At 62.9% G+C, this 57,115-nt stretch carries 55 protein-coding genes (1 of these 55 cut by a window edge); 27 read left to right on the top strand and 28 right to left on the bottom strand.

The window, feature by feature from the left end:
* From BM438_RS15960 to BM438_RS15940, 5 genes are all read left to right on the top strand, one after another.
* A protein-coding gene (locus BM438_RS15960) for an acyl-CoA dehydrogenase family protein (protein ID WP_093635198.1) crosses the window boundary here: on the top strand, positions 1–197 show its 3' portion. The gene continues 952 nt to the left of window position 1, outside the view; 197 of the gene's 1,149 nt are visible here — the last part of the coding sequence; its start codon lies beyond the left edge, outside the window; its stop codon occupies positions 195–197.
* A 5-nt stretch (positions 198–202) separates the two neighbouring features.
* Positions 203–1,294: an acyl-CoA dehydrogenase family protein gene (locus BM438_RS15955; RefSeq protein WP_093635197.1), complete on the top strand. Its 1,092-nt coding sequence runs from the start codon at positions 203–205 to the stop codon at positions 1,292–1,294.
* Positions 1,291–2,094: a crotonase/enoyl-CoA hydratase family protein gene (locus BM438_RS15950; protein WP_093635196.1), complete on the top strand. Its 804-nt coding sequence runs from the start codon at positions 1,291–1,293 to the stop codon at positions 2,092–2,094. The genes BM438_RS15955 and BM438_RS15950 overlap by 4 nt, the downstream gene beginning before the upstream one ends.
* Before the next feature lie 75 nt (positions 2,095–2,169).
* Positions 2,170–3,294, top strand: a complete 1,125-nt coding sequence (locus tag BM438_RS15945) for an acyl-CoA dehydrogenase family protein (RefSeq protein WP_093635195.1) — start codon at positions 2,170–2,172, stop codon at positions 3,292–3,294.
* A 76-nt stretch (positions 3,295–3,370) separates the two neighbouring features.
* Entirely contained in the window at positions 3,371–3,694 is a 324-nt protein-coding gene (locus BM438_RS15940; RefSeq protein WP_093635194.1) for a 2Fe-2S iron-sulfur cluster-binding protein, read from the top strand.
* Positions 3,695–3,764: 70 nt separating this feature from the next.
* On the opposite strand, the gene BM438_RS15935 is transcribed toward BM438_RS15940, so the two are convergent.
* Entirely contained in the window at positions 3,765–5,042 is a 1,278-nt protein-coding gene (locus BM438_RS15935; RefSeq protein WP_093635193.1) for a cytochrome P450, read from the bottom strand.
* Positions 5,043–5,236: 194 nt separating this feature from the next.
* On the opposite strand from BM438_RS15935, the gene BM438_RS15930 reads away from it, so the two are divergent.
* Positions 5,237–6,883: a phytoene desaturase family protein gene (locus tag BM438_RS15930; protein WP_093635192.1), complete on the top strand. Its 1,647-nt coding sequence runs from the start codon at positions 5,237–5,239 to the stop codon at positions 6,881–6,883.
* Here the strand turns inward: BM438_RS15930 and BM438_RS15925 are convergent.
* The 5 genes from BM438_RS15925 to BM438_RS15905 form a co-directional block, all read right to left on the bottom strand.
* The gene (locus BM438_RS15925; RefSeq protein ID WP_093635191.1) at positions 6,839–7,594 is read right to left on the bottom strand and encodes a TetR/AcrR family transcriptional regulator; all 756 of its coding nucleotides are present in this window, start codon (positions 7,592–7,594) and stop codon (positions 6,839–6,841) included. The two genes, BM438_RS15930 and BM438_RS15925, sit on opposite strands and share 45 nt — an antisense overlap.
* Positions 7,595–7,750: 156 nt before the next feature.
* A complete protein-coding gene (locus BM438_RS15920) occupies positions 7,751–8,485 on the bottom strand; it encodes an SDR family oxidoreductase (RefSeq protein WP_093635190.1) in 735 nt (244 codons plus the stop codon).
* A 52-nt stretch (positions 8,486–8,537) separates the two neighbouring features.
* On the bottom strand, positions 8,538–9,992 hold the full coding sequence (locus tag BM438_RS15915) for an acyl-CoA reductase (RefSeq protein WP_093635189.1): 1,455 nt from the start codon (positions 9,990–9,992) through the stop codon (positions 8,538–8,540).
* A 7-nt stretch (positions 9,993–9,999) separates the two neighbouring features.
* The gene (locus tag BM438_RS15910; protein WP_093635188.1) at positions 10,000–11,418 is read right to left on the bottom strand and encodes a long-chain-fatty-acid--protein ligase; all 1,419 of its coding nucleotides are present in this window, start codon (positions 11,416–11,418) and stop codon (positions 10,000–10,002) included.
* Between the two features lie 124 nt (positions 11,419–11,542).
* Positions 11,543–12,544, bottom strand: a complete 1,002-nt coding sequence (locus BM438_RS15905) for a helix-turn-helix transcriptional regulator (protein ID WP_093635187.1) — start codon at positions 12,542–12,544, stop codon at positions 11,543–11,545.
* Between the two features lie 249 nt (positions 12,545–12,793).
* On the opposite strand from BM438_RS15905, the gene BM438_RS15900 reads away from it, so the two are divergent.
* The 4 genes from BM438_RS15900 to BM438_RS15885 all read left to right on the top strand — a co-directional run bounded on the left by BM438_RS15900 (position 12,794) and on the right by BM438_RS15885 (position 16,273).
* Positions 12,794–14,080, top strand: a complete 1,287-nt coding sequence (locus BM438_RS15900) for a cytochrome P450 (RefSeq protein ID WP_093635186.1) — start codon at positions 12,794–12,796, stop codon at positions 14,078–14,080.
* An 81-nt stretch (positions 14,081–14,161) separates the two neighbouring features.
* A complete protein-coding gene (locus BM438_RS15895; protein ID WP_093635185.1) occupies positions 14,162–15,193 on the top strand; it encodes a hypothetical protein in 1,032 nt (343 codons plus the stop codon).
* A 79-nt stretch (positions 15,194–15,272) separates the two neighbouring features.
* The gene (locus tag BM438_RS15890) at positions 15,273–15,629 is read left to right on the top strand and encodes a hypothetical protein (protein ID WP_093635184.1); all 357 of its coding nucleotides are present in this window, start codon (positions 15,273–15,275) and stop codon (positions 15,627–15,629) included.
* A 98-nt stretch (positions 15,630–15,727) separates the two neighbouring features.
* On the top strand, positions 15,728–16,273 hold the full coding sequence (locus BM438_RS15885) for a glutathione peroxidase (protein ID WP_093635183.1): 546 nt from the start codon (positions 15,728–15,730) through the stop codon (positions 16,271–16,273).
* Between the two features lie 112 nt (positions 16,274–16,385).
* Here BM438_RS15885 and BM438_RS15880 read toward each other — a convergent pair whose 3' ends face one another.
* From BM438_RS15880 to BM438_RS15860, 5 genes are all read right to left on the bottom strand, one after another.
* Positions 16,386–17,561 (bottom strand): thiolase family protein, encoded by a 1,176-nt coding sequence (locus tag BM438_RS15880; RefSeq protein ID WP_093635182.1) that lies wholly within the window; start codon positions 17,559–17,561, stop codon positions 16,386–16,388.
* Positions 17,558–18,460 carry a 3-hydroxyacyl-CoA dehydrogenase gene (locus BM438_RS15875; RefSeq protein ID WP_093635181.1) on the bottom strand — a complete coding sequence of 301 codons (903 nt, stop codon included), beginning with the start codon at positions 18,458–18,460 and terminating at the stop codon, positions 17,558–17,560. Before BM438_RS15875 ends, BM438_RS15880 begins: the two co-directional genes overlap by 4 nt.
* 14 nt (positions 18,461–18,474) lie before the next feature.
* Positions 18,475–19,332, bottom strand: a complete 858-nt coding sequence (locus BM438_RS15870; protein WP_093635180.1) for a fumarylacetoacetate hydrolase family protein — start codon at positions 19,330–19,332, stop codon at positions 18,475–18,477.
* Entirely contained in the window at positions 19,329–20,411 is a 1,083-nt protein-coding gene (locus tag BM438_RS15865) for an amidohydrolase family protein (RefSeq protein ID WP_093635179.1), read from the bottom strand. The genes BM438_RS15870 and BM438_RS15865 overlap by 4 nt, the downstream gene beginning before the upstream one ends.
* A gap of 301 nt (positions 20,412–20,712) precedes the next feature.
* On the bottom strand, positions 20,713–21,519 hold the full coding sequence (locus tag BM438_RS15860; RefSeq protein ID WP_093635178.1) for a TetR/AcrR family transcriptional regulator: 807 nt from the start codon (positions 21,517–21,519) through the stop codon (positions 20,713–20,715).
* A 140-nt stretch (positions 21,520–21,659) separates the two neighbouring features.
* On the opposite strand from BM438_RS15860, the gene BM438_RS15855 reads away from it, so the two are divergent.
* Complete coding sequence (locus BM438_RS15855; protein ID WP_093635177.1) at positions 21,660–23,309, top strand: ATP-dependent acyl-CoA ligase; 1,650 nt, start codon at positions 21,660–21,662, stop codon at positions 23,307–23,309.
* Positions 23,310–23,410: 101 nt separating this feature from the next.
* On the opposite strand, the gene BM438_RS15850 is transcribed toward BM438_RS15855, so the two are convergent.
* The gene (locus BM438_RS15850) at positions 23,411–24,211 is read right to left on the bottom strand and encodes an SDR family NAD(P)-dependent oxidoreductase (protein WP_093635176.1); all 801 of its coding nucleotides are present in this window, start codon (positions 24,209–24,211) and stop codon (positions 23,411–23,413) included.
* A gap of 126 nt (positions 24,212–24,337) precedes the next feature.
* Between BM438_RS15850 and BM438_RS15845 the strand changes: the two genes are divergently transcribed.
* Positions 24,338–25,072 (top strand): DUF2889 domain-containing protein, encoded by a 735-nt coding sequence (locus tag BM438_RS15845; protein WP_093635175.1) that lies wholly within the window; start codon positions 24,338–24,340, stop codon positions 25,070–25,072.
* 83 nt (positions 25,073–25,155) lie between these two features.
* Here the strand turns inward: BM438_RS15845 and BM438_RS15840 are convergent, their stop codons facing one another.
* The 4 genes from BM438_RS15840 to BM438_RS15825 form a co-directional block, all read right to left on the bottom strand.
* Positions 25,156–25,722, bottom strand: coding sequence for a 3-phenylpropionate/cinnamic acid dioxygenase subunit beta (locus BM438_RS15840; protein ID WP_093635174.1), 567 nt, complete (start codon positions 25,720–25,722; stop codon positions 25,156–25,158).
* 40 nt (positions 25,723–25,762) lie between these two features.
* Entirely contained in the window at positions 25,763–27,154 is a 1,392-nt protein-coding gene (locus BM438_RS15835) for an aromatic ring-hydroxylating dioxygenase subunit alpha (RefSeq protein ID WP_093635173.1), read from the bottom strand.
* A 176-nt stretch (positions 27,155–27,330) separates the two neighbouring features.
* A complete protein-coding gene (locus tag BM438_RS15830) occupies positions 27,331–28,245 on the bottom strand; it encodes an NAD(P)-dependent oxidoreductase (RefSeq protein WP_093635172.1) in 915 nt (304 codons plus the stop codon).
* 48 nt (positions 28,246–28,293) lie between these two features.
* Positions 28,294–29,724 (bottom strand): aldehyde dehydrogenase family protein, encoded by a 1,431-nt coding sequence (locus tag BM438_RS15825; protein WP_093635171.1) that lies wholly within the window; start codon positions 29,722–29,724, stop codon positions 28,294–28,296.
* A 188-nt stretch (positions 29,725–29,912) separates the two neighbouring features.
* Between BM438_RS15825 and BM438_RS15820 the strand changes: the two genes are divergently transcribed.
* The 7 genes from BM438_RS15820 (at position 29,913) to BM438_RS15790 (ending at position 36,097) form a co-directional block, all read left to right on the top strand.
* Positions 29,913–30,860 (top strand): LysR family transcriptional regulator, encoded by a 948-nt coding sequence (locus tag BM438_RS15820; protein WP_093635170.1) that lies wholly within the window; start codon positions 29,913–29,915, stop codon positions 30,858–30,860.
* Positions 30,861–30,995: 135 nt separating this feature from the next.
* Positions 30,996–31,646 (top strand): RraA family protein, encoded by a 651-nt coding sequence (locus tag BM438_RS15815; protein ID WP_093635169.1) that lies wholly within the window; start codon positions 30,996–30,998, stop codon positions 31,644–31,646.
* 19 nt (positions 31,647–31,665) lie between these two features.
* Entirely contained in the window at positions 31,666–32,439 is a 774-nt protein-coding gene (locus BM438_RS15810; protein WP_093635168.1) for a fumarylacetoacetate hydrolase family protein, read from the top strand.
* A 41-nt stretch (positions 32,440–32,480) separates the two neighbouring features.
* Entirely contained in the window at positions 32,481–33,959 is a 1,479-nt protein-coding gene (locus BM438_RS15805) for an aldehyde dehydrogenase (RefSeq protein ID WP_093635167.1), read from the top strand.
* 122 nt (positions 33,960–34,081) lie between these two features.
* Positions 34,082–34,618, top strand: a complete 537-nt coding sequence (locus BM438_RS15800) for a thiamine pyrophosphate-binding protein (protein WP_093635166.1) — start codon at positions 34,082–34,084, stop codon at positions 34,616–34,618.
* Entirely contained in the window at positions 34,615–35,220 is a 606-nt protein-coding gene (locus BM438_RS15795) for a thiamine pyrophosphate-dependent enzyme (RefSeq protein ID WP_093635165.1), read from the top strand. Before BM438_RS15800 ends, BM438_RS15795 begins: the two co-directional genes overlap by 4 nt.
* A gap of 7 nt (positions 35,221–35,227) precedes the next feature.
* On the top strand, positions 35,228–36,097 hold the full coding sequence (locus BM438_RS15790; RefSeq protein WP_093635164.1) for an alpha/beta hydrolase: 870 nt from the start codon (positions 35,228–35,230) through the stop codon (positions 36,095–36,097).
* Positions 36,098–36,157: 60 nt separating this feature from the next.
* Here the strand turns inward: BM438_RS15790 and BM438_RS15785 are convergent, their stop codons facing one another.
* The 12 genes from BM438_RS15785 to BM438_RS15730 form a co-directional block, all read right to left on the bottom strand.
* A complete protein-coding gene (locus tag BM438_RS15785; RefSeq protein ID WP_244179379.1) occupies positions 36,158–37,228 on the bottom strand; it encodes an oxygenase in 1,071 nt (356 codons plus the stop codon).
* Between the two features lie 33 nt (positions 37,229–37,261).
* Complete coding sequence (locus BM438_RS15780; protein ID WP_093635163.1) at positions 37,262–38,206, bottom strand: Rieske 2Fe-2S domain-containing protein; 945 nt, start codon at positions 38,204–38,206, stop codon at positions 37,262–37,264.
* 112 nt (positions 38,207–38,318) lie between these two features.
* On the bottom strand, positions 38,319–39,344 hold the full coding sequence (locus BM438_RS15775) for an amidohydrolase family protein (protein ID WP_093635162.1): 1,026 nt from the start codon (positions 39,342–39,344) through the stop codon (positions 38,319–38,321).
* A 136-nt stretch (positions 39,345–39,480) separates the two neighbouring features.
* Complete coding sequence (locus BM438_RS15770; RefSeq protein WP_093635161.1) at positions 39,481–40,329, bottom strand: SDR family oxidoreductase; 849 nt, start codon at positions 40,327–40,329, stop codon at positions 39,481–39,483.
* Between the two features lie 15 nt (positions 40,330–40,344).
* Positions 40,345–41,115, bottom strand: coding sequence for an SDR family NAD(P)-dependent oxidoreductase (locus BM438_RS15765; RefSeq protein WP_093635160.1), 771 nt, complete (start codon positions 41,113–41,115; stop codon positions 40,345–40,347).
* A 59-nt stretch (positions 41,116–41,174) separates the two neighbouring features.
* Positions 41,175–42,227 (bottom strand): phosphotransferase family protein, encoded by a 1,053-nt coding sequence (locus BM438_RS15760; RefSeq protein WP_093635159.1) that lies wholly within the window; start codon positions 42,225–42,227, stop codon positions 41,175–41,177.
* Positions 42,228–42,247: 20 nt separating this feature from the next.
* Entirely contained in the window at positions 42,248–43,522 is a 1,275-nt protein-coding gene (locus BM438_RS15755; RefSeq protein ID WP_093635158.1) for an acyl-CoA dehydrogenase family protein, read from the bottom strand.
* Between the two features lie 35 nt (positions 43,523–43,557).
* Positions 43,558–44,295, bottom strand: coding sequence for an SDR family NAD(P)-dependent oxidoreductase (locus tag BM438_RS15750; protein WP_093635157.1), 738 nt, complete (start codon positions 44,293–44,295; stop codon positions 43,558–43,560).
* Between the two features lie 20 nt (positions 44,296–44,315).
* Positions 44,316–46,649: a CoA transferase gene (locus tag BM438_RS15745; protein ID WP_093635156.1), complete on the bottom strand. Its 2,334-nt coding sequence runs from the start codon at positions 46,647–46,649 to the stop codon at positions 44,316–44,318.
* Positions 46,646–47,653, bottom strand: coding sequence for a fumarylacetoacetate hydrolase family protein (locus BM438_RS15740; RefSeq protein ID WP_093635155.1), 1,008 nt, complete (start codon positions 47,651–47,653; stop codon positions 46,646–46,648). Before BM438_RS15740 ends, BM438_RS15745 begins: the two co-directional genes overlap by 4 nt.
* Entirely contained in the window at positions 47,650–48,174 is a 525-nt protein-coding gene (locus tag BM438_RS15735; protein ID WP_244179378.1) for a bacteriohemerythrin, read from the bottom strand. The genes BM438_RS15740 and BM438_RS15735 overlap by 4 nt, the downstream gene beginning before the upstream one ends.
* The gene (locus BM438_RS15730) at positions 48,174–48,869 is read right to left on the bottom strand and encodes an SDR family NAD(P)-dependent oxidoreductase (protein ID WP_093635154.1); all 696 of its coding nucleotides are present in this window, start codon (positions 48,867–48,869) and stop codon (positions 48,174–48,176) included. Before BM438_RS15730 ends, BM438_RS15735 begins: the two co-directional genes overlap by 1 nt.
* A gap of 166 nt (positions 48,870–49,035) precedes the next feature.
* Between BM438_RS15730 and BM438_RS15725 the strand changes: the two genes are divergently transcribed.
* The 8 genes from BM438_RS15725 to BM438_RS15690 form a co-directional block, all read left to right on the top strand.
* A complete protein-coding gene (locus BM438_RS15725; protein ID WP_093635153.1) occupies positions 49,036–49,449 on the top strand; it encodes a Zn-ribbon domain-containing OB-fold protein in 414 nt (137 codons plus the stop codon).
* A complete protein-coding gene (locus tag BM438_RS15720) occupies positions 49,446–50,636 on the top strand; it encodes a thiolase family protein (RefSeq protein ID WP_093635152.1) in 1,191 nt (396 codons plus the stop codon). Before BM438_RS15725 ends, BM438_RS15720 begins: the two co-directional genes overlap by 4 nt.
* A gap of 186 nt (positions 50,637–50,822) precedes the next feature.
* Positions 50,823–52,124 (top strand): MFS transporter, encoded by a 1,302-nt coding sequence (locus BM438_RS15715; protein WP_093635151.1) that lies wholly within the window; start codon positions 50,823–50,825, stop codon positions 52,122–52,124.
* Positions 52,125–52,153: 29 nt separating this feature from the next.
* Entirely contained in the window at positions 52,154–53,392 is a 1,239-nt protein-coding gene (locus BM438_RS15710) for an NAD(P)/FAD-dependent oxidoreductase (protein ID WP_093635150.1), read from the top strand.
* Positions 53,393–53,472: 80 nt separating this feature from the next.
* The gene (locus BM438_RS15705) at positions 53,473–54,174 is read left to right on the top strand and encodes a hypothetical protein (protein WP_143131709.1); all 702 of its coding nucleotides are present in this window, start codon (positions 53,473–53,475) and stop codon (positions 54,172–54,174) included.
* A gap of 190 nt (positions 54,175–54,364) precedes the next feature.
* The gene (locus tag BM438_RS15700) at positions 54,365–55,285 is read left to right on the top strand and encodes a LysR substrate-binding domain-containing protein (RefSeq protein WP_093635148.1); all 921 of its coding nucleotides are present in this window, start codon (positions 54,365–54,367) and stop codon (positions 55,283–55,285) included.
* Positions 55,286–55,390: 105 nt separating this feature from the next.
* Positions 55,391–56,251, top strand: coding sequence for an HTD2 family dehydratase (locus BM438_RS15695; RefSeq protein WP_093635147.1), 861 nt, complete (start codon positions 55,391–55,393; stop codon positions 56,249–56,251).
* A 37-nt stretch (positions 56,252–56,288) separates the two neighbouring features.
* A partial coding sequence (locus tag BM438_RS15690; RefSeq protein ID WP_425270738.1) for an acyl-CoA dehydrogenase family protein occupies positions 56,289–57,115 on the top strand: 827 nt, incomplete at its 3' end.

The raw sequence follows: 57,115 nt of genomic DNA, 5'->3' as shown, positions 1-57,115 counted from the left end.
ATCTCGGCACGAGCTTCGAACAGGAGATTCCCGACGTCGCGCAACTGCTGCTCGACACGCTGCCCAGCACCACCGGCGGCAGCGACCATGCACAAGTCCTCGCCTATCTGATGCAGATGGCGCCTTCCTTTTCCCTGCGCGGCGGCACGCGCGAAATCCTGCGCGGCATCATCGCCCGTGGACTTGGACTGCGGTAATCGTCATGAGAGAAATTTTCGAATCCACCATCGAGCGCCTGCTCGGCGACATCGTCACTCCCGAAGTACTACGCGACAGTGAAACCGGCGCGTGGCCGGCGTCTTTGTGGAGTGCCATCGAAGAATCCGGTTTTGCCGTAGCGGCCGCTTCCGAAGCGCAAGGTGGCGCTGGCGCGAGCTGGGCCGACCTGTTCGTCGTAGTGCGCGCGGCAGGCCGTCACAACCTGCCTTTACCGCTCGCCGAAACGCTGCTGGCCAATGCGCTGCTTGGCGAATGCGGGCTCGAAGCAATCAACGCACCGCTCGGCATCGCGGGTGGCGGCTCGGTGACGCTACAACAGGGACGCGTGAGCGGCACGCTGCTGGACGTGCCCTGGGGCCGTCACGTTGGCCACGTGGTTGCGATCACCGCGGGCAAGGAGCCGATCCTGGTGCTGCTCGACGCGGCCGATGCACAGGCGACATTGCGCCTGAACACTGCGGGCGAACCGCGCGACGATCTGCATTTCGAACGCGCCGCCTGCGTGAGCTGCGTGCCCTTGGCCGCCGATCTGCAAGCCGACGCGCTGCAGCTGGGCGCGGCGATGCTGCGCAGCGCGCAGATCGCGGGCGCCTTGCAGGTGGTGCTCGACCTGACGATTCTCTATGCCACCGAACGCGTGCAGTTCGGCAAGCCAATCGGTGCATTCCAGGCGCTGCAGCAGCAGATCGCCGTGCTCTCCGAACATGCCGCGGCGGCAGCGGTAGCCGCCGAGTGCGCGTTCAGCGCATCGCTCGACGGCGCCGGCGGCTTCGCCGCACTGCCGATCGCTGCAGCGAAAGTGTGCAGCGCCGAAGCGGCGAGCTTCGCGACCGCAGCGGCGCATACGGTGCACGGCGCGATCGGCTTCACCCATGAACATGCGCTGCATCACTCGACCCGGCGGCTCTGGTCATGGCGCAGCGAATTCGGCAACGCGACCCTGTGGGCGCAACGGCTGGGCGCCGCCGTGTGCGCGGCCGGCTCGTCCGGATTGTGGCCGGCGCTGACCGCGGGGCGCCTCGCGCCGCTCGAACGGCCCGCAGCGGCGGTGCAGTTGCAGGGAGTCGCGGCATGAGCGAAACCTTTCTCAACGTCGAACGCGAGGGCGCCGTGCTGACCGCGTGGCTGAACCGTCCTGAGACGCGCAACGCACTGTCTGAACCCGCGCAAATGGATGAGCTGGTCGATCTCTGCCAGCAGGTGCGCCGCGATCGCGCGATCAAAGCACTCGTGTTGACCGGCGCCGGCAGCGCGTTTTGCGCGGGCGGCAACGTGAAAGACATGCGCGAGCGCGGCGGCATCTTCGCCGGTTCGCCGCACGAAGTGCGCGACAGCTACCGCAATACGATCCAGCGCATCCCGCTCGCGTTATACGAGCTCGACGTGCCGGTGATCGCCGCCATCAATGGTCCGGCGATCGGCGCGGGGCTCGATCTCGCCTGCATGTGTGACATTCGCATCGCGTCGGACAAGGCGCTGTTCGCGGAGAGCTTCGTGAAAGTCGGCATCGTCCCGGGCGATGGCGGTGCATGGCTGCTGCCGCGCGTGATCGGCATGCAGCGCGCAAGCGTGATGTCGTTCACCGGCGACACGATCGATGCGGCCAAAGCACTCGAATGGGGACTGGTGGCTGAGGTCGTCGCCGCTGACGACCTGCTCGCGCACTCCCAGGCGATGGCACGACGCATCGCCGCTAACCCATCGCACGCGCTGCGCCTGACCAAACGGCTCTTGCGCGAGGGCCAGCATATGCGGCTCGATTCGTTGCTGGAGTTGTCCGCCGCCTATCAGGCGCTCGCGCACCACACCGAAGATCATCTGGAAGCGGTCAACGCGTTTCTCGACAAACGGCCACCGCGCTACATGGACAAATGAACGCGTGGATAAATCACGCGTAGTAGACCCAGCCCATTCCACCCAAACGCAGAGCGACAATCGCAGGACATGACCATGCGGACCGTTTTCAGGGAAGACCACGAATTATTTCGCGAGCAGGCCCGGCGCTTTATCGAAACCGAGATCGTGCCGAATCTGCACGCGTGGGAACAGGCCGGCATCGTGCCGAAATCGCTGTGGCGCAAAGCCGGCGAAATCGGTCTGCTGTGCTCGACCGTGCCCGAGGAGTATGGCGGCAGCGGCGGCGACTTCGGTCATTCCGCGGTGATGATCGAGGAACTGGCGCGCGTCAACGCCACGGCCATCGGTTTTACGACACACTCGGAAATCGTCGCGCCCTACCTCGTTGCGTATGGCAGCGAAGAACAGAAACAGCGCTGGCTGCCGCGCATGGCGAGCGGCGAGTTGATCGGCGTGATCGCGATGAGCGAGCCTGGCATCGGCAGCGATCTGCGGTCGATGCGCACCGGCGCACGCCGGGAAGGCGACCACTACGTGATCAACGGGCAGAAGACGTTCATCACCAACGGCGGCAACGCCGGCTTGATCGTCACGGCTACCAAGCTCGATCCGCAATCGCGCGATCTCACCCTGATCTGCGTCGAAGAAGACACCGAAGGTTTTTCCAAAGGCAAGCTACTGGAGAAGATCGGCCTCAAAGGACAGGATACGTCCGAACTCTTTTTCGATAACGTGCGCGTGCCGGCCGGCAACCGGCTCGGTGAAGAAAACAAGGGCTTCAGCTATCTGACCCATCAGCTCGCATGGGAGCGCACCATCATCGGGATTCGCGCGGCGGCCTCGATCGAGGCCTTGCTCGAAGAGACCATCCAGTACACCCGTGACCGGCGCGTGTTCGGCAAACCCGTCTTCGATTTTCAGAACACACGCTTCAAGCTGGCCGAAGTCAAGGCGCAAGCCACCATGCTGCGCACATTCGTCGACGACTGCCTCGGCCGCGCGATGCGCGGCGAACTGAGCGCCGAAGTTGGCGCGATGTGCAAACTGGTCGGCTCCGAATTGCAAGGCAAGCTGCTCGATGAAATGCTGCAATTGCACGGCGGTTACGGCTATATGAGCGAGTACCGGATCGGCAAGGCATGGGTGGATGCGCGGGTGGCGCGAATTTACGGCGGCACTTCGGAAATCATGAAGGAAATCATCAGCCGGTCGCTATAGGTCTGCCATTCACGTTGCACACAGACCCGCGCGAATCGAAGACCGGCGCTTCAACCACGCTATACAGGAGACGACCATGCCCAAACTCTCATACATCACGCACGACGGCTCGCGCACCGACGTCGACACGGCCGTTGGCGCGACGGTGATGCAAAGCGCGCTCGAACGCAACATCGCCGGGATCAGCGGCGACTGTGGCGGCGCGTGCCAATGCTGCACCTGCCACGTGTTTGTCGAAGAAGCGTGGCAAGACAGATTGCCGCCTATCGACGATATGGAAGACGCGATGCTTGACAGCACCGCCGAGCCGCGCCGTGTCAATAGCCGGTTGTCATGCATGCTGACCATGACTCAGGAACTCGACGGTCTCGTCGTCCATCTTCCCGCCTCGCAGATCTGAGCGAAGATCGTTGTCGCAGTAAAAAGGCGACCTACGGGTCGCCTTTTTCAATCCGTCGCCAGGTTCGTCCTCAATCCCAGATCACATGCAGCGCGTGCGGGCCACGCAATTGGGCACCGACGATCTGCGGTTTCGGCATATCCGGATCGAGCCTCAGGTTCGGCAGTAAGTCGAGGATGGCATTCACTGCTACCGCGAGTTCGACCTTGGCGATGAACTGCCCGATGCACATATGCGGACCAAAGCCGAATCCGAACGACGGCTTGAGCTTGCGATCGATATCGAAGCTCTCGCTGTTCTCGAACACCTCTTCATCGCGATTCGCCGACGAGACAATACATTGCACCATCGCACCCTTCGGAATGCTGAAGCCGCCGATCTCCGTGTCCTGCGCCGCCTGGCGCACCTTGAACGTCGCTACCGGTTCGAAACGCACGGCTTCGTCGATCGCTTTTGGCACCAGGCTGCGATCCGCACGCACCCGCTCGAGGAGTTCGGGCCGCTCCAGCAACGCCACCATCAGCGAGCCGAAGGTGCGCGTGGTGGTCTCACCCGCCGCAGGCAGCAATGAGCGCACGAAAGTCGCCACCTCGTGGTCATCCAGAGAGCGTCCTTCGTACTCCGCGCGAATCAGTCGGCCAATCAGGTCGTCGCCTTGCGCACCGTTCTTGCGCACTTCGGTCACTTCAAGCTTGACCGCGTCGTAGAGCGCCTGGGCGGCTTCCATCGCCGCCTTGCGCGCCAGGGCGGCTTTTTCGGCATCGACCTGCGGGCCCGCCAGAATCGCCAGCGCCCATGCAGCATATTGCTCGATCTGTTCGGGACGATTGTCGGGAAACCCGATCAGCGAATAGATCAAACGGATCGGGAAATGCAGGCCGAAGTTCATCAGATCGGCGCGGCGCTTCGGCACCATGGGCTCGATATATTCGCTGCGCACGATCGGCGCCATCTTCGTCTCGCGCCAGCGGTTCACCACATCCGGCATGAACACCGGTTGCAACAGCGAACGCGCGCGGCGATGCGCTTCACCGTCCATCCCGGTCAGGATCAGGCCGTCGAAGAACGCACCGAGCCCTTCGGCGATAAAGCCGCTCGTGAAGTGGGTGGCATCGCGCAACACCGACATCACGTCCTTGTACTTGAACAGCGTAAACGTCGGCCGGTCTGCGTCCAAACCGGCAATGTTCGGCACGCCCAGGCGCGCCATGAAGTCTTCCGCGATGACCGGCGAATTGCGGCGCATGTCACGATAAATCGCGTGCAGATCGACGTCGCTGCCTTTGTAGTTATCCGCGACGCCGGCGAAGGCGCTCTCGAGCGAAGTTGCTGCGGCGGGTGTGCTCATGCCTGTCTCCATCGTTGATATTCGGCGCGCGGACCCAAGGATCAGCCTGATAACCGTTTGACCCATGGTCAGCGCATTATGTTGAACAGATTTGTAGATTGTGATCCACTTAAGGAATGGAGGCAAGACAAAAGGCGCGCACTGCGATCGACGCAAACGCCCATGCACCCTGACAACAAAAAGGACGGAGACACATGGCAACAGAACAGACTTATGACGCGTTGATCGTCGGTGGCGGCCATAACGGGCTATCCGCGGGCTGCTATCTCGCCGAGGCCGGCAAGAAGGTGCTGGTGCTCGAAGCGCTCGACAAGGTGGGCGGCATGGCTTCGTCGGGCTATCTGCTGGAAGGCGCGCCACAGCACATGGTTCATCCGTGTGCGCTCGACATGATGTCGATGCGCGTGCATCCGCGCGTGCCCGCCGAATTGCAGCTCGAACGGCACGGCTTTCGCCAGATCGAGCTGACGCCGGGTTACGTCTATTTGCATCCGGATGGCAGCTCGCTGGTGTTCTGGCGCGATCCGGAGAAGACCGCAGCCGAGATTCGCCGCTATAGCCCGAAAGACGCCGACGCATTTCTCGTCTTCATCAAGGTCGTGTTCGCCTTCATCGACATGGCCGTTCCGATGATGCGCGTCGACCCGGCAGATAAAAACCTCGGCGCGAAATTCGAGGCTTTCAAGGCGGCGCTGCGCAATCGCAAGCTGAAACCCGAACTGATGGCACTGCTCACCGGCTCGGCTTATCAGGCCGCACAGGAGCATTTCGAACACCCGGTGACGATCTCCGCGATGTGTTGCCTGACCGGCCTCGCCGGTCCCATCACGGCTGACGGCAGCGGCATCTATTACGCGCTGCTCGGCTTTCTGCACCGCTTCGGCGTGGGCCGTGTGGTCGGCGGCATGCAGACGCTGTCCAACGCGATGGCGGCACGGCTGCAGGAACTGGGCGGCGAAGTGATGACCTCGGCAAGCGTCGCGGAGATCATCGCCGACGAATACGCGGCGCGCGGCGTACGTCTCGCCGACGGCCGCACGTTCTATGCGCATGCAGTCATCGCGAGCTGTCACCCGAAGGTCGCGCTGGACCTGGTTACGCCCGGCCGGGTCGAAAGGCGCCTCCTGACGCGCATGGCGCATGCGCCGGCCAACGCGCACGGCGCGTCGCCACTGAAGGTCGACATGGCCCTGCGTGGCCAGATATCGCTCAAACGTTTCGAGGCTAAACGTGGCGACGGTCTCGATCTGCGCAAGACCTGTTTGCTGATCGGCACCACGGAGGCCGTGCTGGAAAACTTCCGTGCTTCGGCGCGTGGAGAAGTCCCCACCTTGCCCTATCTGACGATCACCGCGCCGAGCGCGGTCGACCCTTCACAGGCGCCTGCCGGACAGGACACGGTGTATCTCTACCCACCCGCCATGCCGACCCAGCCACGCGAAGGCTGGGATGCGATTCGCGAACGCGTGACGCAACAGGTGATCGACCAGGCGAGCGACTATGTAGACGGGTTGAAAGAGTTTGAGATTGCGCGCCGTATGGAGGCGGCCCCCGACTTCACGCAGCGGCTGAACACCGTCAACGGTTGCGTGGTGCATATTGACACCAGCACGATGCGCTCGAACAAATTCCGACCCGCTTACGGGCTGGGTGGCGCGACGCTGCCGGTACGCGGTTTGTACTTCGGGGGTGCCGGCATTCATCCGGGCGGCGGCGTGAACGGCATGCCGGGCCGCATCGCCGCGCAACGCGTGCAACGCTACCTCGGCAAAGCCGAGCGGCGCGGTACGGCCCAATCAGGCTTCGTGATGGCGATTCTTGCCGCGTGGGGCGTCTGCTAAAGCCGTCAAAGCCGGCCGCTTCAGCGGTGGCCGGTCGCCGGCAAGCAACGTGGAAAGCACGAAGTCCACCGAGAATTCACGCCACGCCGCCGCGCCCGCGGCGGACGTCGTATCGAAACCTGCGACGGCGGACACGGTGTAGTGATTGGTGAAGCCGCCGGTGGTCAGCAGCGCGCATGCGGCGTAGAACATGCGAGCATCCACGCCGTCACGGAACTCACCGCTCGCCGCTCCGCGCTGCAGGATACGCGCCATCTGTGCGACCAGCGCGGGCGCCAGATCGACGAAACGGTTGCGTTCGACGGGATGCGTGTGGTGCTCGTGAAACCGCAGGCTCTCTTGCGCCAGGGAGCCGAGCGTCGGGTCGAGCCGGTATTGATCGATTGCGTGTTGCAGAAAAACTCGCAATGCCTCCACCGGCGGCAGGTGATCGAGTTCGAGCGCTAGCAGATCGGCGAGCACATCTTGCGCAGACTCATCGAGCACGCTGGCGAACAACTGCTCCTTGCTGCTGAAATAGTGATAGACGAGTTGCTTGGTCACGCCCGCTGCCCGCGCGATATCGTCCACACGTGCGCCCGCGAGGCCTTTCTCCGAAAATGCCCGGCGCGCCTCTTTCAGCAGGCGGCTGAGCGTGACTCGCTTTCGTGAGGGCGAGGCAAGCGCCGCGGACGTGGAAGGCGCGGCGGTATCGGTAAGCGTCGAAGGCATGGATAGGCGGCACACGATGCAGGGAAAACGAAGCACCGCTGATGCGGTTGACTGCGCCCTTCTCGGCGCAGACCGCAGCGATGTTCGGCTAACGCATTGTAGTGCTGATCGACGGTAAAAGGCGCCTCGTTCTCGCACCGTCGGTCATTCTCTGCTTCAGAAACTTTGCGAGAGCGGCCGCACGACGATCTCATTGACCGCGACATGTTCCGGTTGCGCAATCGCATAGACGATCGCGTCGGCGATCACGTCCGGCGACATTGCGCCCTCGAACAGTTTTTGCGCGCGCTCGCGGAAAGCCGGCACCGTGATGCTGTCGGTGAGTTCGCTCGCGACGAGGCCAGGGCAGATCGAGGTCACGCGCACCTTGCCCGCGCATTCCTGACGCAAACCCTCGCTGATCGCACGCACCGCGAATTTGGTCGCCGAATAGACCGCGCCGCCTGGCCCCACCGTCAAGCCCGCCACCGACGAAATATTGATCACGTGCCCCGAGCCCTGCTCCAGCATGCCACCAAGCACCGCGTGAATGCCATACAGCACGCCCTTGATATTCACGTCGATCATGCGGTTCCAGTCGTCCACGCAGCCTTGCGCGATCATCGATACAGGCATGATGCCGGCATTGTTGACCAGCACGTCGATGCGGCCGAAGCGCTCGCGCGCCTTCTGCGCGAGTTGTTGCAGATCGGCTGATTGCGTAACGTCGGTAGCGGCCCACAGCACGTTGGCGTCGCCGCCGAGTTGCTCCGTCAGATGCTTCAGGCGATCCGTGCGCCGCGCGGCCAGCACGAGTTTGGCGCCCTGCTGCGCCAGCTGTCTGGCCGTCGCGTCGCCGATGCCGCTGCTCGCCCCGGTAATCATGATGACCTTGCCGTCTATCGAATTCATAGGTTTCGTTCCTTCGTTTAAAGTTGATTGCGCAATCGCGGTAAGACCGCGCTTAGCCCGCCAGCGATTCCACCAGCAATGGATCGGCCGTCTCTTCGGTGACCCATTTCACGGTGCGGCGGATCGGTTCGATCGCATCCTGGCGATCGAGGTTGTGCTGCAAGGTGGCGGCCGCGCCGAGCGACACCAGCCGTTGCGCGCCCTGATACGCGAGCCGGTCGCGCAAGTTGTGTTTGAGTGCTTCTGGAAAAATGCCGATGGTCTGCGTATACGCGTTGACCGAGCGCACGGCGGTGTCGATCTCATCGATCGGCACCAGATTGCCCACGCGGCAACCGAGAATGCGCGAAAAGCTGACCGGCGCGCCGTCACGCGAGACGATCAACGCACCTTCATTGCTTCTGCCGCCGAAGACCGTGTAGTCGTCCTCGATCATGCGGATGCCGTCGAGTTCTTCTTTCAGCAGCGGATCGAAAGCCTTGTGGGGTGTGGACAGGTTCTCGGGCAAGCTCTGGAGTGCCGCAAACGTGAGTTCGGCAAGCTTTGCGCACCGCGTAAGGCCGGCGTCATCGGTGCCCGACTGCACGTAGATCACGCGCGCGCTTACACAGGCCTCTTGGTTCTGCGCACCGACGTCAAGCGCGAGGCGCCTCGCCACGCTGGTCAGCGTCGCTTCATCGGCAAAGGCTTCGCGGCCGATGATCGTGCCGCTCAGTTTCGGATCGAGCGTGATCAGATCGAGGCCAGGCTGCAGATAGCGCGTGATGTGCTTGACCGAATCGAAGCCGCCCCATGCAATCAGCTTCTCGACCTTGCGGGGATCGTAGATATGCCGCTCCACCGCTTCATCGCCGCCTTTCCAGTAAGCGACGCTCAAATGTTTCGTCAACGGATGATCCGGCGCCATGTCGATCATCGTGCGCGCCAGCGCCATGGACGTGAGCGGATCGTTCGACGGCGCCTTGATGATCGCGTCGGAACGTGTGAGTGCGTTGCGAATCAGCGTCAACACCGCAACCACCGGCGCATTACCCGCAATCACGTGAACGCAGCGCGCGCCGAATGCACGGGTGCGCGCAGTGACGCCCGGCAGACTGCCTGGCTGCTCGACCCAGCCTTCCAGATACTCGGCGCCGACCGAACGCGCGACGATGTTGTACAACTCCTCGCGCTGAAAGAGGCGCGGCGTGCGTGTGTAGTGAAAGCGCAGAATGCTTTCCGACAGCCCGGACGTGGCGCACGACAGTTCGAAGGCCTGCTGCAAATGACGGTTGTCGGCAAAATTGAGGTGCTGGCCGAGTTCGACCAGATAGTCGACGATCTGCTCGAGACTCAGCGTGTACAGGTCGGCCATTTGCGACGGCGCGCGCAGGGTCAGTTCGTCGACATGGCGGCTCACGTCCGGCGCTGAAAAAGAAACGCCCCCGCGACGGCCGCCGAATGTCAACGCATCGCCTTCGATGAGCTTGCCGCGAATGATCAGCGGCACGTTGTAGGAAGTGGTCATGATCGGCTTACTCAGAAAGTTCAGTCAGGAAGTTGAGTGCTTCGTCGTGCGCGGCCGGGGCGCCGGCGCAAATCACTTTGTCGTCGCCGCCCTCCTTCTCGCTGTAGCGGCGGATCGCGGCCAGCAGATAGGGGCCGCTACGGCCGCACTGGCAGGGCTTCTCGTAACCGTGCAGCGTGATTTCGTCGCCGGTCACGAGGCCCGCCCAGTAGGTGCCCGGTAACAGATCGAGCGAAGCAAAGCGGCCTGTCAAACCGTCTTTGCGTGGCAGCGGTTTGCCGGTCGCCGGATCGAGCAGGAATGCGATGGTGGTAGGCGGTACGTGGTAGTGACCTTCCTCGCAGCGCATGCAGAAACCCATCTGTTCACTGCAGCCGTAAAACTCGTAGAAGTTGTCGAAGCCGAGGAACTCAACCAGTTGCTCGCGCCAGTTGTCCGGCATGTTCTTGCCTTTCTTACCGCCGCCTGTATGCAATACGCTGCCGTTGCCAAATACCTGGCGGGCGCCTCGGGCAAGACCTTCGGCGGCAGTCTCGTACAGGATCGTCCAGACCGCGCCCATGTAGACGTCACGGCCGGCGAAACGGGTGATCGCTTCGGCAAAGAACTTACGCAATTGCTCTGGACGTTCGCGCTCCACTCGCACGAGTTCCTCGCGTTTGGCCAGCAAGGCTTCAGAGATATGCAAGGAACCGAGTTCACCCTGCGCCTCGGCTGCAGCGAGACGGCCCGAGAGCGAGGCGACATCCGCGGAAAAACGCGCGTCGGGGTACATGAACAATGCGTTGTGCTCGCCGCCCGCGTACATCTCGACCTGATAGCCGCTGCCGCGCGCGGCGGCGCTCGCGCCCTTGCGATAGGTCGGCGCAATCAAGGGACGCGGATTCGCAATCAGATCCGGGCCGCTGCCCGGACCGCGCCAGTCACGAATGCGACTCGCCGATAGCGTGATGTTCTGGCGCCACTCGCGGTCGGTGCGCGGCAGAAAAGATAGCTTGCCTGTGGTGCCTGACGTGTGGAACACGCGTAGATTCGTTTGGACGTCGAGCAGATCGATCCAGTCGTCGATCAGCTTGATGCCGGATGCGTCGACGTGGCTCAGGTCTTCCGTGGTCAAACCGTTGAGCCAGCGCGTAAGTTTGTCGAACTGGCCGCGTTCGAGATACGACAGCGGGTACGACTTGTACACCGTGTGCGCGAACAGCAAAGGGGCGACGTCGTCGATGCTATTGATCGTGTCGATGCCCTGTTCTGCAGCGAGACGCTCCAGCACCGGAATCTTCGCGCGCATTTCACCGAACCGCCGGCGTGCGCCGCTCAGTTGTATGTCGTGGATCTGCTGCTGGGTGAGACGGAAGGCGTCGTCATAGCACGCGGTAACGAGTGCGGCGGGGTCGGCAAGGAGCTGCGTATACAGCGTGGACATGGTGTCTCCGTTCGGGCTGTCTGAACTATTCGGACCGCGCGCGGAATGATTCGCGGTGCGTATCTGAATGCTATGAAAACGGGCCGCCGAGCAGAATCGCTAGTTGCCGCGCTGCGCGGTCAAACTATCGTCGAACGGACATGTCGTGCTCAGGAGCCGTTCGCAAGCCCAGCAGATCGAATCGATAGGCGCGCGGCGTATGGCCGGTGACCTTGCGAAACGCCGCGCCGAATGCCGCGGCGCTGGTGAAACCGCATTCGTATGCGACCGTTTTGATGAGCACGTCGGCATCGGCCAGCCGTCCCTTGGCCTGACGGATGCGCGCGTCGGCGATAAACGCGCTCAACGTCGCGCCGGTGCTGTTCCTGAAAGTGCGTGACAGGTGCCGCGCGCTGATACGGCATGCCTGCGCCAGTTCGATCACACCCGGCGACGGTCCGTACGCGCCCTCGACGCGCTCGCGGATCAGGCGCAACTGCCACGGCGCAAGCTTGCTGCCCTCGCCCAGATTCGCACGCGGATCGATGCCGCGAACATGCCGCGCGATATGCACGAGCATCGACATCAACAGACTTTCGGCGAGCGCCGCGCTGGCAAAGCCCGGACTAAGCGCTTCACTGGCCAGTTGCAGCATCGCGTCGCGTACCTGGGTCACCCGCAAATCGCGGCACAGGTCGAGCCGGACGGCGTCCCATTGCCAGTCGCGCAGTTGATCGAAGCGCGCGGGCTCGAACATGCAGCAGACCACGCGCCGTTGCATCGAATCACAACGCACATGGAAGGTCTGACCGGGCGGCACCAGCACACTCTCGCCCAGCCGGCCAAATGCCGTTCCGTCGGCACCGCCACCGAAGGTGCCCCCAGGCGTGCCGCGAAATGCGCCGCATGCGCCGCGTTCGCGCGAATCGAGTGACAGGTCCAGATAGCCCATCGATGGGCGGAATATGGCGTCGAGCGGGCCGTCGAGCGTAAATGTGCGGACATTGACCTCGAGCGATGGCGTGGTCAGATGCGCGTCTACCGACAAATGGGCTGGCGCCATGCGCTCGCGACGCACCAGCTTGCCGCCGCTAGCTACGGTGTAGAGGTCTGAGACGTTCGGGTCCGCAGTTTGAGCGTACGACATCGCAGCCTATATATGAACATTTATTGTCAATATGTCTATATAAGACGTTCGGACGGCCACGCCTATAGCGATGAACCCGTATCGCGCCCAGTTTGACGGCGCGTCAAACGAACCCGGCGGACAGCGCGGCCATTGCTCGCTAAGCTGCACAGCAAGACGGACTCCGCGTCCGCTGACATGACCAGGCCCCATTGTCCATTACCCCATTAATCAGGCTGCCGGGCCGGAAGAAGACCCATGAGGAGACACATGAACGCACCCACGCAGGAAGGCCTCACGCTCGATCTGGAGGCGGCCTATCACGCCGTCTCCGACACCTTCCGGGGTCCTGACCTCGATTTGCAGGCGCTGTGCCGCGAAATGCGCCATACGCAGCCCGTGATGCAGGGCGATTTCGTCGCCACAAGGCTCGGCGTGCCGACCAACGCGGGCGCCAAAGCGGCGCAGTGCGCGGTGACGCTCTTCAAATATCAGGACGTGATGGCCGTGATGCGGGATGCCAGGACCTTCACCAGCGGCTTCATCGCCGAGGGTCTCGGCGCGTTCTTCGACGGCCTGATCGTGCTGGCGATGGACGGCGACGCTCACCGCCGCGCGCGCGGCCTGCTGCAGCCTGTCTTCATGCCGGAGACGGTGAACCGCTGGCGGCCCGAACTCGACCGTGTGATCCGTCAGGATTTTCTCGAGCCGCTGGTGCCGAAGAAGCAGGCTGAACTGATGGAGTTCGGTCTGTACTTCCCAATTCGCGAGATGTACGCACTGATGGGTTTCCCGACCGACGACACCGCCCGCTTCAATCAATACGCGACGTGGGCGCTTTCGATGGTGGCCGGCAATCAGATCGACCCGGAGAAGATCAGGATTTACGGGCCGCTCGCGGGGGCCGCAGTCAAGCACCTCTATGACGCCGTGAAAGAAGTCGTGGTGCAACGACGCGCCGAAGGCGCCCACGGCGATGATCTGATCAGCCGCCTGATGCGCGCGGAGTACGAGGGCCACATGCTCGACGACCACGAAGTGACCACCTTCGTGCGTTCGCTTCTTCCTGCGGCAGGCGAGACCACTACGCGTACGTTTAGCTCGGTCATGGCACTGTTGCTCGAGCGTCCGGAACTGGTCGAGCGCGTGCGCAACGATCGCACGCTGATTCCACGTCTGATCGACGAAGCCGTGCGATTCGAACCGGTCGCGACTTTCAAGGTACGGCAGGCGGCGCACGACGTCGAGATTGGTGGCGTGAAGGTGCCCCAGGGCGCGCTGGTGCAATGTATGGTGATCTCCGCGAACCGCGACGAAGATGCGTTCGACAACCCCGATACGTTCGATATCGACCGTAAACCCAAGCCCTCTTTCGGCTTCGGTTTCGGCACGCATATGTGCATCGGCCAGTTCGTCGCCAAGGTCGAATTGCAGTGCGCAGTGAACGCGATTCTCGATCTGTTCCCGAACGTTCGGCTTGACCCCAGCAAACCGGCCCCGAAAATTGCCGGTGCCCAGTTGCGTGGAGCGAAGTCCGTGCCCATCGTCTGGGACTGATGCCGGAATTGACTTCGCGTTTTCTATCGGCGCGCTTGCACCTTGCGCATCCTGACAGCATGAATCTCCTCGAAAAAGACCATGAAGCACTTCAACACTCTTCCCGAGCGCGGCAATTTCACGTTCCAGACCCTGGTCGCGCCACACAAAGTGAGCGGCCGCGCGATGCACGACCTGCGCGGCTTTTACGGGCTGCAGCTGACCAAAGGCATGCCGTTCGGCTGCGTGCGTGATAAAGACGGCGAAATCTATGCATTCGTGCGCGCCGTCAACGAACCCGGCAGCACGCCGAACCCGACCAAATTCGTCTACCTGTCGACGCAGGTGGATGGCCAGCATCTACGCATCGACAAGTCGCGTATCGAACCGCGCGCGATGACGCTGTTTCCCCGGCGCTGGCTCGACGGCGATACGGCCTGCTGGTCGAGCCTCGAAGGCGAACCTGGCGCAGCCTGGCGACTGACGGCTTCCGGCGAACGCCTGAGCTGGCAGGAAGACGGCTTGTTCGATCTGAGCGGCCCACTGCTCGGCCAGGGCATGCAGTGGTATCTGCCGGGTCCCGAATGGGGCACGTTTTACGTCTCGCAGATCTACGATATCGCCGGCACCTGCGATGGCCGCAAGGTCAAAGGCTTGATGTGTTTCGACCAGGCGTATATGGCCGAAGGCGGCGCGATCCACTTCAGGAAGGACCTGGTCGTCAACAACAAGATGCATGTGATCTGGTGGTCGTTCGCGACCGTCTATAAGGACGGCACGTGGGACGCAGGCTCCTTCATGGTCGGTCACGACAATCTCGGCTATGCGATCTTCCAGAATCACAAGGGCGAGATCCGCACCACCACCGATATCGAAGGCAGCGTCACACACAAGGACGGCAGCTACTTCGTCGAAAGCGCGCGTATCGTGCTCGACGGGCATGAAGAGTGGGAGTATCTGCCCTGCCCGAAAGGCGAGATGGTCGACTTTGTCGGCGGCTTTCCGATTACGGCGCAGCAGGAAGGCCGCTGGCGACGCATCGGCGATACCCGTGAGCCGGACCGCTGGCTCGGTTGGGGCGAATCCGATCGACGCAACGGCACGGCGCGCAACGTGCGCGGCGCGGATCTCTGACGTGTCCCCGATGGGTCTTTGAAGCGCTTTTGAAGTGTTTTTGAAGCACGAAGATGCGTGCCTTTCCAACGAAGCGACCATGTCCACTACCGAAACCACCGAATCCATCGCAGCCTTTCTGCACGACCAGACCGAACACTGGAACGCCGGCGACAAGACTGCTTTCTTCGATGCTTATCGACGCATCGCGCCCGCAGGACTCACGATCGAATACATCGGCCGGCCGCCACAAGACGGTTGGCCTGTGCTCGAGTATATGTGGGAGAACCAGCGGGCGAACATCCGCGCCGAACCGGTAGCGAAGATCATCAACGGCAACGAAGCTGCCTGCTACGTGCGTAACGTGGTGGTCGGCACCGCGCGAGTGATCGAAACGGTCGAGCTATTTCGCTTCGCGGCCGGCCATCTATTCGTGCGCTACTTCATCAAGCAGTAGTTCCGCGCTCGCCTGAGAGCACGCCGCACGCGATCGAGCAGAATCACGTACAGTGCAGAATAGAACTTTTTCATCTGTCTGCAACCAGAGGACTCGCAATGAGCACATCGATTTACGACATTCCAGTTAAGACTATCGAAGGCGCACCCGGCAATCTCGCGCCGTATCGCGGCAAGGTGCTGCTGGTCGTCAATGTAGCGTCGAAATGCGGGCTAACGCCGCAGTACACGGGGCTGGAAAGCCTCTATCAGGACAAGCGCGCAGCCGGTCTTGAAGTGCTGGGTTTTCCGGCTAACAACTTCAAGGGCCAGGAGCCGGGTTCGGACGAAGAAATCAAATCGTTCTGCTCGACCAGCTACGACGTGCACTTCCCGCTGTTCTCGAAGATTTCGGTGACGGGTGAAGACAAGCATCCGTTGTATGCGGCACTGACGGGCGCGCAACCGTCGGCGATCGGCGACGGTCCGTTTCGTGAGCGACTGAAAGGCTATGGCATCGAATCAGGCGATCCGGTCGAAGTGCTGTGGAATTTCGAAAAGTTTCTGCTGAACCGTAGTGGTGACGTGGTGGCGCGTTTTGCCCCCGATGTGGCGGCGGACGATCCGCGCCTCGTGGCGGCGATCGACGCGGAACTCGCGAAGTAACTGCCAGGGCGACTGATTTCAGTCGCTTACTTCGGCCGCATGCAAAAACGGCGCGCTGTTTATAGCGCGCCGTTTGCTTTCCAGAACTTTCCTCGATATGCCGGCTCGCGCATCAGTCCAGTCGCTCAATAATCGTCGCCGTTCCGAGGCCACCCGCGCAGCAGATCGCCTGCAAGCCGTAGCGCGCGCCACGCCGTTCCAGTTCATGCAGCATCGAGGTCATGATGCGTGCTCCGCTCGCGCCCAGCGGATGACCGAGCGCGATCGCCCCGCCGTTCACGTTCAGCTTCGAATGCGGCACGCCGAGTTCTTTCATCCACACGAGCGGCACGGACGCAAAGGCCTCGTTGACTTCGAACAGGTCGATATCCTCAATGCTGAGCCCCGCCTTCGCCAGTACTTCATGCGTCGCGGCAATGGGACCAGTGAGCATTAACGTCGGATCGGCGCCGACGGTGGCAACCGCCCGCACACGCGCCCGGGGCTTCACGCCGAGTGCCTTCGCTTTGGTGGCGGACATCAGCAGCAGGGCCGACGCGCCGTCCGATATCTGCGATGAATTGCCGGCCGTCAGCCGCCCAACGCTGCGAAAACTCGTCTTCAGCGTCGCGAGTTTATCGGCGTGAGTGCCGGGACGAATCGTTTCGTCCGCCGAAAAAAGCGCCGCTTCGCCTTCCTGCGATTTCTCGCGCAGACGCTGCACTGGCACCGGGACGATCTCGCGCGCAAACCAGCCTTCCGCAGCCGCGGCCGCCGCACGCCGATGGCTCACCACCGCGAACGCGTCGAGCTGTTCTCGCCCGAGTTGCCACTCGTCGCACAGACGCTCAGCTGCCTCGCCCTGGCTCGTCAGCTCGTACCTTTCGCTCGCCATCCAGCCGAACGCTTCGCCATGCAGATCGCGATTGCTGCCCATCGGCACGCGGCTCATGTTCTCCGCGCCGCCGGCCACCACCACCTCCGCCGCGCCGAATGCAATGAGCCCCGCGGCGACGTGCACGGCTTCTTCGCCCGAGCCGCATTTACGGTCGATCGTGAGACCGGGAATGCTGTCCGGCCAACCCGCGCCGAGCAAGGAGGTGCGTGCGATATTGGCCGACTGCTCGCCGATCTGGGTGACGCAGCCGAAGATCACGTCGTTGACGACCTCCGGCGCGAGCCCCACGCGTTTGACCAGTTCATCGATCACATGCGCGCCGAGATGATCGGCGCGCACACCGGCAAGCGAGCCGCGAAACTTGCCGATCGGGGTGCGCGCCGCACCCACGATCACGACATCGCTGCTCATAGCGAACTCCCCTTCAGACCCGAGCCCGGCACCCGCTGACCGTCTTCGTAGCGATACACGCCATGGCCGGTCTTACGGCCGAGGCGCCCCGCCGCCACCATCTTGATGATCAGGGGACATGGGCGAAACTTGTCGCCGAGCGTCTGATGGAGATACCTCAGCACCGACAGGCGCGTGTCCCAGCCCGTGAGATCGCCAAGCTCGAGCGGTCCCATCGGATGATTGAAGCCGAGACGCAGCGCGGTATCGATATCCTCCGCGCTGGCCGCGCCCTCCTGCAACATCCACATCGCCTCGTTGCCGGCAAGCGCCGACATGCGGCTCGTCGTCAAACCCGGCGATTCGTTGACGATGATCGACGTCTTGCCGATCGCATCCGAATACTCGCGCGTGAGCGCGACGGTTTCGTCGCTGGTGGCAAGGCCGCGCACGAGTTCGACCAGCTTCATCTTGTGCACGGGGTTGAAGAAATGCATGCCGATCACGCGTTCCGGATGCGCCACCGCTGTGGCGATCTCGGTCACGCTGAGTGCCGAGGTGTTGGTCGCGTACAGCGCGCCGTCGGCCATCACGTCTGCCGCATGCGCGACCACCGCCTGCTTGACTGCCAGTTTTTCCGACACCGTTTCGATCAGCAGATGCGCACCGTCCGCGGCGGCAGCGAGGTCGGTTTTGATGGCGAGCCGCGCCTTGGCGGCATCGGCTGCGGTGGCCTGGAATTTACCAAGACGCACGCCGTCGTCGAGAATCTTGCCGATGCCTTTGTGGGCGCGTTCCAACGCATTTTCGTCCATGTCGACGAGTGTCGTGCTGAACCCCGAACTCGCGAACGCATGCGCGATGCCGGTGCCCATCAGACCCGCGCCGACCACGACCACCTTGTTGTTTTTTAAAGTCATACCACTGCCTCCCTTCATGCTGATTCGTTTGCCGATACGACGTTGCGCAATGTGCCGATGCCTTCGATCGAGGCTTCCACCACGTCGCCGGGATTCAGAAAGCGGCCCGTACCCTGGCCGGTGCCCTCTGGCGAGCCGGTGAACAGCACATCCCCCGCTTCGAAGCTCGAGCGCTCGTCAACGAAGCGCACCAGCGCCGCCACGTCCCACGTCATCTCTCCCGACGATGCATCCTGCCGCGTATCGCCGTTCACTTTCAGCGTCATGCGCAACGCCGGACTGCTGGGCGTGAATTCATCACGCGTGACGATCCAGGGGCCGAGGCCCGTCGAACGATCCTGGCTCTTTGCAGCGAACAGATCCATCCCGACACCCGGCGGCCCGCTACGTTGCAGATCGCGCGCGCTGATGTCGTTGCCTACCGTGTAACCCAGCACGCTAGTGAGCGGATCGTCGCGATCCACCCGTTGCGCACCAATCACGGCGACCAGTTCGACTTCGTGGTCAAGCTGTTTGGTGAGCGGCGGATAGCGAATCGGATCGTGCGCGCCGATCAGCGCGCCATAGGCTTTCAGGAACGCCACCGGCTGACTATGGCTCTTCATGCCGAAGTCGGCATTCAGATGCTTCGCATAATTGGCGCCGGCGACGACCACGCGATTGCCGCGTTCAACCGGCGGCAGCAAGCGCAACTCGCCCAGCTTGCGCGGCGCCCCTGCCAGCTTGAGCGCGGCGGCGCCGTCCTCCGGTCTCGCGGTGAGTGCCGGCGCCCATTCAGCGAATGAACCGGCGATCGGGGTCGCTTCGCCGCGTTCCGTATCCACTACGGCCCAGAACGCCGCGCCACCGTCCGTGCAGCGCGCGAGCTTCATGCGCTCACCGCCTGCTTTGCCGCCGGCACGCCGATCTTCGCCGGGTCGAGATGCAGCAGCTTGCAGGCGTTCTGCCAGCGGATCTTTTGCAGGTCTTCATCCGACAAACGCAGACCGTCGGTCAGATCGTGACGCACCGCATCGCTGCCGCCGAAATTGCTGCCGTACAAAATGCGGTCCGCGCCGATAATGTCGATCAGCGCCTGGCGCATCGGCACTTCATGCAATTCGACGTCGAAATAGAAGTTCTTCAGATACTCGAGCACGGGCTTCTTGTTGTGCGCGAAGTCGAGATTGGCATTGCATTGCGCGAGACGGCCAAGTTGATACGGCACATAGCCGCCACCGTGCGTGATGTACACCTTGAGATCAGGAAAGCGGTCGAATACGCCGCCGCAGATCAGATTCCAGAAACAACGCGTTTCGTCGTACTGCATGCCGACAATCGCCGTGGTCTCGTAGCGGTCCTCGTTGGCCTTCTTGCCCCACGTGACCGACTGGTTGTAGCCGTGGATAAACATCGGCAGGTCGAGGTCGCACAGCGCCTGCCAGACCGGATCGAGTTCCGGCGAATCGAATTCGAGGCCGCCGAAATTGGCGCCGCCCGCCACCAGCCCCTTTGCACCGAGCTCACCGCACGCGCGGCGGATTTCCTTCGCGGCCTCTTCAGGCACGTTCAGCGGCGCATGCGCCCAGAACATCAGACGATCGGGCGCGGCAGAACAGTATTCGGCGAGCGTGTCGTTAACCGTCTTTGCGTAGCGCACCGAGAAGTCCGCTTCCGCCCAGTACATGTAGCAATGCGACGGCACCGACACCACCTGGGCATTCTGGCCCGCGGCGTCCATACCGGCCAGACGTATGTTCGGATTGGCCCAGCGCGCGAAGTACTCGTCGAGCTTCAGCCCTTTGCCGGACCGTACGGCTGCTTTGCGCTCGGGTGAACCCAACGTCAGGATCCAGTCGCCCACCCGCAGCTTGACGTCGCCGTCCTCGTGCTGTTCGAAGAACGGGCCCCAGTGGGGGTGTTGGTTGTAGTAGCCCGGATGCGGAGCGTGGGCATGAAGGTCGATGAGCATGATGTCTCCTGGCGCTCGACGGCGCAGATGTGGGATAGACCTGTCTGCGGTTCACCGACATCCGGACGCACGAAAGCCAGATGCGCGAAGCAGATCAGACTGTTCGACATCATGCCAATATTAGTCACTTAATGCAATTGTGTTCAAATTAACGTTTACGCGGGGCTCCTCCCGCTTGCCTCGGGTTTGCTTTCCGTCTCTGTTGCCGCCGGCATTCCTGCATGGCGACGCGCCGGCCCCGGCGTGAAAGCCGGCGGCAGGACGGTCGCCAGGAGCCGCGGCGTGCGTGAACGTCATAGGCTCAGCGGCGCGCCCGCGTGACCCCGCCGAAACGGATCGAGTCGATGAGACGGCCGATACGGCGTTGCATCGCGCCCCGCTCGGACTCGCTCGACACGAGGTGTTCGCTCATGACGAAACGGATCAGCAGATCGCAGATCAGTTCGCGATCGAGTTTGACACCCAGACGTTCGTCCCATGCGTCGAACACCGGCGACAGCAAGTCCTGAAAGCGCACCACGGCGTCGTGAAAGATGCGTTTGAAAAAGCGCAGTGCGAACTCTGGCGCGACCAGCAACATGCGCCGGGAATTACCCGCGTCGAGGTAGTCCTGCAGGTAGTTGATGACCACGTCGAAGCGCTCGTCCGGGTCCTGATAGCGCACCAGCAGTTCAGCCAGCGACTTGTGGAAGTTCTCCCTCTTGTGGCGCGAAAACGCTTCGAGCAGTTCGTCCTGCGAGGCGAAATAACGGTAGAACGTGCCCCGCGACACGCCCGCGGTTTCGCACACTTCAAGAATCGAAATACGCTCCGCCCCCGACTCCAGCACCACCTTTTCCGTCGCGGTAAAGATGTTGTCGATGGTCTGCTCGGAGCGGCGATTGCTGCGCCGGCGGCGCGGCGCCGCGGCGGCGGCAGCGGGTGCGGCCGCAGGCGCCGCGGGCGCGGCTTGCACGGCAGGCGCGCTGCTCTTGCGCGCCTTGGGCGCCGGCGCCACCGACTGCGCCGCGCTCTTGCCGCTTTTCTCGGCGACGGCGCGTTTCTTCGCCGGTTGTTTGACAGCGATCTTCGAGGTACCGGCTTTCGATGGAGTAGTCTGTTTAGCCATAAGTTGATCAGTTTTTGTAAAAGTGTGCGGGTTTCCCCGCAGATCAGGATTGGAATACAAACACTAGAATTCAATTCTCGGGTTAGAATTTGTGGGCAGGTCGCCCGGTTCACGCCCAGTTCATTTTCGGAGAGGTTGATATGGCTGGTATGGGAAGAGCAGAGACTTGGTCGCTCGGTGAACAGGACACCGTTATCGCCGCACTCGAGCGCGCCGTCGTGGCGCATCCGGACCGGGTTCTGCTCGACTTTTCGGGTGCACTCTATACCTATGCGGACGTCGACCGTCTTTCCACGCGCCTCGCCCATTCGCTGGCGTCGCTCGGCGTTCAGGCCGGGCAAACCGTGGTCACGATGCTCGACAACAACGTCGACGCCGTGATCTCGTGGCTCGCGGTCAACAAACTCTGCGCCGTCAGCGTGCCGATCAATACGGCATTGCGCGGTGAATTCCTGCGCCATCAGATCGCCGACGCCGGCTCGCCGCTTGTGATCTGCGAAGCTGACTATCTCGATCGGATCGGCGCGGTGGGGGCGCAACTGTCCGAAGTGAAGCAGGTTCTGTATCGCAGCGCCGATGCGGGCTCGACCGCCGTCACCGCCGCCCGTTGCGGTCCCTTGCCGCTCGCGCCGCTTGACTCCCATCGCGGTCATGACGACACGCCCTTCGAGCGCAAGCCGGAGCCGCGGGACCTCGCCAGCCTGATCTATACATCCGGCACCACCGGCCCGTCCAAGGGCTGCATGATCAGCTACAACTTCATGTGCAACCTCGCACGCCTGCAATTGCGCGCCGGCCCCGCGAGCGCCAACGATGTGACGATCACGCCGCTGCCGCTGTTTCACATGAACGCGCTGGCGGTGGGCATCCTGTCGAATATTCTGGTGGGCGCGCGCGTGGCGATCATTCCGCGTTTCTCGGTGTCCAATTTCTGGCCCGAAGTCGAGCGCAGCGGCGCCACCATCGCGTCGATTCTCGGTGGCATGGGCGGCCTCCTCGCCAATGCGCCGGATAACGAGGCGGCCAAGCGCTGCTTCGGCCAGATTCATACGGTGCGTGGCAATCCGTTCACTGAAGAAAACAAGCAGGTCTGGCGCGAGCGCTTCGGCGCCAGACAGGTCGGCGGCAACGGCTACGGCCTCACGGAAGCATGCGTGATCACCTCGCTGCCGGGCGGGGAATACGCGGCGCCTGGTTCGTCCGGCAAGCGCATTGCCGACTTCGACGTGCGGATCGTCGACGATCTCGACCGCGAACTGCCGGCCAATACGCCGGGCGAAATAGTCTGCCGTCCGCTGCGACCGGACATCATGTTCATGGGCTACTGGCGCCGTCCCGAGGAGACGCTGAAGCTGATGCGCAACATGTGGTTCCATACCGGAGATATAGGCAAGTTCGACGACGATGGATTTTTCTATTTCGTAGACCGCAAAAAAGACTATTTGCGCCGCCGTGGCGAAAATATTTCCAGCTTCGAGATGGAATCGGCCTTTGCACGCCACCCCGATATCGCCGAGGTCGCGGTCCATGCCGTGCCATCGGACAAAGGCGAAGACGACGTCAAAGTCACCGCCATTCTGAACCCGGGTGCCGCGCTCACCGCCGAGGCCCTGTTCCACTGGGCTACCGACGCCGTTCCATATTACGCCCTGCCACGCTACATCGAGTTTCGTGAGACGCTGCCCAAGAACCCGCAAGGCCGCATTCTGAAGTATCAGCTGCGCGATGAGGGCAAGACAGCGTCCACCTGGGATATCGAGGCGACCGACATCAAGGTGGCCAAACGCTGACTGGGGCAACCTGTCAACGAGCAGCAGTAAAGGGACCCGCGGGGCCCCTTTGTTTTACATGCCACCCGGTGTCCGGTTCAGCCGCCAGTCCGGCACATCACTCAGTACTCCCGCACCGGCACATTGGCCGGCCGCGAGTTGTAGCCCGGCAGATGCAGACCGCCATCCACATGCAGTGTTTCTCCGGTGATGAAGCGCGACATCTCCGAAGACAGGAACACCGCAGCCGGCCCAATATCTTCTTCCGGATCGCCGCAGCGGCCGAGCGGACGCGCCGCGGCCGAACGTTCGGCAAAACCCGGATTTTCTTCCGCCAGCTTGAAGAACGTCGCGCCCATCGCCGTCGGCGCAATGGCGTTCACCGTGATATTGAAGCGCCCCCATTCCGAGGCCGCGCTGCGTGTCAGACCGACGATGCCCGCCTTGGCGGTATTGTAATCGGCATGCAGCCACGCGCCGGTCTCGGTGTCGATCGAATAGAAGTTGACGATGCGGCCCCAGCGGCGCTCGCGCATATGCGGCATCACCGCACGCATGGCCCACCAGGTGGCCCACAGCGACGACGTCAGGGTCTGCTGCAACATCTCGTCGGTCTTGTCTTCGAACAGGACGTTGGGCGTCGGAATAAAGGCGTTATTGACGAGAATGTCGATGCTGCCGAAATGCGCGACGGTGCTCTGCACGGCTGCCTCTATCGAAGCCTTGCTCGTCACGTCGGTCTTGACGAACAGCGCACGGCCGCCGATCTCCTTGATTTCGCGCTCGACCTGCAAGCCGGTTTTCTCGTCGATCTCGGCAATCACCACGGCCGCGCCTTCTCGCGCGAATGCTCGTGCAACGCCGCGGCCGATGCCGCCGCCGGCGCCCGTGACGAGACCGACCCTCTCCTTAAGCAATGCCATGCCGACGCCTCTTGTTTATTGAACATAATTTGCGATATCGTACACTTTAAGAATAAAAGTGTCAGTATTTTGCAGCCCGCAAACGGGCATCGTCAGGGTTTTTACGCTGTTTTCGAGGGTTCTTTCATGTTCAGGCGCCGCATCGTCATCAGCAGCCACATCGGCACGTCGCAGCGCGTCACGCGCGCGGCACTCGAAGACGACTTCCACCACTTTCGGGTCGAAGTCGCCAGCGCGCATGGACAAGCGACGCGCATTGACGCCGCGTCACCCCGCCGGCCCTATACGCTGTGTGCGCAAGCCGCCGGGCAATTGCAGGCGCTGGTCGGCATGACATTGACGCAAACAGCCCACGAAGTCACACGCGTGGCGGATGCCAGCGAGCAATGCACTCATCTATTCGAACTCGCCGGATTAGCGATCGCCGCGGCAGCGCGCGGTACCGTGCGGCGTCAATACGACGTCGAAGTGCCGACGCGCGTGGAGGATCGCACGCACCCGGTGCTCGCACGCGATGGCGTCCCCATGCTGGAATGGAATGTTGTGGGCACGGTGATTCAGGGACCGCCACCGTATGCGGGCATCGATCTGTATCACGGCATGGCGCGCTGGGCGCTGACTACGCTGCCAGGCGAGGAGGCCGAAGCGGCGCTGGTTCTCAGACGCGCGACCGGCATCGCCAAAGGACGTGGCATGAATCTCGACGCACAAGTACACGCACGTCCTAACGGCAACTGCTTTGCCCAGCAGCCCGTGCGAGCCGAACAGGCGATTCGCATCGTGGGTTCGACCCTGGACTTTGCCACGCGCCCCGCCGCCCTGTGCGCCGACGACCTGGCATGGCTGGCCTTCGCCGAATAAGCCACCAGGCCCCGCCATAAAAAAAGCCCCCAGAAACAGGGGGCAACTTCCTTGGCTCGCGAAGCCTCGAGAAACGGTAACGCCTAAAGAAAGATCGCCAGATTCGGCGTGCCGAGTACCGCCTGATCGAGAATGATCTCGCGGCGCGCCAGCTTGAACGTTTCGCCGCTGCGGCGCAGCACGTCATGGCGCTCGCCGCTGATCAGATCCAGATCGTCAAAGTTGAAACGGCTGCGCGTCACCAGCAGATTGCTGCGCACCACGTATTCGCCGGCCGACTCGCCTTCGTACACCAGCACGTTAGTCACGAGCCGGTGCGTGCGCGACGGCGGGTCTTCCGCCCACGCGCTCTTGGTGCCCGTGAGGCGCATGATCCGGCCCATGATCGAGCGATAGTTGTCGTGATAGTGCTGCATCGTGCGGATGACTGACGACTCATGCTGCGCATACGGCCGTGTTTGCCGCAGCGGCGCCGCGTAGACGAGATCGGTGGCGAGCGTCGCGCCCCATTCTTCCAGGCGAATCTCGTCGAGCAGCACCGCCTCGTCGTACAGGAACTCGACCACCGCGTTATATACCGCTGAACCCAGCGGCACACGTGCACGTTGCGGCGTCGCGGCCTGTTGCACGGCTTCTTTTACTTCGCTCATCACACTGTCTCCTTGAGTGGCTTTGATTGGCGCGCGGCGCTCAACTTTCCGAGGTCATCAGTTCGCGCCAGTGCAGCCACCAGTGCCATTGCGTGTCGTCCTTCGTGAAGCCTTCGTTGACAATGCCCGGACCTGGCCAGCCTGCCGGTGCGCCGGTTTCGTAGATCGCCTGATACTTGAGCGTCTGCTTTTTGCCCTGCGCGCCCTTAGCGGCGAGCGTCATATGCGGCCATGTGTCGGAGTCGTCCTGCTCGACCATGCCCGACGTGCCGAACAACTGGATGGTCTGCTTGAGCATCTGCTCGCGCACCTCGGGCGGACAGTCCTTTTCCGCGAAGACCCAGTTGACGAACTCGAGCTTGTCCGGTCCGCGCGGAATATAGGCGTGCAGCGTGATCGAGCCGATCACCGAGCCATCGGCCTGGGGAATATAGAGGAAGCCGAACAGCACGTTAGGGAACATGCCGCCCACTTGCGGCGGCATCGAGGTCTGCACCTGCAATTGGCCTTCGTTCAGATTGCGCTTGAGCTGGCTGACCATTTCCTTTGTCATGCCCGCGGGCGGCAGCACCTCGAGCTTCTGTTCGACCGTCAGCTGATCCGGGTCGAGTCCGGTCAGACGGCGAATCTTGCGGCCGAGGTCGATGCAGCGCAGCGCGTGCCCGCGCGGCGAGCTGATTTCGACGCCGTACATCTCCGGGCTCAGATCGCCGCCCTTTTCGTCTTTCTTCGAATACGCACCCACTTCGCCGAGCCAGCGGTGCAAGGTCAGCGTGTGATAACCGTCGCCCGACGACTGTTCGCCGGCCGTCTTCCAGTTGGCGCGCACGATGAAGCGCTGCGGCGGCCCGAGCACTTCGATGCCCCTGTCGCTGCGTTTGAACAGCATGTCGTAATACCACTTCGCATCGCCAAGGAATTCCTCGAACGACGGGCCGTTCAGATTCCAGGTTGCGAAGATCAGACCGCCGTACAGCGTCATCCGCGCCTTTTTCAGCGATAGCTCGTCTTTGCTGCGAATCTTGCCATGCATGCATTCCTTCTCGACAGGCGCGCCGAGGAACTGACCGTTCGGACGAAACGCCCAGCCGTGGTAAATGCAGGTGTGGATCTGCGTGTTGCCGGCGTCTAGCGTGGAAACACGCATGCCGCGGTGCGAGCACACGTTCAGCATGACGTGAATCTCGCCGCTCTTGTCGCGCGTGACCAGCACCGAGTCCGACCCCATGTCGCGGACCATGAAGTCGCCGGAGTTCGGAATTTCGCTTTCATGGCCAAGCAGCAGCCACGTCTTGCCGAAAATCCGCTCCATCTCCAACTCATACAGTTCGGGGTCCGAGAGAGCGCGCATCTGCACCTCTCGCGTTTCGACGTTCACCAGATCAGCGACCTTGGTGCCGTCCGCCAGTGTGGGACTGGTCTGCGTCAACATGCTTGTCTCCTTGACTTACCCTTCGCGGGGTTAAGTTGTTAATATAAACACTTTTACTATCTGTGTACATATTTTGAGTTTTTGATCCGGATAATCCCCTACGGGTGCGACGCGGGCACGTTCATACCTGGTCGCGCCCGGTCTTCGTCATGAGTCTGCAAGCGATGTCTTTATGTTCAGGAAGCGGTCCAGCCCTTCGGCACGCGTGCCCTGTCGATCTTCGCCAGATCGCAGATCGTGTCGGCAATGCCGGAAAAGTCGATGCGGCCATACTCGCTGGCCCGTGCGAGACTGAACGACTCGAACACGGCGGCCGCCACCGGCATCGGCACCTTCGCTGCGTGTGCGGCGCCGAGTACCAGCGCCATGTCCTTGTGCGCGAGATCGATCGTGAAGCCCGGCGTGGTATCGCCCGCGAGCACCTTGTTCGGGAAGTTCATCCGCAGTTGGCCATTGCTCGCCGAGGTGCCATAGAGCACCTGCAAGGTCTTCGTGATGTCGAGGCCGAAGCGCTGCGACAGCGCAAGCGCCTCCGCATTCACCTGACACAGCGTGACGGCGACATAGTTGTTGACCAGCTTGGTGCGGCCACCGGTGCCGACGGCCCCGCAGTGATAGACGGTCGTGCCCATCGCGTCGAGCAAGGGTTTGACGCGGGCGAAATCCGCGTCGCTCGCTCCTACCATGAAGAGCGATTCCCCACGGTCCGCATGCTCGGCGAGACGGCCAACCGGTGCGTCCACTACCGAGAGACCATGTTCGCGCGCTCGCGCTTCCAGCCGGTCAGTGGCGAGCGGATCGATCGTGCTCATATCGAGCAGCACACTGCCGCGCGCGGCGTTGGCGAAGATGCCATCAGCGCCCAGCGCAACCTGCTCCACTTCCACCGAACTCGGCAGCATCGTCACGACAATCGAACAATCGCGCGCGATCTGCGCAACGCTTTCGCCGGCACGCGCACCCAGTTCCACCAGTTCCGCGACGGCCGCGCGGTTCAAATCCATCACGACCAGCTCAAAGCCATTCTTGCGCAGATTGGCCGCCATCGGCTTGCCCATGCGGCCGAGGCCGATAAATCCGATCTTTTCCATCACTCAGGTCCTGTCGTCGTCCAGCGTTATCAGAGAGGGCCGGCCGGTTCAGTAACCGACGTAGGCCGTTTTGCTGTTCGTGTAGAAATCCACCGCGTAAGTACCCTGCTCACGCTGACCGTAGCTCGACGCCCTGGCGCCGCCGAACGGCACGTGATAGTCGAGGCCTGCAGTCGGCAGGTTGATCATCGCGAGACCGCTTCTGACGTGCTGGCGGAAGTGGCTCGCGTACTTGTGCGAGGTCGTGCAGATGCCCGCCGAGAGGCCGTATTCGGTGTCGTTGGCGAGCGCCAGTGCTTCGTCGTAACCGGACGCGCGGATGACCGTCGCGAACGGGCCGAACACTTCCTCCCGGTTGATGCGCATGCTGTTCGACGTGGCAGTCATCAGCGCGGGCTGCATGAAGAAGCCGGGCGTACCGGCCTGCAACAACTGGCCGCCTTCGACCAGCTCCGCGCCTTCGTCACGCCCGGTCTGGATATAGCCTTGCACCATGTCCAGCTGGCGCTGATTGATGAGCGGGCCGATGTCCGTGCCGGCCGTCAGCGCGTGGCCAATCTTCAGCGAGCGCATGCGGGTGCGCAATGCATCGACGAAACGGTCGTGGATCGCATCGGTCACGATCAGACGGCTCGATGCGGTGCAACGTTGTCCCGCAGAAAAGAAAGAGCCGTTCAGCGCACATTCCACGGCGACACCCAGGTCGGCATCGTCAAGAACGACGAGCGGATTCTTGCCGCCCATTTCCAGCTGGACCCGCACCATGTTGGCGATCGCGCTTTGCGCGAGACGCCGGCCGGTACGTACGCTGCCGGTAAAACTCAGCGCGTCGACACCTTCGACAAGCGCCTCACCGGCATCCGCACCGCGTCCGTTGAGCAGATTCGCGACGCCAGCCGGCAGGCCATTGCGCTCCAGCACGCGAAACAGTTCCCACGCCACGCCCGGCGTTTCTTCCGAGGGCTTGAGCACGGCGGTGTTGCCAAATGCGAGCGCCGGCGCGAGTTTCCACGCGGCAATTGCAATGGGAAAATTCCACGGTGTGATCAACGCGACGACACCGACCGGTTCGCGGCTGATCTGGACATTGATGTTGGGACGCACCGACGGCAGGTTCTCGCCGCCGTAACGCACGGCTTCTCCGGCAAAGAACTGAAAGATCTGACTGGCGCGCAATACTTCGCCGATGCCTTCCGCGCGCGTCTTGCCTGCTTCACGCGAGACCAGCTCGCCGATCTCCTCCTTGCGGGCCGCGAGTTCGATCGACGTCTTCAGCAGAAGGTCGCTGCGCACCTGAGTCGTCGTGGCGCTCCAGGCGGGTTGTGCCGCGCGCGCGGCCGCGACTGCTTCACGCATTTGCGCCGCATCCGCGAGCGCGTAATGCCCGATGCTTTCACGTGTATCCGACGGATTGATGCTCTCGATCAAACTCGATCCTTCGCACCATTCCCCGCCGATAAGGTTGGGCTTCACTGTCATGTGGCTTGTCTCCGATATGCGCAGCATTCGCGTAAACGCTCGGCTGAACGCGATGGTGTTATGGCAGGGAGTCATCTTAGAATTGCGTGCAATTCGCTGTCGAATGACAAAAACTGATCGCCGTATCACGCACTGACATGCGTGCTTTTCGTTTGCGTTCAGCGTGTGTTTGAACTACCGGACTTGCTATGGACATTCGCCAGATCCGCACTTTCCTTGCGATCGCCGACACGGGAAGCGCGACGCGCGCGGCCGAGTTGCTGCACATCGTGCAACCGGCGGTATCGCGGCAATTGAAGCTGTTGGAGGACGACGTTGGCGCGCCGTTGTTCGAACGCGATCGTCGCGGCATGCAGTTGACGGACGCCGGATTGATCCTGCTCGATCGCGCGCGGCGGGCATTGCGTGAGTTGGAGACCGCCCAGCAGGAAATCCGGCCGACGCCCGGGCTCGTGTCCGGCGCGGTGAGTTTAGGTTTGCTGCCCAGCAGCTGCGAGTTGCTGACTGCACCGCTGGTGGGTGCCTTGCAACGCGCGTTTCCGCGGATACGAGTCTCGCTGTCTGTCGGCTATACCGATCATTTGCTGCGCTGGCTCGAGAGTGGCGAGATCGATGCAGCGCTGTTATACGACCCCACGGCTTCGCCTGCTCTTGATATTCAGCCTTTGGTCGAAGAGTCGTTGAGCCTTGTCGGGCTGGCGTCGATGGGTCTGGGCGACGACTATCCCGTTTCTGTTGCGGCACTTGGAGAATCGCCGCTAGTTTTGCCGAGTGCGCCGCATCGGTTACGGAGTCTGGTCGAGCATGCTTGCGCTGTCGCCGGCGTCAGGATCACCCTGGCTGCCGAGACCAATGCCTTGAGTGTTCAGAAGGCGCTAGTCGCGCAGGGATACGGTGCGAGTGTGATGCCTCGTGTTGCCGTTCAGCAGGATATCGAACGCGGCATGTTCAGCGCGGCGCGTATCGATGGGGAGGCTTTTCTCAGGCGCATTTACCTGGCCATGCCCACGACGAGAAGGTCTTCCACTGCCGTTCGATGTGCCACCAGCGTGTTGCAGAACTGCGTGAAAGACATCGCTTGTGGCGGTGAGTGGAAGGGAGCCCGATGGATTGGATCCAGCCATACCCGGGACTGATAGGTACATCAAATTTTGTGATTCGACATGCCGCCGGCACGGCTCCTAGAATCCCTTAGCCACGGATGCGCCGCCAGGAGACAAGACACCGCACGCGCTCATCCGCGTTTCCGCCCTTTGGCAAAGAGAACTCCAATGACCTCACTCGCCGATCAACTGGCCACCTGCAACACCCCTGGTCTTTTCGATGTCCTGCGCATCCATGGCCTGCCCGTCCACGAATTGCCGCGCGACATCAAAGGCCTTGCACCCAATATGAAGCTCGCCGGGTCGGTATTTACCGTTACCGGCCGCGCCGATCCGACCATCTCGGTCAGCGAATCGCTCGAACTCTTCATCTCCAGGGTTCTCTCAGGCGCCCCGCGCGATCACGTCGTGGTGTGCCAGCCGCATGACCACGCGCGCTCGGCGATGGGCGATCTCGCCGCCGAGGCCCTCAAGCAGCGCGGCATCCGCGGTTACTACATCGACGGCGGTTCACGCGATGCAGACGAAATCGAAGCCATCGGCTTTCCGGTTTTCGCCCGCTATGCCAGCCCGATCGACATCGTCGGCAGCTGGCGCCTGGAAGCCACCGATGTACCGGTGGTCATCGGCGGTGTCACGGTGTCTCCGGGCGACTACCTGCTTGGCGATCGCGACGGCACGCTTCTGATCGAGCGCGAACACGCGGAGTTCGTCATCACCGAAACGGTCAAGACCATGAGCACGGATTCACGCATGCGTACCGCCATTCGCGGTGGCCGCGATCCATATGACGCCTTCCTCGAGTTCGGCAAGCTGTAGAAGACCCTCAGGACACCCCATGAAAATCGCCCGCTATCGTCTGCATGACGCCGTTCACTATGGTGTGCTCGAAGGCGAGCATCTGGAGCGCCTGAGCGGCTCGCCCTTCGATGGCATCATACCGGTCGGTCAGACAGATGCGTTGGCTGACGCGAAACTTCTCTGCCCACTGCCCGTGCCGAGACTTTTCGCGGTTGGCATGAACTACGTCGGTCATATCGCCGAGGCTGGCGCGAAGACGCCTGAGATTCCGCAGTTCTTCATGATGCCGACGACAGCGGCCATCGGCCCGGATGAAGCCATCGTCCGGCCGCGCGAGGCCCAGGTGGTTCATCACGAAGCGGAGCTTGCCATCGTGATCGGCAAAAAGGGCCGTCGTATCGATATCGCCCATGCGCTCGACTACGTGTTCGGCTACACCTGCGCGAACGATGTGAGCGAGCGTGTGATCCAGAACCGCGAAATGAGCTACGGGTGTTTGCTGGTCGGCAAGGCCTTCGATACCTTTTGCCCGCTCGGACCCGTCATCGCCACGGGACTCGATGCCGGCAATTTGCGCGTGCAGTCGAGCGTCAACGGCACCCAACGCCAGGACGGCAACACGTCGGACCTGCTCTTCTCCGTGCCCTTCATCGTGTCCTATCTGAGTCAGGCGCTCACCCTGCTGCCCGGTGACGTAATCCTCACCGGCACGCCATCCGGCGTCGGGCCGCTTAACGGCGGCGACCTTTGCGACATCACGATCGAAGGCATCGGCACGCTGCGCAATCCGGTGGTCGACGAAGCCGCTTGAGCGGGCTCGCTGTCACGCCCTCTTTCGAAACAGGAATCGACATGCAACGCTACGTGCATTACATCGACGGCCAGGATGCGCCGCCGCAAAGCCAACGCTGGTTCGAATCGCACAACCCGTACACCGGCGACGCATGGGCGGAAATCGCCGAAGGCTCCGCCGGCGACGCCGACCTTGCCGTGCAAGCCGCGCACCGCGCCTTTACGACCGGCGCATGGCCGCAATTGACTGCGACACAACGCGGCGAACTGCTGCGCCGGCTGGGCGATCTGATCGCGCGCGACGCGCAGAAGCTTGCTGCCACAGAAGTGCGCGACAACGGCAAGCTGTTTGCCGAAATGGCCGGACAACTGAACTACATTCCGCAGTGGTTCTATTACTTCGGCGGCCTCGCGGACAAGATCGAAGGCAGCGTGATTCCGCTCGACAAAAAGGGCTTCTTCAACTTCACGCGCCATGAACCGCTTGGCGTGGTTGCGGCGATTACGCCGTGGAACTCGCCGTTGCTGCTCACTGCGTGGAAGATTGCGCCGGCCCTCGCCGCGGGTTGCACGGCCGTGATCAAGCCGTCGGAATTCACTTCTGCGTCCACGCTGGAGTTCGTCAGGCTGTTTGCCGAGGCCGGCTTTCCGCCCGGCGTGGTCAACGTCGTGACCGGCTTTGGGCGTGATGTGGGCGCGGCCCTCGTCGAGCATCCGCTGGTGCGTAAAATTACCTTCACCGGCGCAGACAGCACTGGCCGCGCGATCAACGAAACCGCCGCGCGTCACTTCAAGCACGTGAGTCTGGAACTGGGCGGCAAGTCGCCGAACATCGTGTTCGCCGATGCGAATCTCGACGACGCCGTCAACGGCGCGGTCGCCGGCATCTTCGCCGCGACCGGACAAACCTGTATTGCCGGTTCACGGCTGTTGCTGCAGGACTCGATCTACGACACCTTCGTCGAGCGATTGTTGAATCTCGCCCGCACGGCGCGCATGGGTGATCCGATGTCGGCGGATACACAGGTCGGCCCGATTACCACGCGTCCCCAATACGACAAGGTGCTGCACTACATCAATGCCGCACAGAGCGAGGGCGCCACGCTCCTGCTAGGCGGCAGCGCAGGAACGCGGCCCGAATGCGGACGCGGCTGGTTCGTCGAACCGACTATTTTCGGCGACGTCGACAACGGCATGCGTATCGCCCAGGAAGAGGTGTTCGGCCCGGTCCTATCAATCATCCGATTCAGGGACGAAGACGATGCGCTGCGCATTGCCAACGACGTGCGCTTCGGACTCGGTTCGGGGGTCTGGACATCGGACATTGGCCGCGCGTTTCGCGTGTCGGAGCGGCTCCAGGCCGGCACCGTCTGGGTCAACGCCTATCGTGCGGTCAGTTTCATGTCGCCGTTCGGCGGCTATAAGGATTCCGGCCTGGGACGCGAAAACGGCGCCCAGGCGATCCACGCGTACCTGCAAACCAAGAGTGTGTGGATCAACACGGGAGCGGGCAGCGCCAATCCGTTCGTGATGCGTTGAGGGCGCAAGGCGCTGTGCACGTCCATGCCAAAAGCTGATATCACCAGCAACCTTTGTTATTGGCGTTGCGTCTGTCTCTCGCCCTAGCATAGCGCTACACATTCACGGATTCACGAGGAGACATGAGCACAACCGAGTCGCCAGTATCGAACTGGCAGGAGAACATCTTCTCCATTCTGAAGGGCGGCGGCGTACGCCAGGTCGCCTACGTGCCGGATGCCGGCCACGCGCACGTGATCCGCCGCGTCCAGCAGGACCCGCAGATGCGCGACATCGTGCTCACCACCGAAGAGGAAGGCGTCGCGCTCACGAGCGGCGCATGGCTCGGTGGCCAGCGCGCGGTACTGCTGATGCAAAGCAGCGGCGTGGGCAATTGCGTGAACATGTTCTCGCTGTTGCAGAGCTGTCGCTTCCCATTTCTGACGCTGGTGACGATGCGTGGCGAGTATGCCGAGTTCAACCCGTGGCAATGCCCGATGGGTCAGGCAACCCAGGCAGCGCTCGAACTGATGGGCATCACCGTCCTGCGCGCCTCGACGCCCGAAGAAGTCGAAGACATGGTGTCCGCTGGACTCGACGCTGCCTTCGAAGGCGGTCAGCAAGTTGCCGTGCTGCTGTCGCAGCGCCTCATCGGACGCAAAAAGTGGGAACGCAAATGAACACCTCGTCTTCCATCACTTCATCCGCGTCGATCGATCGCCGCGAATTCGTCGCGCGTCTGCTCGCGCTGTGCCCGAACGCGCTGGTGGTGACGGGTCTCGGTTCGCCGACTTACGATGTGTTCGCGTCAGGCGACTCGGACCGTTACTTCTATCTCTGGGGCGCAATGGGCGGCTCGACCTCCATCGCGCTGGGCCTCGCGCTCGCTCAACCGGAGCGCCCGGTACTGACGATTACCGGTGACGGCGAACAATTGATGGGCGTGGGCAGCCTCGCGACCGCCGGTGCACAGCAGCCGCCCAATCTGTCCGTGGTCGTACTGGACAACGGCCACTTCGGCGAAACCGGCATGCAGCGCAGCCATAGCAGTCTTGGGACGAGGCTCGCGCAGGTGGCGCGGGCATGCGGCATCGAACAGGCCGCCGAAATTCACTCGCTCGACGGCGTCGAGGCGTTGGCCGCCCGGATCAACGCGCGTGCAGGACTGAACTTCGCGCAGGTGCATATCAAAGCGGACGAGCTGCCGCGCGCGTTGCCCTCACGCGATGGTGTCTTCGTGAAGAATCGCTTCCGTCAGGCGCTCGGCTTCGCTCCGCTGTGACCACGCCATGACGCTGTCCACCACGACTCCGCCGTCCGCCGAACTCGAAGCGCAATTCAACATGCGCCTGCTGCGCCCCGATTTCGAGGCCAGCCTGCTGCAGGAATGGCTGGCACGTTCAGCCACCTTCAGGCGCTTGGCCGGCGCGCAACTGGACGTGGCGTACGGCCCGGACGAACGGGATCGTCTGGACTACTTTCGCGCCGCGTCCGCCGATTCGCCGCTGCTGATCTTCTTTCACGGCGGCTTCTGGCAACGCGGCGACAAGTCGGTGTACAGCTTCGTAGCCGAGCCGTTCGTGGCCGAGGGCGTATCGGTCGTACTCGTGAACTACACGCTGTGCCCGGCGGTTTCGGTCGAAGAGATCGTCGCGCAGTCGCAGCGGGCGCTGGCGTGGCTGTGGCGTCACGCCGGCGAGCTCGGGTGCTCGCGCGAGCGCTGGTTCGTCAGCGGCCATTCGGCGGGCGGCCACCTGGCCGCACGAATGATGGCCACGCACTGGGATACGCTCGGCGATGATTTACCGAAGCCGATGCTCAGCGGCGCGATCCTGATCTCGGCGCTGTTCGACCTGGAGCCACTGTGCGACACCTCGATTAACGAAGGCCTGCGGCTCGATCGAAAGCAGGCGCGCGCCGTGAGCGCGCTACGGCATTCGCCCGCGACCGACGCGCCGCAACTGATCGCGGTAGGCGGCGCCGAGACGGCGGCGTTTCATCAGCAGGCCCGCGCTTACGAAACGGCATTCGGCAATGCACAGCGTTTCGTGCCGCATTATCGGATCGATCACTGCGATCATTTCGACGTGGTACAGGCCTTCGCGAACCGCGCGCATCCGTTCTTCGAACTCTGTCGCGAGTTCGTCCGCGCGCGCTAGCAAAGTAGGCGGGCGTCATGCATGCCCGCGGTTCTTTTCAACACACGCCCGCGAGCCGTGTCAATCCACCATCCCGAGCAGCGCACGGATATCGCGTCCCGGTTCCGCGTCCGATCCGTACGAGAAGTCGCCGCGCGCCTGCCGTTGCACCAGTTGATCCATCAGAAAACGATAGCGCGTACCCGGTGCGTCGAAACGCGAATGCAGATCGAGCCGGTCGTCCGGGTCGAAATAGCGCTCGTTTTGCGGCCGGATCACCGAGTTGTCCTGCGGCTGGATCACGAACGCGATTCGCGGCATCACATAGCGCAACGGAATCGGCGCTGCCGTCGTATTGAAGGTAACGTCGCAGCGTGAGCGATGGCGGCCGACCGGCACGAACGGTTGCAAATTCGGCACGTCGTAGCCGGGCCGGAAACGGGGATAGGAAATGCACACGTTGCTGCGCAAATGCACGTGCAGCACTGCACGAAAATCCTGGTACTTCGCGCGCACGCCGCCGACCCAGCGCATGATCGGCGCCACCGACTTCTGCGTCACGATGCGGGTGCGCGTAACCGTCTCCGAAGTCCATTCCGTTTCGACGATGTCGGACTCGGACGCGCCGTCGCCGATCGTATTGGCGTGCAGAAAATCGGCATGCGTGAGATCGATCAGGTTTTCGATCGAGAGTGCCGAGGTCGAATCGAAGCGCACCGTACGTTGCGTATAACCGGGCAAGCTGCCGTCGAGCGGCAGAAACGGAATGTGCGGCAGCAATTGCTCGTCGGCGTTATCCGGATTGCCGTACCACGCCCAGATATAGCCATAGCGCTCCACCACCGGATAGAAACCCGAGCCGCCAGTGAACGCACTGGCCTGCGCATGGCGCTGGTCCAGTTGTTCCGGACGAAACTCGGCGGCGAACGGCTTGCCCGCGTGGTCCCGCCACAGAAAATACGGCTGCGAATGGACGATGCGGCGAATCGGCTTTGCCGTCGCGTCGCGGCTATGCGAGACCGGGAACCAGGCGTCGCGCAAATCGTAGTTGAGCGGGGTCCAGTCGCGGCGCGCGGATCTGGACGATGTGGCCGCAGGGTCGGCTGCGGCATTGGCCGGATCGGCGGCGAGTGTTTCGGTGACGGCATTCATCGTGCGATGCTCCTTGGCGAAATGGGAAACAACTCAGGCGGCCTCGCTCAAAGGCGTACGCCGTGCGGCGCGTGCCGCGGCCAGATCCCGCGACGGCGCCACCAGCAACTTAGCCAGCGCAGCGCCGTCGATCATTGAATGGATCCGGAACGGCGCGCGTGCGCGAGCCCGGGCGATATGCCAGCGCAGCGGCGCGCCGGCCACGCGCGTATCGTGTCTGAAGCCGCGCCAGCACAGGCTGATGGTGCCGCGCCGATTAGCACTGGAGGCGATGCACAAGGTCACGAGCGGCATTTCATCCGCGTCCAGCAGTTCGACGCTGATCGTGCCGCCCTCGAGCGGCACCGCCGTGCGCACAATCAGCGGATGATCGATGACGAAAGCCGGCGGCAACATCCGCGTCTTCCACATCGCGCCGCGATCGACCACGAGACGCCCTGCTTCCACGCGTGGGTCGCCGAGGAAGAAATCGGTCATACGCACGCTGCCGAATTCGAGCAGGCATTCGGGGCCGTCCAGCATCGCCGCGAGATATTCGTCGTGCGCGATGTTGACTACCGCGGCGCCGCTGAACTCGGTACCCTGCGGCTGATAGTCCACGCCCGGCAGCGGCGAGTCGACGGGGCTGCCCTCGCCTAACCACACGTGTACGAAGCCATTGCTTTCGGCAACCCGATAGGCCCGCGCGCCGTAACGCGACGGCACGCGCTCGTCCTCACGCAGATTCGGAATCGTGGCGCACATTCCGGTCGTGCCGTTGAAGGTCCAGCCGTGATATCCGCATTGCAGTCCTTTCGGCGTGACCGTGCCGAGTGCAAGCGGCACGCGCCGATGCGGACACCGATCCTCCAGCGCGCACAGTTCGCCCGCCGCATTGCGAAACAACACCAGTGCCTCACCATTGCACATCACCGCGAGCGGCTTCTCGCCTGTCACCGATTCCCGAAGGGCCACCGTCCACCAGTTGCCTGTCGTCATGCGCGTGTCTCCGTCTTTTTTATTGGGTACAGTCGGCACGGCGCCACGAGGCACCGTGCCGTTGCGCGTTGCAGACTTCTTTGCGCGCTTTGCTTCTTCCCGCGCTACTGCTTCAGGCGGCGACCTGCTCGCTGACGTCAAGCTTCAGCAGCTTGATGGCATTGCCGCTACGGATCTTCTCGCGGTCCGTCTCCGACAGTCCGAGGCCTTCGGTCAGATCGCCATGATCGTACGCGCCGCCGAAGTTCGTGCCGTACAGCAGGTTGTCCGCACCCACCACCTCCACCACGCCGCGGCGCAAGCCAGTTGCGTGCACATCGAGGTCGAAGTAGAAGTTCGGCAGATAGTCCATCACCGGACGCTTGTTGCGCGAGTCTGGCGCCATCACGCGATTGAGATCGTTCAGGCGTCCAAGCTGGAAAATCGCCATGCCGCCCGCGTGCGTGATGTAGGTCTTCAAGCCGGGGAACGTATCGAGCGCGCCGCCGTTGATCAGATTCCAGAAGAACAGCGTCTCGTCGAAGCAGTCGCCGACGATCGACGTGGTCTCGAACTTGTCGTTGGTATGATTTTCGCCCCAGTAGATCGACTGGTTGAAGCCGTGCACCATGATCGGCGCATCGAGTTTTTCGAGCTGCTCCCACACCGGGAACAGTTCTTCGCTATACGCTTCCAGACCATTGAAATTGGCGCCGCCCACACACACGCCCTTTGCACCGAGCTGCGTCACCGCGCGTTCGATTTCGCGCGCGGCCTCGGCCGGATTGGCGAGGTTCGCATGCGCCCAGAACGCGAAATGTTCCGGGTCCTTGGCGCAAAAGGCCGAGAGTTCGTCGTTACAGATGCGCGCGTATTCGTCGCCGAATTCGCCGGCCCAGTACATGAACGCATGCGACGGCGTGGACAGCACCAGCTTGTCGACGCCACGCTCGGTCATCAGCTTGCGGCGCGCCTCGTGTGTCATACGCGCGAGCAGATTCGCTTCGGCTTCTTCGTCGTCGCGCGCTTTCGACGGTTGCGTCGTGCCGAGCGAAAAATGACCCACAGTCAGGCCTTTGGTCTTCATGAAGGGGCCCCAGAACTCGTGACGCTTGAGCATCGCGGGGGTGAAAAGATGGGCGTGGACGTCGATCAGCATGGGACTTTCTCCTGGTATGGCGGGGGGATGGCTGTGTTGGGCCGTGTAGGGACGCCGTCGCTACGCGAATGTCATGCGGGCGGCGGCGTGGTGTTCGAAATGCGCGCACGACACGTCAATGCGCGGCGCGCGCTGCTCAAATAGGTCGATCTGTTCGGTCGGTTCGATCTACTGCTTCCGGCATGCGACCCATGAAACCCGCCGCGCGCTGATGAAACTGGCCGCTGCCGGACGCGCCCGCCACCGTCACGCCGGAATCGATCACCAGCGTGTGCGCGGTGACATGGCGCGCATCGTCGCTTGCCAGGTAGACGCACGCCGCGGCGATTTCCTCCGGCATCAGAGGCGTACCGAGAGGCGATGCCGCAGCGGCTGCGTCGAGCGCGGCTTCGAGACTGCCGCGGCCTTGCACGATCATGTTGGTGACGGTCGTACCCGGCGCGACCGCGTTCACGCGCACGCCGTGGGGCGCAAGTTCCGAGGCGGCGGATCGCGTGAGCCCGATCACACCGTGTTTGGCCGTGGTGTAAGCATGCGGCCCGAGCCCGCCGATTACGCCGGCAGTACTGGCCACCGACAGAATGCAGCCGCTCTTTTGACGCACCATCGCGCGACCGGCATGCTTGATGCCGTAAAACACGCTATCGAGCAGCACAGCGAGCGTGGCGTGCCAGGCGGCGGCGTCGGTCTCGAGGATCGAGCCGAACGCGCCCACCAGCCCCGCGTTGTTCACCATACAGTCAAGCCGGCCATACCGTTGCAACGCATGCTCGACCGCCTGAGCAACCTGTGCTTCGACGCTCACGTCGGTGCGCACGAACGATGCATTCGCCAGTTCCCGCGCCAGAGAAGCACCCGCGTCGGCGTCGATATCGGCCAGCACGACCGTGGCGCCTTCCGCCGCCATGCGCCGGGCCGTCGCGGCGCCTATGCCGCTGGCGGCGCCGGTAATCAGCGCAACCTGGCCTTGTAGACGTTCAGTCATTCTGTGCCGCCGCGCTCAAGGGATCATCAGACCGCCGTCTACCGCCAGCGTCTGTCCGGTGATGAAGTTCGCGCCGTCGCTGACGAGAAAGAGCAGCACGGGCGCCATCGCCGTGTCGGGGTCGCCGAGGCGACCGCCGAGCGGTATCTGCTGCGCCATGAAAGCGTCATGCGCGGCGAGGTGTCCGGCATCCAGCCGGGCGCGGAATTTCTCGTACATCGGGGTCCACATGGCGGGCGCCAACGCATTGACCGTGATACCGTATTTGCCCCATTCCTTCGCCGCCGTTCGGGTCCAGCCGAGCACCGCTGCCTTGGCCGCCGAATAATGCGCGAGCCCCGGCACGCCCATCACGCCCGCCGCCGATGCGAAGTTGATGATCCGTCCGCCATGTTCTTTCAGATGCGCGAAGGCGACCTGATTGGTGTTGAGCGTGCCGCGCGCGTTGACGTCGAACATCAGGTCCCAATCTTCCTGGGTGATCGATTCCGCCGGCGATTTACGCTCAACGCCAGCGATATTCACGAGCGCATCGAGCCCGCCGATGCGCTCCACCGCCGTGCTGAAAGCGTCGTCGACTTGCGCGCGCTGGCTGACGTCGCAGCAGAAGTAATGCGCCACGCCCGGCCCCTTTGCGGATGCCTCTGCGGCGATATTGCGGCCCGTTTCGTCGTTCAGATCGAGTGCCGCCACTTTCGCGCCCGCAGCGACTAGCGCCTTCACGGCACTCGCGCCGATGCCGCTCGCCGAGCCGGTCACGATCACGCGTTTGTTCTGGATGTCCATGTCTGTCTCCGTGTTTCTGATCTTGTCGAATACTTCAAGCGTCGCTGTCGTGCCTCGCGTTACGCCAGTTGTGCAATCAGATCTTTGGCCTGCCCGAGCAGGCGCACAGCCGACGCATGATGCTTGCTACCAAGCTCCGCCGATGACTTGCCCGCGCACGACCGCGCATAACTCCCCTCTAGCAGAATGCCGAGCTTGAAGCGCGCGAGCACGACATACCAATCGATCGCGGATAAATCACGATCGCTACGCTCGCGGTAGTAGCCGACGAGCTCGGTGGCACTCGGAAATCCGAGCCACGGTGTGACGCGTATCGTTCCCGCGCCCTGACCCTCGGCATTCGGCCAAGTCGCCACCAGCCAGCCGAGATCGAGCAAGGGATCTCCGACAGTGGCCAGTTCCCAATCGATGATCGCCGCGAGTTCGGCGGAGTCATTGCGAAACATCACGTTAGCCAGATGAAAATCACCGTGCAGAATGCCGGTGCGCGACGGCGCGGGACGATTCGCTTCCAGCCACTCCGCGACCTCGACGACGCCCGGCAATGAGGCCGGACCGGGCCAGCCTGCATGCACCAGGTAATGCTCCAGCTGCGCGCGCCAACGCGCGACCTGCCGTTCGAGGAAGCCCTGCGGTTTGCCGAAGTCGCCGAGACCGACGGCCAACGGATCGACTTCGCCGAGCCGCAGCAGCGCATCCACCATCGAGTAACCCATGCGTTGCTGCGCTTGCGGCTGCGCATGAAAATCCGGCAGCGCCGCCGCCGAAGCATTGAACCCTGCCACCGGCGCCATCAGATAGAACGGTGCGCCGAGCACGGCATCGTCCGTACAGGATCCGAACAACGCCGGATGCGGCACCGCGGTGCCTGCCAATGCACCCAGCACGCGCGCCTCGCGAGCGATGGTCGCGCACACTTCAGGCCGTGCGTGCAAGGGCGGCCGGCGCAGAACGAATTCGCGCGCCCCGCGGCTGAAGCGCAACAGGATGTTTTGCGTGCCACCCGTGAGCGGCTGCGCGTCGACAATCGGTCCGCTTTCGAGTGACCGCGCATCCATCCATTGCGTGAGCCGCTCGAGGTTCACGGCCGCTTGCCAGGCGGAATTCGTCATCACGACCTCCTGTGAGCGGGTTAGCCAAGCGCCGCGCGGAATTTCCGCTCGGCGGCCGCGGCCGCGGTCGGCCGATGGTACGCGGGGAACAGGTCCGCGCACGGCGTGTAGTCACGCAGCAACTGTTTGGCGACGGTGACCTTGTGCACTTCGGTCGGGCCATCGGCGAGACCCATCTGGAAGGCGCGCGAGATCATGCCGGCGAACGGCATCTCCGAAGAAGCGCCGATCGAACCATGCACATGCAGCGCACGCGCCGCGATGTCGTGCAGCACCTTCGGCATCGCGGCCTTCACCGCGGCGATGTCCTTGCGCACCTTCTGGTAGTCCTGGTAGCGATCGATGCGCCACGCGGTGCGCATCACGAGCAAGCGGAACTGCTCCAGTTCGAGCCACGAGTCCGCGATTTTTTCCTGCACCATCTGTTTGTCGGCGAGCACGCTGCCCTGCGTGTGGCGCGACAGCACGCGCTCGCACAAGGCGTCGAGCGCTTTCTGCGCGAGACCGATGGTGCGCATCGCATGATGCACACGGCCGCCGCCGAGCCGCACCTGGGCGACGACGAAGGCTTCACCGGGTGCGCCGAGCATATGGTCGGCCGGCACGCGCACCTGGTCGAAGGCCAGATAGGCGTGCGTCGCTTCAGGCTCGTCGGCCATACCGACATTGCGCAGAATGCTTAGGCCCGGCGTGCCCGCCGGCACGATGAACATCGACATGCCCTTGTAGGCGGAGACATCCGGATCGGTGATCGCCATCACGATGAAAAAGTCCGCGAACCGTGCGTTCGACGCAAACCATTTCTGCCCACTGATCACCCAGTCATCGCCGTCGCGCACCGCACGGGTCGTGAAGACTTTGGGATCGGCGCCCCCTTGAGGTTCGGTCATCGCGAAACAGGAGACGATATCGCCTGCCAGCAAGGGCGCGAGATAACGCACCTTCTGCGCTTCAGTGCCGTAATGCGCCAGGATTTCCGCATTGCCGGAATCGGGCGCCTGACAGCCGAAGACGATCGGCGCGAACAGCGCGCGGCCCAGAATCTCGTTGATCAGCGCGAGCTTGACCTGTCCGTAGCCCGGGCCGCCGAGTTCGGGCCCGAGGTGGCAAGCCCACAGCTTGCGATCCTTCACCTGCTGCTGCAACGGCTTCACGAGAATCTGAAACTTCGGATCATGGATATTCCACGGGCTGCCCAATACATGTTCCAGCGGCTCGACTTCGTCGCGCACAAACTGCTCGATCCAGTCGAGTTCGGTCTGAAAGTCAGGATCGGTTTCAAAGTCCCAGGACATGCGATTCCTCTTTGAGGTAAGCGTGCGAATAAGACTCAGGCGAGCAACATGCCGCCGTCGAGCAGCAAGGTCTGGCCGAGCATGTACGCGGACAGCGGTGACGCCAGGAACAGTGCGCCGCCGGCCATGTCCGCGGGCGTGCCGAGGCGGCCGAGCGGAATGCGCCGTAGCGCGCCTTCGAGCCGCTTCGGGTCGGCGGTCGTCACGCGCGTGAGCTTGGTTTCCACGAGCCCGGGCGCGATGCCGTTCACGCGGATGCCGTCGCGTGCCCACGCTTCGCCTAGCGTGCGTGTCAGACCGAAGGCGCCGGTTTTCGACGCGTTATACGCGGGATTGCCGCGCGTCGAATGAAAGGCTGCTGCCGAACTGACGATGATCATCGCGCCGCGTGCCGCCTTCAACGATTCGAAGCAACGGTCCGCACAGGCCATCAGGCTGGTGAGGTTGATGTCGAGCACCTTTTTGAAGCCTGCCGTCTTGAACTCCTGACGGTCGTATAGCACCGTGCCTTGCGCCTGCACCAGCACGTCGAGGCGATCGAACGGCAGTGCGCAGCGTTCGATGTTCGCCGACTCCGAGACGTCCACCTGGACGTAGTGCAGCCCCGTCAGATTCGAATCGATCGAATCCGCGTAATCGGATACCGAAGCGCGCGTGCCCCACACATGTACCGTCGCGCCGCGTTGCAGAAACGCCTGGGCAATACCGTTACCGATACCGCTCGAGCCGCCCACCACCAGCACGTTCTTGCCGGTGAAATCCAGTTCGTTCATTGTCCTTGTCTCCGTGGCGCTCAAATACGCGTGATGCCCTGATTGACCAGCTGTTCGATGTGTTGCGCGTCAAAACCCAGCATCTCCAGCACCTCGCGGCTGTGCTCGCCGAGCGCGGGCGGCGCCCGTTCGATGACGAGTGGCAAGTCGTCGAAGTCCCACAACGCGCCGATCTGCTGCAGCGAGCCATAGACGGCATGGCTGTACGTAGCGTGCAGCCCGGCGGCGGCATGGTCGGCGCTGTCGAGGAAAGCGTCGCTTTGCGATTCCAATGCGGGCTCGGCGGGTACGCCTGCTGCGTGCAAGGTGCTCAGTGCCGCCGTGACGTCAAACGCGGCAAGCGTGACTTCGGGTTCCTTGCCGGCGAACCGCGTGAAGGCGTCGCCCTCCGCAGCACTCAGCGCGGCCACGGCGATCCAGCCATCCTTGCAGCGATAGAGGCGATGCGTCGGCGCGATGCCGTGCTGGCCCGCGTCGAGATGCGCCATCGGCGTCAAGGCGCGCCCCCGATCGATCACGACGGCTTCGCTCGCGGTCAACGTCATCGCACCGAGCAGCGACGAGGCGACGGCCTGTCCCTCGCCGGTCCGCATGCGCGCGAGATGCGCGAGCAACACCGCGAATACCGACGACAAGGCCGCCAGGTGATCGCCAACGCCAAAGCGCAGCCAGCTCGGCGGATTGCCCTCGCCGCCCGATTCCGTCTCCCAGCCGAGCGCCGCCTGCATCAACTGATCGAAGCCCGGCCAATGGGCGCGCGGACCTTGCGGACCATACGAGCTGACATGCGCGCAGACGAGCGCCGGGTTGATGGCGCGCAACTGGTCGGGCGCGATGCCGAGCTTGCGCGCCGCCGGCAGCCGCACGTTGTGGTGAACGACGTCAGCCCATTTTGCAAGGGCTTCGATGACGGGTTTGCTGCCTTCGGCGCCGAGCTTCAGTGCGAGCCCGCGCTTGCCGCGTTGCGTGCCGGCGAAGGCCCGCTCGAGCCGTCGCATCGCGTCGCCCGCGGGCGGCTCGACCTTGATGACGTCGGCGCCGAGATCGGCAAGCACCATGCAGGCAAACGGACCGGCGAGATAAGCGCCGAGGTCCAATACCTTGAGACCGTTGAGCGGCGGACGGGATGCCGGAGACGCGGCGCCTGACGCGCGAGCGCCATTAGCGACGCCGGAATCCGCGCGAGCGGTGGCGCCAAAGCGATTCTTGTCCGACCAGTCGATATCGCGTGCTGCCGTCGGTGCTTGCAAAGGTCCGCGCACACGTGCCGGCGGATCGACGTGATAAGCCGGTCCGGGTTGGGACGTCCTGCCGAAAACCGGATCGTCCACGCCGACCACATAACCGTTGAGCCGTGCCTGTTCATCGGCGTAAATCTCGCCGAATGGCACGGCGATCTGCGCAGCGACGTCGTGCGCCCAGAAATGTTCGACCCAGTCCTGCGCATTGCGCGTGGCGATGATTTCGCGGTTCGCGCCGAAGTTGGGCGCGACATGGCTCGGCGGCCATTGCGCATTGGCGCGCGCCACCTCGTCCGGGCCCATCGCGGCGAGCGCTTCGGCCATCCACGGCGCGGCGTCGGGCGAGTAATGCACGTGAATCCAGCGGCCGTCCGCACAACGATGCAGCGGAATCGGCACGCTCTTGTCGAGCCCTTTGGCAAACACCGGTGTGGGCTGCGCGGCGCGCGACCAGTGCATCGTCATCGGCACGAGTGCGGCTTGCGCCAGACTCGTATGTGCAATGCCGCCTCGCCCGTCGCGTTCACGCGCGATCAGCCGCGCCATGACGCCGACCGCGCTCAGCCAGCTGGCGATCCAGCTCGCAAACGGCATGCGGATAAATACCGGACCAGGCCGATGCCCGGGTTGTTCGTCAAGAATGCCTAGACGCGCCAGCACCAGCGTCTCGCGCACCGGAGCGTCGGTGAGCGCATGACGGCGCGGCCAGCCGCCCACGCTCGCGATGACCAGCGCCGGATAGCGTTGCCGCAATTGCGCGTCGTCCAGCGACCATCTGGATGCTTCGGCGGGCGTGAGGTCGTGGACCAGCACGTCGGCATCCGGCAGCAAGCTATCGAGCAGGTCGCGCTGCGCGGCAAGGTCGCCATCGGTCACGCGGCGCTTGCCGCGATCGAGCACATGAAAGAGTGCCGCGTTGCGCTCGGCCTCATGGCGTGGGCGTTCGATTTTTACGACGTCCGCGCCGGCTTCGGCGAGATACAACGCGGTGGCGCTGCCTGCGAGGCCAGTGGCAAAGTCGATTACTTTCAAACCGGCTAGCAGCGCTGGTTGCGTGCTTGGCGCCCGTTGCGCGGCGTCGGCTTGAGCGGCGTCGACTTGCACGGCGCTCATGCTTCAACCTCCTGCACTATCGGCCGCACGATCCTGCTGCGCAATACGCCGATGCCCTCCACTTCCAGTTCGACCACATCGTCCGGCTTCAGATAGCGGAGCTGTTCAAGTCCGCAGCCGTTGCCGACCGTGCCTGAACCCAGGAACTCGCCCGGATGCAACGTCTCGGAGCGCGAGATATGCGCGATCACGTCCTCGAATTGCCAGCGCATGTCGCGCGTGTTGCCGCGGCCCCATTCCTCGCCATTGACGCGTGCAATCATGGTCAGGTCGTACGGGTCGCCCAGTTCGTCGGCGGTGACGAGGCATGGGCCCATCACGTTCGCCGTATCGAAGTCCTTGCCTTTGGCGGGGCCGAGCATACCGCCCATTTCGGTGGCCTGGGCGTCGCGCGCGCTGATGTCATTGAAGATCGTGTAGCCGTAGATGTGCGCGCGCGCGTTCTCGCGCGAGACGTCTTTCGCGCGCTGGCCGATGTAACAGCCGAACTCCAGCTCGAAGTCGAGCAGCTTGCTATAGGCCGGCCAGATCACGTCGTCGTCGGGACCAATCACGGCGAAGCGGTTGCACTTGTAGTAGATCGGCTGACGGTTGAAGGTGTCGATCACGCGATCGTCGGCGCGCGTGTTCATCGCCTTCAGCGTCGCCTCCGGGTCGGGCGTACGCAAGGCGCGCGCACGACGCGCCGCGGCGAAGCTCTGCCGCAAGTGCAGTTCGAAGCACGAGCAGTCGCGCATCTGCGTGGGCGGTTGAATCGGCGCGAGCAGCTTCACGGCACTGCGTTCCCGCACCGCGTCGGCGGGCGCGCGGGCCTGCAGCGCGCGGGCTTCTTCGAGCAACGGCTCGCCACCTGTCAGCAACGCCTGCACACTCGCCAACGCGACACTGTCGCCGCCACGCACGATGCGGCTCGCCTCGCGCAAATCGAGTACCGCCTGATCGTTGTCGAACAGTGCGCCGGAGCGCTGCGCGCCGTCGGCCAATTGGAAAGTGACGAGTCTCATCGAGTGGTTCCGGCTTGAAGGGATGAATCGAACGCAGGGGCGGCGATGCCCGGCATGGCGCGTCGCAGGACCACCGGCAGGCCGCCGTGGGTGCGTTTGCTCATCCAGTGGGATAAGGCCGCGTCCATGTAGTCGGCATGGCCGGGAAACCAGCCGGCGAGCGCTTCTGCGAGTTCACGCGCGACCTGACAGGCAGCACCGTCGCGCAGCATCTGTGCAACTTCGCGTACCGAGCGCAGAACCGCCGCGTGTTCGTCCGCGTGACACTGGGCGGCGGGAAAACTCGTGTCCTGCATCCATTGCTCTTCCTGCTCGAAATGAGCGACCGCATGCTTTTCGAAAGCCGCGAGCGTCCTCGGCACCGCTGCCTCGTCGCATTGCTGCAAGGCAGCCACACAGTCGACGAACTCACGATGCGTCTCGTCCATCTGCGCAAAGCCAAGCAGGAAGCCGTCATGCCAGCTCAGCGCGGCGGCCGGCTGCGGCATTGCGTTCAGGTCATGAGAAAGTGCGGTCGCCATCACACGCGCCCCGCTACCGGCAGGCACGCGCCGGTCATCGCGCTGGCATCGTCAGACAACAGGAAGGCGATCACTGCGGCGAGCTTGTCCGCCGCGACCCAGCGCGACGTATCGGCGTCCGGCATATCCGCGCGATTCACGGGCGTATCGATGATGCTCGGCAGCACCGCGTTGACGGTGACGTTGCGGTCTTTCAGTTCTTCCGCGAGCGCTTCGGTGAGCCGCGCGACGCCCGCCTTCGACGCCGCGTACGCGCCCATGCCCGCACCGGCCTTCAGGGCGGCCAATGCGCCGACATTCACGATGCGTGCGCTCTGCTCGCGCAGCAGATAAGGCAGGACTTCATGCGAAGCGATCGCCGCCGTGCGCACGTTCATCGCGTAAAGACGATCCCACGTTTCGATGCTGCCCGACTCCAGCGTTTCCCACGCAAAGCCACCCGCGATGTTGACCAGCGCGTCTATTCCGCCGAGCCGCCCGGCGATTTGCTCGAACGCGCTCGAGGTGCTGGCCGCATCGCCCAGATCGACACCGCCGAATACCGCTTCCACGCCGTCGGTCGCCACGTTCGCAGCGCGATCCACCAGCGCGACACGTGCACCGCGCGCGCTCAGTTCGGCGCCGACCTGGCGCCCTAACGCACCAAGACCGCCCGTGACGATGACTCTGCGATGGATGAGTTGATTGGTCGGCATAAGAACGCCTGTCTCCTGTGTTTGACCGGGCTTCCCGGTGATTTCCCTGGCGGGAAAACCCTGCACCGCTCTCGCTAATTTAATACATTTTTCTCGTTTCTGTTCATATATTATGGCGACATCAACAGACGGTCAACTGCCAGGCAATACGAAATCAACCGCATCCATGCCGAGAAAACTTCCTCTTCTGACTGCTGAAACCGCGCCGTTCTGGCAAGGCGGTGAACACGGCCTGCTCAACATCTATCACTGCGATGCGTGCCGCTATCTGTTTCATCCGCCCGCGCCACTCTGCCCACGCTGCATGTCGTCGCACGTCGGCGCGAAGCCGGTCTCTGGACGTGGCAAGGTGGTAAGTTTCACGATCAATCATCAGGCGTGGCTGCCCGACCTTCCGGTGCCGTATGTCGTCGCGATCGTCGAACTCGCGGAGCGCGAAGGCCTGCGTTTCGTCACAAATATCGTCGGCGGTGCAGTCGCGGACGTGCATATCGGCATGCCGGTGCGCGTGAAATTTGAACAGCAGGAAGACGTGTGGCTGCCACTCTTTAAAGCCGATCCCGAACGGAGCGCGGCATGAGCGAGAACCTGTTCGAGAAGAACGTGGCGATCAGCGGCATCGGTCAATCGGAAGTGGGCCGCCCTTCGAACCGCACGGCGATGCAGTTGAGCGTGGACGCCGCGCTCGAAGCGATCGCCGATGCCGGCCTCACTCGCGAAGATATCGACGGGATTTCATGCTGGCCGGGAGACAACGACAACGGCAACCCATTCTCGCCGGTGGGTCCGAATGCGCTGATGAATGTACTCGGCCTGAAGGTGAACTGGTATGGCGCAGGCTACGAAGGGCCCGGGCCGCTCACGGGTCTGGTGAACGGCGCGATGGCGATCGCTGCCGGTTTGTGCAAACACGTATTGGTGTTTCGCACCATTACCGAGGCAAGCGCGCGCCTCAAGGACAAGACCGCCAGCGCGCTCACCAACAAGACGGTGGGCCGCGACGGCAGCTATTTCTGGCAGTGGTACACGCCTTTCAATGTCGTCTCCGGCATCAACCTGATGGCGCTGTATGCGCAACGTCACTTTCACGAGTACGGCACTACGGCCGAGCAACTTGCTCAGATTCCGCTGACCTGTCGTGCCAACGCGATGCTCAATCCGAAAGCGGTGTTTCGCGATGCAATGACGATGGACGACTACCTCGCATCCCGCATGATCTCCTCGCCGCTGCGCATGTTCGATTGCGATGTGCATTGCGACGCGTCCACGGCCATCGTGCTGTCACGCGCCGACCTCGCGCGCAATGGGCCGAACGCACCGATCCGGCTCGAAGCCATCGGCTCCGCGCTGCATCAACCATGGTCGTGGGATCAGATTTCGTTGACGGAGATCGCCTGCTTCGATGTCGGACGCATGCTGTGGTCGCGCACCGATCTGAAGCCGAAGGACGTCGGTAGTGCACAGCTCTACGACGGTTTTTCGATCCTGACCATGCTATGGATGGAAGGACTCGGACTCTGCCCGCGCGGCGAGAGCGGCGCATTTGTCGAGGGCGGCCAGCGCATTGCGCGCGACGGCCACTTGCCGTTGAACACCAACGGTGGCCAGCTGTCCGGCGGACGTACACATGGCCTCGGCTATGTGTACGAGGCCTGCACGCAGTTGTGGGGCCGAGGCGGCGAACGCCAGGTCGCGCCACATGAGGTGGCGATTGCAGCGGCAGGCGGTGGTCCGCTCGGCGCCAGCGTGCTGCTGGTCAAGCAATGACGCGGCTCACTTTAGCCCGATGACGCAACCAATCGCGTCTCCTCCCAGGGCATCTACCGAGTTATTCGCATCAATCTATATGTAGAATCGTTTTCTGTATGTGGAATATCATACCCGCAGCGGGCTGCTTTCCAGGCGCGTTTTGTGCGCACAGTGGCCGCTTGCCGATCCGTAAAGGAACCGCCGATGTCCCCTTCTGACTCGTCTCAATCCGCCGCCATCGATCTCACCGAATTCCGCGCCGGCTGGCGCTCCGTGCTGATGGCGATGCTCGGGCTTGGCGTGGCCGCCAATGCTTCTCTGCTGTATGCGTTCGGTTCGCTGGTGATTCCGCTGCAACATGCGTTCGGCTGGAGCCGCGGTGAACTGCAACCGGCGATCAGCTTTCTGTTCGGCGGTGCTGTGATCGGCGCGCAAATTGTCGGCTGGCTCAATGACCGCTATGGGATGCGGCACGTGACGATCGCGTCGCTGATCGGACTCGCCGTCGTCTATGCGCTGATGTCGCTGATGCAGGCGATGGGCCACTCGATCGGGTGGCTCTATCTGATGTGCACGCTGCTGCCGATCGCCGGCATGGGCACGATGCACATCACGTGGACGCATCTGGTCAACCTGTGGTTCGAGCGCAATCGCGGCCTGGCACTTGCCGTGATGCTCTCAGGCACGGGCCTCTCGGCAATTCTGATTCCGTCGGCAGTGACGTGGGTGATCGGCCGCTGGAACTGGCAAGCCGCGTTTCTTTTGCTGGCGGCGCTGCCGTTGATTCTGGTGTTGCCGCTCGTGCTGATGTGGTTGCAGACACCGGCCGCGCAAGACGCATCTGCGGGCCGTGGCGAGCGTGCCGCCGGCCATCGCGCGGCGCCGCCGGTGCGGGCGCACACGGGGCTCGCGTTCCGTGACGCGATGGGTTCGGCACGCTTCTGGACGCTCAATATCGCGCTCTCGCTCGTGGTGGCCGCAACGGTCTCGATGGTCAGCAACACCGTGCCGCTCCTGCGCGACAAAGGGCTCTCGGCGGCCGAAGCCAGTCATATATTCGGCAGCTTCGGACTCTCGCTGATTGGTGGCCGATTGCTGGTCGGCTATCTGATCGACCGCCTGTGGGCACCCGCGGTCGCTGCGGTCGCGCTCGCCATGCCCGCCCTGGGTTGTCTGCTGCTGTCCACCACCAGCGCCGATCACGCCGCCACGCTCGCGGTTGCGACGCTGTTGATCGGCCTCGGCGCCGGCGCTGAATTCGACATTGCCGCGTATCTGATTGCGCGTTACTTCGGCATGCGCAATTACGGGCGCCTGTTCGGCATGCACGTCGCGCTGATCACCATCGCAGCCGCATTGGCACCGTGGCTATTCGGCCGGATCTACACCGTGACCGGCTCATACACGACGATGCTGTCGATCTGCGGCGCCGCCTTTCTGCTCGGCGCGATCACACTACTGCCGCTCGGCCGTTACCCGAAATTCGATTCACTGAATCTGGCCTGATTACTCGACTCGTACTCTCGATCCCTCTCATGTCATTGAATAACGTTGTCATTGTCGGTGCGGGCCAGGCCGGATATCAGACTGCGGCTTCGCTGCGGCAGGAAGGTTTTGAAGGACGCATCACGCTGATCGGCGACGAGCCAGGTGTGCCATATCAGCGTCCGCCGTTGTCGAAGGCTTACCTGCTCGGCAAGATCGGCACCACGGCGCTGCGCTTTCGCACTCACGAATGGTTCGAGCAACAGCGTCTCGAACGGGTCGAGGCGCGGGTCACGCGGATCGATCGCGAGGCGCAGTGCGTGGAACTGGCGAGCGGCGAGCGCGTGCCGTACGACCACCTGGTGCTCGCCACGGGTGCGCGCAACCGCGTGCCGCCCATTGAGGGAATCGAACTCGACGGCGTATTCGGCATCCGCACGCTGGAACATGCCGACGCGCTCGCGCCACGCGTGGCGGCCGCGCGCGACGTGGTCGTGATCGGCGCCGGCTTCATCGGCCTCGAATTCGCGGCCGTAGCGGCGGCCAAAGGCCTGTCAGTCCACGTGATCGAACTCGGAACGCGGCCGATGGCGCGCGCCCTCTCCACGCACATGTCGACGCTGTTCAGCGCTGCGCATACCGGCTGGGGCGTGAAGTTCGACTTTGGGCAAACCGTCGCGCGGCTGGTCGGCGACAACGGCCAGGTGGTGGCCGTGGAAACGGGCGACAACCGCCGTCTGCCAGCGCAACTGGTCGTGTACGGGATCGGCGTGTTACCCAACACCGACCTCGCCGCCGACGCGGGCCTCGCCGTGCAAAACGGCATCTGCGTCGACACGCAGTTGCTGACCAGCGATCCTTCAATTTCAGCCATCGGCGACGCCGTCAGTTTTCCGTCTGCCTGGAGCGGCGCGCCGATCCGCCTGGAGTCGGTGCAAAATGCTGTCGACCAGGCCCGCAATGTCGCGGCACGCCTGACTGGCAAACCTGTGGCTTACACCGCGTTGCCGTGGTTCTGGAGCGACCAGGGCGATCTGAAACTGCAGATCGCAGGGCTCTCCGATGGCCACGATGAAACGGTCCTGCTCGGTTCGGGTGAGAGCCGGCAACTGAGCGTGTTGTGCTTCCGCTCCGGCCGTCTGATCGCAGTGGAATCGTGTAACCGGCCGGGCGACCATATGGCGTCGCGCAAACTGCTGGCCCGCGCCGCGTTGCCGACCATCGTGCAAGCGGCCCAGCCGGGGTTCGACCTGAAGGAATTCGAAGCCGCCACACGTGAGCCGGGCTGAACTGATCTGAAGCTGATTTGAATGAGGCCGCTGCGGGCGCGCAGCGGCATCGTGGTTCAGCGTCATATGCGGGAGCGTCGATGAGAGCACTCAAATGGGCCATGGCGCCGTGGTGTCTGCTCATGGTGCTCGCACATGCCGCCCCATCCGCAGTCAGCGGCCCCCCGTCGCCTCAAGCCACCCGCTGCACGGCCGGCGATGCGGGCCGCTACGAAGTCACCGAGTTTGTCGACCGAATCGCGCTCGTGAGCGATGGCCATCTGGTCAAGCGTATCGACGTGCCCCAGGCCAGCTGTTATCCCTCGTGCCGGCGCGAGCAGGCGGATAACCATCTATACCGGATCGAAGATCCCGCCGGCGACGAGCTCATGCACCCGTTGCTGCATGACGACGATCCGACAGACCCGGCACGCGTGTCGTCAGCCGCGCTGCAGCAGAGCGATGCCGCCACGCTGCAACTGGCGGTTCGGACCCGAGGCCGTGCGCACGCCTGGATCGTCGAGGCTGACAAAGTCAAACGTATGGTGACGTCTACGAAGGAAACGACTGCCAGCGGCAGCCTCACGTATAACGATCCGTTTTTTGTCGTGTTCCACCATGCATCGCTGCCCACGCTGACCATCACGGCAGCGGATGCGACGCTTGAGTTGGGCCCGAGCGAATTGGACCTGAATCAGTTGCCTCCGTGGCTGGTCGAGCCGATCGCGCCACAGCAGTTGGGCGCGTCGACGGTTTATACGCTGAAGATCGTCGGCGGCCCGGGTTGCGCAACAGGCAACTGAACACCCGTCGGGGACAAACTCGGAGCGCACCTTTTTCAGGGCCTGCTGTGGGGCTGCTTTGGCACTTTCGGTATCGAACAAATCGAACGTCCGTTGCTGAACGACGTAATCAACATCGCTTTCTCCAGATTGATTTCCGCTTTTTGCCACACTGGATCAACCGAGCATCTCTTCATTCAGAGCACGTAACATGACCATGCATTTCGATCTCGTTGATCTTCGTCTCATCACATGTATCGCAGAGACGGATAGCCTGACGCGTGGCGCCGAGCGATTTCATATGTCCGTCCCTGCGGCAAGCACCCGGATCAAGAATCTGGAAGAAAGCATGGGGACCAAGCTGCTGTATCGGACCAGCCAGGGCGTTACGCTCACGCCGCCGGGCCAGGCCTTCCTTCACCACGCCCGGCTAGTCCTGTCGCAGCTCGAGCAGCTGCGCGGCGACATGCAGGAGTACGCGCGCGGCATCAAAGGTCATGTGCGGATCTTTGCGAACACTACCGCTACAACTGAATTCTTACCTAACGACCTGCGTAACTTTCTCGCGGAACATCCTGACGTGAACGTCGAGCTTCGCGAACGCTTGAGCCATGACGTGGTACGCGCGGTCAGTGAAGGCACAGCGGACGTCGGGATAGTCGCCGGCAATGTCAGGCCCGAATCGCTGCAAGTCCTGCCGTACCGCTCAGACCGGCTCATATTGGCGGTCTCGAATGCGCACCCCCTCGCCGGAAAGACGTCCATTCCGTTTGAAGAGGCAAGCGGGTTTGACTTCGTCGGAATGCCCGAAGCTAGCGCGATTCACACCTTTCTGAACCGCGTAGCAAGCGACATGCACAAGAAACTTCAGGTGCGCATTGAAGTCGGTAACTTCGAAGCGCTGTGCCGGATGATCGAGGCCAACGTCGGGATCGGCGTGCTGCCTTGCTCGTCAGCGGTACGCTATGTGAAAACCATGAACATCCGGCTCGTTGAAATCGAGGACGAGTGGGCGACGCGCAATCTGCTGATCTGCGTGCGCAACCTTGACCTGTTGCCGTCTTTCGCGCGGGAACTGGTCGACCTCCTCACGCAGAAGTGCAAAACCGATCATGAGCCCCTGCCGGCCTGAACGTCAGCAGTTAGTCTGCGTTTAAAGCCCTCTTCTCCACACACAAATTGTAGTGAGCAGGCCGGTGCGTCAATCTAGCGTGAACGACGCTACCCGACGCCCCCCATGACTGCTGAACTCGACTACCTGCGCACCTGGATCGGCCGCACACAGGCCGAACGCGAATTCGTCTCACCACGTCTTGCGCAACAACTCGCCGCGACGCTGGACTATGAGGACGTCCCGCATGTCGGTTCTCCGTTGCCTCCGCTGTGGCACTGGGCGTTTTTTCCTCACATCGTTTCGCAGTCACAGATCGGCACGGACGGACACCCGGCACGCGGTGGATTCCTGCCGCCAGTGCCACTGCCCAGACGGATGTGGGCGGGCAGCCGCGTCCGGTTCGAACGTCCGCTCGTGGTCGGCAGCGAAATCACCAGGACGTCGCAGATTCTCGACGTCGCCGCCAAGGAAGGGCGCACCGGAAAGCTCGTGTTTGTGCGCCTGCGTCACGAACTGGAAGACCTCGAAGGTCCGCTGGTTTCCGAGGAGCAGGACATTGTGTACCGCGAGTCCGCGGCGACGGCGTACACCACGGCAACCGGCCCGAGCGCGCCGGCAGAGTTCACCTGGAAACGGGAGATCGTGCCCGACCCGGTCCTTCTCTTTCGCTACTCCGCCGATACCTTTAACGGCCACCGCATTCACTATGACCGCACCTACGCCCAGGAACAGGAAGGCTATCCGGCGCTGGTCGTTCACGGGCCACTGACTGCGACATTGCTGATCAATCTCCTGCGGCGCAGCCTTCCTGGCGAATCGATTGCATCGTTCTCGTTCAAGGCGGTCAACCCGCTCTTTGACTGCGCGCCCTTTTTTATCTACGCAGCCCGTGCCCCTGGATCGACCGAAGTGAAGCTCTGGGCAGCCAATTCCGATGGCGTGTTGTGCGTCGATTCCGAGGCGACGCTAACGACACTCGCGTAAGTTCTTCAAAATTAACTCTGAGGAGTAGAGACAAGTGCTGGCTAACGTTGACCCCTATCAGGACATTCGCGAAGCGGTTCGCGATCTGTGTTCCAACTTCCCCGCCGAGTATTTCCGCAAGATCGACGAGGAACGCGCCTACCCTGAAACCTTTGTGCAAGCGCTAACCGACGCCGGTTGGCTTGCGGCCCTCATTCCGCAGGAGTATGGCGGCTCCGGGCTCGGTCTGGCGGAAGCCTCGGTGATCATGGAAGAGATCAACCGCAGCGGCGGCAATTCCGGTGCGTGTCATGGCCAGATGTACAACATGGGGACGCTGCTCAGGCACGGTTCGGCAGAACAAAAGGCTCGGTACCTTCCGGAAATCGCCAGTGGAAAGTTGCGACTTCAGTCGATGGGCGTGACCGAGCCGACAACAGGTAGCGACACCACCAGCCTCAAGACAACCGCCGTGCGCAAAGGCGACAGATACGTCGTCAACGGTCAGAAGGTGTGGATCTCCCGGATCCAGCATTCCGATCTCATGATTCTGCTCGCGCGGACCACGCCGATCGATCAGGTCGCGAAGAAATCCGAAGGCATGTCGATCTTTCTGGTCGACCTGCATCAGGCAATCGGCAAAGGCATGACGGTTCGCCCCATCCCGAACATGGTGAATCACGAGACTAACGAGCTATTTTTCGACAACCTCGAGATTCCCGCCGAAAACCTGATCGGCGAGGAAGGCAAAGGCTTCAAGTATATCCTCGATGGCCTGAACGCTGAGCGGACGCTGATCGCCGCTGAATGTATCGGCGACGGCTACTGGTTCCTCGACAAGGTCTGTAAGTACGTCAAGGAACGCGTCGTCTTCGGCCGCCCGAT

This window comes from Paraburkholderia aspalathi, assembly GCF_900116445.1.
Taxonomy (GTDB): domain Bacteria; phylum Pseudomonadota; class Gammaproteobacteria; order Burkholderiales; family Burkholderiaceae; genus Paraburkholderia; species Paraburkholderia aspalathi.
The sequence above is the reverse complement of the archived record's forward strand: the minus strand, read 5'-3'. Positions and strand labels throughout refer to the sequence as shown.

Coding starts and splice junctions, on each gene's coding strand:
- BM438_RS15955 (WP_093635197.1), top strand. CDS start 203: ATGAGAGAAATTTTCGAATCCACCATCGAGCGCCTGCTCGGCGACATC.
- BM438_RS15950 (WP_093635196.1), top strand. CDS start 1,291: ATGAGCGAAACCTTTCTCAACGTCGAACGCGAGGGCGCCGTGCTGACC.
- BM438_RS15945 (WP_093635195.1), top strand. CDS start 2,170: ATGCGGACCGTTTTCAGGGAAGACCACGAATTATTTCGCGAGCAGGCC.
- BM438_RS15940 (WP_093635194.1), top strand. CDS start 3,371: ATGCCCAAACTCTCATACATCACGCACGACGGCTCGCGCACCGACGTC.
- BM438_RS15935 (WP_093635193.1), bottom strand. CDS start 5,042: ATGAGCACACCCGCCGCAGCAACTTCGCTCGAGAGCGCCTTCGCCGGC.
- BM438_RS15930 (WP_093635192.1), top strand. CDS start 5,237: ATGGCAACAGAACAGACTTATGACGCGTTGATCGTCGGTGGCGGCCAT.
- BM438_RS15925 (WP_093635191.1), bottom strand. CDS start 7,594: ATGCCTTCGACGCTTACCGATACCGCCGCGCCTTCCACGTCCGCGGCG.
- BM438_RS15920 (WP_093635190.1), bottom strand. CDS start 8,485: ATGAATTCGATAGACGGCAAGGTCATCATGATTACCGGGGCGAGCAGC.
- BM438_RS15915 (WP_093635189.1), bottom strand. CDS start 9,992: ATGACCACTTCCTACAACGTGCCGCTGATCATTCGCGGCAAGCTCATC.
- BM438_RS15910 (WP_093635188.1), bottom strand. CDS start 11,418: ATGTCCACGCTGTATACGCAGCTCCTTGCCGACCCCGCCGCACTCGTT.
- BM438_RS15905 (WP_093635187.1), bottom strand. CDS start 12,544: ATGTCGTACGCTCAAACTGCGGACCCGAACGTCTCAGACCTCTACACC.
- BM438_RS15900 (WP_093635186.1), top strand. CDS start 12,794: ATGAACGCACCCACGCAGGAAGGCCTCACGCTCGATCTGGAGGCGGCC.
- BM438_RS15895 (WP_093635185.1), top strand. CDS start 14,162: ATGAAGCACTTCAACACTCTTCCCGAGCGCGGCAATTTCACGTTCCAG.
- BM438_RS15890 (WP_093635184.1), top strand. CDS start 15,273: ATGTCCACTACCGAAACCACCGAATCCATCGCAGCCTTTCTGCACGAC.
- BM438_RS15885 (WP_093635183.1), top strand. CDS start 15,728: ATGAGCACATCGATTTACGACATTCCAGTTAAGACTATCGAAGGCGCA.
- BM438_RS15880 (WP_093635182.1), bottom strand. CDS start 17,561: ATGAGCAGCGATGTCGTGATCGTGGGTGCGGCGCGCACCCCGATCGGC.
- BM438_RS15875 (WP_093635181.1), bottom strand. CDS start 18,460: ATGACTTTAAAAAACAACAAGGTGGTCGTGGTCGGCGCGGGTCTGATG.
- BM438_RS15870 (WP_093635180.1), bottom strand. CDS start 19,332: ATGAAGCTCGCGCGCTGCACGGACGGTGGCGCGGCGTTCTGGGCCGTA.
- BM438_RS15865 (WP_093635179.1), bottom strand. CDS start 20,411: ATGCTCATCGACCTTCATGCCCACGCTCCGCATCCGGGCTACTACAAC.
- BM438_RS15860 (WP_093635178.1), bottom strand. CDS start 21,519: ATGGCTAAACAGACTACTCCATCGAAAGCCGGTACCTCGAAGATCGCT.
- BM438_RS15855 (WP_093635177.1), top strand. CDS start 21,660: ATGGCTGGTATGGGAAGAGCAGAGACTTGGTCGCTCGGTGAACAGGAC.
- BM438_RS15850 (WP_093635176.1), bottom strand. CDS start 24,211: ATGGCATTGCTTAAGGAGAGGGTCGGTCTCGTCACGGGCGCCGGCGGC.
- BM438_RS15845 (WP_093635175.1), top strand. CDS start 24,338: ATGTTCAGGCGCCGCATCGTCATCAGCAGCCACATCGGCACGTCGCAG.
- BM438_RS15840 (WP_093635174.1), bottom strand. CDS start 25,722: ATGAGCGAAGTAAAAGAAGCCGTGCAACAGGCCGCGACGCCGCAACGT.
- BM438_RS15835 (WP_093635173.1), bottom strand. CDS start 27,154: ATGTTGACGCAGACCAGTCCCACACTGGCGGACGGCACCAAGGTCGCT.
- BM438_RS15830 (WP_093635172.1), bottom strand. CDS start 28,245: ATGGAAAAGATCGGATTTATCGGCCTCGGCCGCATGGGCAAGCCGATG.
- BM438_RS15825 (WP_093635171.1), bottom strand. CDS start 29,724: ATGACAGTGAAGCCCAACCTTATCGGCGGGGAATGGTGCGAAGGATCG.
- BM438_RS15820 (WP_093635170.1), top strand. CDS start 29,913: ATGGACATTCGCCAGATCCGCACTTTCCTTGCGATCGCCGACACGGGA.
- BM438_RS15815 (WP_093635169.1), top strand. CDS start 30,996: ATGACCTCACTCGCCGATCAACTGGCCACCTGCAACACCCCTGGTCTT.
- BM438_RS15810 (WP_093635168.1), top strand. CDS start 31,666: ATGAAAATCGCCCGCTATCGTCTGCATGACGCCGTTCACTATGGTGTG.
- BM438_RS15805 (WP_093635167.1), top strand. CDS start 32,481: ATGCAACGCTACGTGCATTACATCGACGGCCAGGATGCGCCGCCGCAA.
- BM438_RS15800 (WP_093635166.1), top strand. CDS start 34,082: ATGAGCACAACCGAGTCGCCAGTATCGAACTGGCAGGAGAACATCTTC.
- BM438_RS15795 (WP_093635165.1), top strand. CDS start 34,615: ATGAACACCTCGTCTTCCATCACTTCATCCGCGTCGATCGATCGCCGC.
- BM438_RS15790 (WP_093635164.1), top strand. CDS start 35,228: ATGACGCTGTCCACCACGACTCCGCCGTCCGCCGAACTCGAAGCGCAA.
- BM438_RS15785 (WP_244179379.1), bottom strand. CDS start 37,228: ATGAATGCCGTCACCGAAACACTCGCCGCCGATCCGGCCAATGCCGCA.
- BM438_RS15780 (WP_093635163.1), bottom strand. CDS start 38,206: ATGACGACAGGCAACTGGTGGACGGTGGCCCTTCGGGAATCGGTGACA.
- BM438_RS15775 (WP_093635162.1), bottom strand. CDS start 39,344: ATGCTGATCGACGTCCACGCCCATCTTTTCACCCCCGCGATGCTCAAG.
- BM438_RS15770 (WP_093635161.1), bottom strand. CDS start 40,329: ATGACTGAACGTCTACAAGGCCAGGTTGCGCTGATTACCGGCGCCGCC.
- BM438_RS15765 (WP_093635160.1), bottom strand. CDS start 41,115: ATGGACATCCAGAACAAACGCGTGATCGTGACCGGCTCGGCGAGCGGC.
- BM438_RS15760 (WP_093635159.1), bottom strand. CDS start 42,227: ATGACGAATTCCGCCTGGCAAGCGGCCGTGAACCTCGAGCGGCTCACG.
- BM438_RS15755 (WP_093635158.1), bottom strand. CDS start 43,522: ATGTCCTGGGACTTTGAAACCGATCCTGACTTTCAGACCGAACTCGAC.
- BM438_RS15750 (WP_093635157.1), bottom strand. CDS start 44,295: ATGAACGAACTGGATTTCACCGGCAAGAACGTGCTGGTGGTGGGCGGC.
- BM438_RS15745 (WP_093635156.1), bottom strand. CDS start 46,649: ATGAGCGCCGTGCAAGTCGACGCCGCTCAAGCCGACGCCGCGCAACGG.
- BM438_RS15740 (WP_093635155.1), bottom strand. CDS start 47,653: ATGAGACTCGTCACTTTCCAATTGGCCGACGGCGCGCAGCGCTCCGGC.
- BM438_RS15735 (WP_244179378.1), bottom strand. CDS start 48,174: ATGGCGACCGCACTTTCTCATGACCTGAACGCAATGCCGCAGCCGGCC.
- BM438_RS15730 (WP_093635154.1), bottom strand. CDS start 48,869: ATGCCGACCAATCAACTCATCCATCGCAGAGTCATCGTCACGGGCGGT.
- BM438_RS15725 (WP_093635153.1), top strand. CDS start 49,036: ATGCCGAGAAAACTTCCTCTTCTGACTGCTGAAACCGCGCCGTTCTGG.
- BM438_RS15720 (WP_093635152.1), top strand. CDS start 49,446: ATGAGCGAGAACCTGTTCGAGAAGAACGTGGCGATCAGCGGCATCGGT.
- BM438_RS15715 (WP_093635151.1), top strand. CDS start 50,823: ATGTCCCCTTCTGACTCGTCTCAATCCGCCGCCATCGATCTCACCGAA.
- BM438_RS15710 (WP_093635150.1), top strand. CDS start 52,154: ATGTCATTGAATAACGTTGTCATTGTCGGTGCGGGCCAGGCCGGATAT.
- BM438_RS15705 (WP_143131709.1), top strand. CDS start 53,473: ATGAGAGCACTCAAATGGGCCATGGCGCCGTGGTGTCTGCTCATGGTG.
- BM438_RS15700 (WP_093635148.1), top strand. CDS start 54,365: ATGACCATGCATTTCGATCTCGTTGATCTTCGTCTCATCACATGTATC.
- BM438_RS15695 (WP_093635147.1), top strand. CDS start 55,391: ATGACTGCTGAACTCGACTACCTGCGCACCTGGATCGGCCGCACACAG.